Source organism: Mesobacillus jeotgali (genome assembly GCF_900166585.1).
Taxonomy (GTDB): Bacteria; Bacillota; Bacilli; order Bacillales; family Cytobacillaceae; genus Mesobacillus; species Mesobacillus jeotgali_A.
This window is the reverse complement of the sequence record NZ_FVZC01000009.1, coordinates 1,262,938-1,320,608: the sequence shown is the minus strand read 5'-3', so window position 1 is coordinate 1,320,608 and position 57,671 is coordinate 1,262,938. Positions and strand designations below refer to the sequence as shown.

Below are 57,671 nucleotides of genomic sequence, written 5' to 3'. Positions count from 1 at the left end.
CCGCTGCTACTGCATCGACTACGGCTGGGACTGCGGTTGCCTCACAGGTCTTCGGAACAACCATTATGGAAATGGGCGTAACTGCTTTGGCAGGTGCCGCGATGGTCCATGCCGGAGCGACTGTGCTTGATCACCTTCCGCACGGCAGCTTCTTCCACGCAACAGGAGGAAGTGTGAATATGGAAATTAAAGAACGGCTGAAGTTAATCCCATACGAAACAGCTGTTGGTTTAACTCTTGCAATAGTATCTACATTGATCTTTGGGATTTTTAAATTTTTTGGATAGGATTTATGTTATAAAAAACGGTCTGGATTGCTGAAAAATCCAGACCTTTCCTAAAATTACTCCGTTCTATGAGAGAGGAGAAGCTGAGTATGAAAATCGTAATAGCACCAGATTCATTTAAAGAAAGTCTGACAGCACTTGAAGCTGCAGATGCAATTGAGGCTGGCATGAAAAAAATCCTGCCAGGCGCAACTTTTATAAAAGTTCCAATGGCTGATGGCGGCGAAGGTACCGTGCAGTCTCTAGTTGATGCAACTCAGGGGAAAATAATCTCACAAACTGTAACTGGGCCTCTTGGTGAACCAGTTGAGGCATTCTTTGGTATATCCGGGGATGAAAAGACAGCGATTATTGAAATGGCTGCCGCTTCAGGACTCCATCTAGTACCCAGGGAGAAGCGCAATCCGCTAGTCACAACAACGCGCGGGACTGGTGAATTAATTGCTACTGCTCTTGACGTTGGTGTTAAGCATATCATCATTGGTATAGGGGGAAGTGCCACAAATGACGGTGGTGCCGGGATGGCAAGGGCTCTTGGTGTTCAGTTCCTCGATAAGGATGGCAAGGAAATCGGAGAGGGCGGTGGATCACTAGGTTCGTTGGCCTCGATAGATGTAACGCATGCAGACGAAAGATTATCTGCAGTGAATATTGAAGTGGCTTGTGATGTGGATAATCCATTGACTGGTCTTCGCGGCGCTTCCCATATTTTCGGGCCGCAAAAGGGTGCAACAGCAGATATGATTGAAGTGCTGGACACGAATCTACACCATTTTGCAGAGATTATACGAAAAGATCTGGGCAAAGATATCGAAAACATTTCAGGTGCAGGCGCGGCTGGAGGTCTAGGTGGCGGTTTGTTGGCTTTTCTGTCGGCGGATTTAAAACGTGGAGTAGATATTGTCATTAAGGCGACTAATCTTGAGGAGCAGCTTGTGAATGCTGATTTTGTCATTACCGGTGAAGGAAAGATCGACGGTCAAACCATATTTGGCAAAACACCAATCGGGGTAGCCAAGACGGCAAAACTTCACAAAATACCTGTCATTGCCATTGCAGGTCATGTGGCGCAGGATAGTAAGATTGTCCATGAGCATGGGATTGACGCCCTTTTCAGCATTGTTCCAGGTGTCATTTCACTTGAAGATGCTTTTGAAAATGCTGGTGCGTATGTAAGAAGCACTTCTGAGAATATCGCGTCTGTAATAAAGTTCAGTATCTAAATACAATACACACTCGGCCTAAAAAATAAGTACTCATCTTTATGGAGTATTACATTTACTGATGAAATTTTAATAGACATTTTTAGGATTCATACGGCTTGAGTGAAAATGAAAACGGCGTGAAAACTGATAACAGTTTTACACGCCATTTTTCTGTTTTATTGTGTTTACGAATCTAAAATTAGAAGAGGCTGATGCAACATTAGAAACGGTTATCTCAGAAGATTATCTCCTTCTCTTCACAAATATAAATAACAGTACGATAAAGAGGATAAACAATATAGCATAAATAATCTTTGAGTATATATCCATATATTCTACTATTACGTCCCAGGAGCCTCCTACCGATGCACCCAAATACACAAGGACAATATTCCAAATTAAAGTACCTACTGTTGTGAATACAAGAAACAAACCTATATTCATATTGGACATACCAGCAGGGATGGAAATTAAACTGCGGATCAAAGGAACGAATCGGCAAAAGAATACCGTCCAGGGTCCGTATTTATCAAACCAGGCATCTGCTTTATGAATATCGCTTATTTTTATGCGGAGAATATGCCCCCATCTTTTTACTATTTTCTCTAACCTGTTTACATCAAGTTGCAAACCAATTATATAAAGAATTATTGCTCCCAAGACGGAACCGGCAGTTGCAGAAACCACCACACCTAAAATACTTAGATTTGTTGTAGTTGTCATAAAACCACCGAACGTCAATATCACTTCAGAAGGTATAGGGGGGAAAATATTTTCTAATGCAATTAGAAACAGTATTCCCATATATCCATACTCACTCATTATATCAGTTAGCCAGTTCTCCATATTTCACTCCATAATTTCTAATTTAATAAGGTATTTTAATTCACCAATTAATCTATATATGCATTTACAATGTTATTTTAAGATGACAGTCTGTGTATAGAATATTAATTAAATTGGCCTAAGTCAATTTGTAGGCTATTTTATTGTTGATTTAAAGTTATAAACCTAAAAAACGGGTTGGGTTGAGTTGCTGCTTGGATGGATTTTGTATGTTTAAGATGGACAGAATTCGAATAAATATATTAAGAAGATCAGCTAAAAATAAAAAAACACCTTAAAAGGTGGTCTCACTGTAAATGTATTTGTATTCAAAATATGTACATAGTAAAATGGAAGTTGGTACAGTATTTGTGATTGTTAATGGGCACAATAAATCTATTTTAACAATAACATAAAGCAAAAGATCTGTCAAGTAAAAAGAGCATGAGTTGGGGAGTGAATTTCATGGAAGAAAACCAGCTAAAAGACTTAAAAATCGAAGAGAAGCGTGTTCAATCCATCATCGAAGTAATTGATAGTAAGGCCGATAAATGGAAAGCTAGTACAAGTGATGTCGGCTCGGATGCTCTACAGATTAGGAAGACATTTTGGGAGGATGTTACCGTCAACTTTGATGAAGCAGATGATGTAGCGGAAACCTTTACAAGTATCAAGCAGCAGGCTGCCCTTTTATCTGAGCGAGAACGTACACAGTCACAAATGGTGAAACAGCTAAAGACTTTATCCCAACTGAGATTCTCTCCATATTTTGGCAGAGTGGATTTTAAAGAAGATGGTGAAAACAAAACGGAAAGCATTTATCTTGGCATTGCTTCACTGATGGACGAACGGGAAGAAAATTTCCTCATCTATGACTGGAGAGCCCCTATTTCAGGCCTTTATTACGACTACTCGCCGGGTCCAGCCCAATATGATACAGAAACAGAGACTATTAAGGGCGAGATGAAGCTTAAACGCCAATTTGTCATCAAAGCGGGAAAAATCAAGGCTATGTTTGAAACCGGGGTAACAATTGGGGATGAAATGCTTCAGGAAGTTCTCGGGAATAATGCCGACACTCAAATGAAGACCATTGTAGCAACTATACAAAAAGAGCAAAATCAAATTATCCGAAATGATTCAAGCAGCCTGGTTGTCGTGCAGGGTGTAGCTGGAAGCGGCAAAACTTCTGCTGCAATGCAGCGCGTTGCTTATTTGCTTTACAGATACAGGAATATCATTACCTCTGAAAATATAATGCTTTTCTCTCCTAACCCGCTTTTCAATAGTTATGTGGCAACTGTGCTGCCTGAACTAGGCGAAGAAAACATGCAGCAGGCTACATTCCAGGAATATCTTTTATCGCGCTTTGGCGGTGATTATAATTTGGAAGATCCATTCGAGCAGATGGAATATCTCCTTGCAGCTGAAAAAAATGCAAGTTACCAGAAAAGAGTTGAAGGTATCCGATTCAAGACCAGTCTGGAGTTTAAAGAATTGCTGGATCGTTACGCAGAAAAGCTATCAAAGGAGACACTTGTCTTCAGGAACTTAAAAATAATGAAAAGGACAATAATTTCTAAGCAAGAAATAGCTCAATACTATGATTCACTCGACAATGCCATTTCAATACCCAACAGGATCCAGCTGGTCAAAGAGTGGCTCATAAAGGAGCTGAAGAAAAAGGCGAAAGCAGAACAGTCACAGGAATGGGTGGAACAAGAAATACAATTCCTTGATAAAGAAGATTACCTTGAGTCGTTCAAACAAAGCCAGAAAAAGCAAGGCGAAAAGGATAATACATTCCATGATTACGACCGGGAAGAAAGATGGCTTTCTGAGATGGTTGTCAAAAAACGTTTCAAGCCTCTTTTCAATGCAGTTAAGAAGCTGAAATTTATTAATAATAGGGCGTTATTCATCAATTTCTTTAAGGATTCCAATATTCAGGAAGAAGTTGGATCTATTACTTGGGACGAAATTTGCCGCGAGACAATTAATGCACTGGAAAAGAGAACGATACATTATGAGGATGCAACTCCATTTCTCTATCTTCAGGATTTGATCGAGGGCAGGAAATCAAATACATCCATTCGCCATGTTTTTATAGATGAAGCTCAGGATTATACTCCTTTCCAGTTTGCTTATATTAAGATGCTTTTCCCATACAGTAAAATGACCCTGCTCGGTGATATGAACCAGGCGATTTACTCGGGACCGACTGGGGCTCAGACGATCCTTTCAGAGGCAGCGCTCGACTTTGGCAAAAAGGAAGTTTATAAGCTTACAAAAACCTACAGGTCAACAAAACAAATAGTCGAATTCACCCGGCAGCTGATTGAAGGAGGAGAATTGATAGAACCTTTCAATCGGAAAGGGCCAAAACCTATACTACTCCATAGTGGCGATAGTAAAGCCCACAGCCAAAAGACGATTGAGCTAATATCAGACTTGAAGGCTGATGGACACAAAAACATTGCTATTATATGCAAAACTGCCGCAGAGAGCAAAACCGCTTTCGAGATGATTAAGATGGAACATGATGCGAGGCTGATTGAAAAAGGAACGATGACGTTTGAAAATGGAGTGAATGTGATACCAACTTACCTTGCAAAAGGAATTGAATTCGATGCAGTTATTATTTTCGATTCTTCATCCTATACAAGAGATGAGGAGAGAAAATTACTATATACTGCATGTACCAGAGCGATGCATGAGCTGTACATTCTTTCCATGGGTGGACAGAGTCCGCTTCTGGATCATGTAGATGAGCAACTATATGATGTCATATCATAAACAAAAACAAGCCGCCAAAATTTCAGGCGGCTTGTTTTTATCTTAAAAGGTTAAATAACGATTTTTGCGGCGCTTTTCGTGCGGGTTTTGCTACGTCCGCTTCCTGCAATGCTGAGTTAACATCAATTAAGCCGCTGCCATAATCAGTGTCCTTTCCCTGTTCGCCAAGGTCAATGGCGGACTTCTTTATGATGTCGATAATCTGGGAACTTTTCAAATCTGGATTTGCTGATTTTATCAATGCGGCCAGTCCTGCGACATGAGGGGCGGCCATGGAAGTTCCTGAAAGGGCAGCGTATTGCTCGTTGAAATAAGTGCTGGGTATATAAACGCCTGGAGCAGCAATGTCAATATAGTCACCGTAATTGGAAAAGCTTGCTCTGTTACCATTATAATCAACGGCCGCAACACTTAACACTTCTGGGTATGCCGATGGATAGGTTGGCTGATTGGAGCTGTCATTACCGGCTGCAGATACCAAAACAACATCCTTTTCAAACGCATATTGGACAGCCTCTTCCAAAACCTTTGATGGCTGGTAATTACCCAGGCTCATGTTAATGACATCTGCTCCATGGTCAACTGCCCATACGATTCCTTTTGCAATATCAAATGTTGTTCCATATCCTTTAGCTCCCATGGCTTTAACAGGCATGATTTTGCTGAACCAAGTCATACCTGCAACACCTTCATTGTTATTCGTTTCTGATGCAATGATCCCGGCAACATGGGTTCCGTGGCCATTGTCATCATCAGGCTCAGCTTCTTCATCAATCACATTGTAGCCTGCCACGAGGCGGTTCCTTAATTCAGGGTGGTTCAGATCAACTCCGGTGTCAACAACCGCTATTTTTATGTCTTCCTTTCCGCGGGTAATATTCCAGCCTTGTTCCGTTCCGATTACCGGCAGATTCCACTGATATTTCTCCTGGTAAAGTAGATCATTTGGTCCATTAACATCATTTTGCATTAAAATAAAATTAGGCTCTGCATACTCAATATTTTCTCTTTGGTTAAAATACTCAATCATTTCTGGTGTTTCCATCACTGTGGACCTGAAAATATAGATCGAATTTAAATGTTTAATCACCCAGCCGTTAATGTCACGGGTGATTTCATCGATTTCTTCAGCGCTTGGTTCGATTGCGAAATCTACCGTTGCTTCATGGTCATAATAATGGCTTGTATCTTTCTTATTATGAAAAATAAGTGTGACCTCTTCTTGGGTATCTAGTTGCTTCTTGATACTCTCTCCTATCGTCACATTATTTACATTTGCCATTGCCTTAATCTTCATGACTTGCTGTCCAGACGAATTAGTTTTTGCTCCATAGTTGCTGCTATTCCCAGGTTCATTTCTGAACACGCCGGCCGCAGTAAGGGCAAGAACGAGGCTTATCGATGCAACTAAGATGAAAACCTTCGTGCTTTTCATTATAAAAGCCCTCCAAAAAATGAATTTGTTCTTATATTGCAGAACATTTTATAAAATTAATGGCGGTAATCACTGGCAGTTTCGTGTATGGGAAACAGGAAGTGAAAAAACGATAAAGACATGGCTAAAGTTTGCTTTATCGTGTGCACAAGTAACCAAAAATCCTGTTTTTTATGACAAATTTCCGAATTAATTCTTTAAATCCGTTTGCCAAATCCCAATTAATCGCTACAATTAAGCATAGACGCCAAACTTATGGTAAAATAAACAAGAGAACAATTGTTCTGTTAAGGAAAAAAGGGCATTTTATTCAATATCCTTTTTTATGTGCTATGCGTTTCCATCCATTGTTGCTATGTTGAGTGTGTGGAAACACAGCTAAAAAGCATCCGGAATTTTTTCGTAAATATGTCCGATTCCCGCGTGAAAAGGATCGTAAACACCCAAAAAAGGGTATTCAAGTTGAAACAATAAAATATTGCGAAAAAAAAACGATCTTAAAAAGAGGAATAGTTAAGGAATTCATTGACACTATACATAAAAACCGTCAATGTTGTTTGCAAGAAATGAAAGGGGTATGTTCGTGGCAAGAAATCAGCAAGCTTTCGATTATAATGATGATGCGATACAGGTACTGGAGGGGCTTGAAGCGGTCCGCAAAAGGCCGGGTATGTATATTGGCAGCACAGATACCAGGGGTCTTCACCACTTGGTGTATGAAATCGTAGATAACTCCGTTGACGAAGCACTCGGCGGCTACGGTAATCACATCATCGTTAAAATTCATAAAGATAATTCAATCAGTGTCCAGGATAAAGGCCGAGGCATGCCTACTGGGATGCATAAGCTTGGAAAACCAACTCCGGAAGTCATTCTGACTGTGCTGCACGCTGGCGGCAAATTTGGACAAGGTGGCTATAAAACAAGCGGCGGACTGCATGGTGTCGGCGCTTCTGTTGTTAATGCGCTGTCAGAATGGCTCGTTGTCACAATCAAACGGGATGGCTTTGTATATGAGCAGCGTTTCGAGAATGGCGGAAAGCCAGTGACTACTCTCGAGAAGATAGGAAAGACCAATCAGACAGGAACAACTATCCATTTTAAGCCGGACGCTGAGATTTTCTCTACTTTGACTTATAATTATGACACTCTGTCTGAGAGACTCCGTGAATCTGCCTTCTTGTTAAAAGGTTTGAAAATAGAATTAATCGATGAGCGTAATAACGAAAAAGAAATTTTTCATTTTGAAACCGGAATTCAAGCTTTTGTTGAATATTTAAACGAAGAAAAGGATGTTATGCATCCGGTTGTCAGCTTTGAAGGAGAATACAGCAAAATAGAAGTTGAGTTTGCCTTCCAGTTTAATGATGGATTCTCTGAGAATGTCCTTTCATTCGTTAATAATGTACGTACCAAAGATGGCGGAACACATGAAGCAGGTGCCAAAACAGCAATGACCCGGGTATTCAATGAATACGCCCGCAAGGTTGGACTGCTTAAGGAAAAAGACAAGAACCTTGAAGGCGCAGATATCCGCGAAGGACTCGCTGGAATTGTTTCTGTCCGAATTCCAGAAGAACTGCTGCAGTTTGAAGGCCAGACTAAGGGAAAGCTGGGTACTAGTGAAGCAAGGTCTGCAGTGGACTCAGTTGTTTCCGCACATCTGTCTTATTTCCTTGAGGAAAATCCTGATTTCAGTACATTACTGATTCGTAAGTCTATTAAGGCTTACCAGGCACGTGAAGCAGCCCGGAAAGCACGGGAGGATGCACGTAGCGGGAAAAAGAGAAAAAAATCGGATGCCATGCTATCGGGCAAATTGACGCCAGCGCAGTCAAAGAATCCTGCAAAAAATGAACTATACCTTGTCGAGGGGGATTCTGCCGGCGGCTCTGCGAAACAGGGCCGCGACAGGAAGTTCCAGGCAGTACTTCCGTTGCGAGGAAAAGTCATCAACACAGAAAAGGCAAAGCTTCAGGATATTTTTAAAAATGAGGAAATCAATACAATAATCCACGCGATTGGTGCCGGTGTAGGCTCCGACTTCAATGTGGAAGATATTAATTATGACAAAATTGTTATCATGACAGATGCCGATACTGACGGCGCTCATATCCAGGTGTTGTTATTGACGTTCTTTTACAGGTATATGAAGCCTCTAATTGAAGCGGGCAAAGTATTTATTGCCCTTCCTCCGTTATACAAAGTCAGCAGGGGGACTGGAAAAAAAGAAGTCATTGAGTATGCCTGGAGCGATGATGAGCTGAAGGGTGCTATGAAGAAGGTCGGCAAAGGCTATATCATCCAGCGTTATAAAGGACTCGGCGAAATGAATGCTGACCAGCTTTGGGAAACGACAATGGATCCGGAGACCAGGACCTTGATTCGCGTTAGGATAGATGATGCTGCAAGAGCTGAGCGAAGAGTCACGACGCTTATGGGTGACAAGGTCGAGCCACGAAGGAAATGGATTGAATCAAATGTCGCTTTCGGCCTTGAAGAAGACGGAAACATTCTTGAAAATGAAAATATCTCAGTTACAGAGGAGGTTCCAGGCGAATGAGTTCAGTCGAAAAATTTCGTGACCTCCCTTTAGAAGACGTATTGGGCGACCGTTTCGGCCGTTATAGTAAATATATTATCCAGGAACGTGCCCTCCCGGATGCCCGGGATGGCCTGAAGCCTGTACAGCGCAGGATTTTATACGCTATGCATGTTGAAGGTAATACAAGTGAAAAAGGGTTCCGTAAATCGGCGAAGACAGTCGGAAACGTAATTGGTAATTACCATCCGCATGGCGACTCCTCTGTTTATGAAGCAATGGTGCGGATGAGCCAGGATTGGAAAGTGCGGAATTACCTTGTTGAAATGCACGGAAATAATGGAAGTATCGATGGTGATCCCCCAGCGGCGATGCGTTATACCGAAGCAAGATTATCGGCGATAGCGGGGGAACTTTTAAGGGATATTGAAAAGAGGACCGTCGAGTTCATTCCGAATTTTGATGATACCTCAAGTGAACCTACAGTGCTTCCTGCCATGTTCCCGAACTTGCTTGTGAATGGATCGACCGGAATTTCTGCAGGTTATGCTACTGATATTCCTCCACATAATCTGGCCGAAGTGATTGATGGGGTCATCATGAGGATGGAAAACCCAGCATGCACAGTAGAAGATTTGATGAAGGTCATCAAAGGACCGGACTTCCCAACTGGGGGAATCATCCAGGGTGTGGAAGGAATTGCCAAAGCTTACAAGACAGGTAAAGGTAAGGTCATTGTCCGCGGTAAAGCAGAAATTGAGGATATTCGCGGCGGCAAACAGCAGATAGTCATCACGGAAATTCCTTATGAAATCAATAAAGCAAACCTTGTAAAGAGAATTGATGAATTCCGTTTGGATCGAAAAGTGGAAGGAATTTCAGAGGTTCGCGATGAAACAGACCGGACGGGACTGCGGGTAGTCATTGAGCTTAAAAAGGAAGCAGATGCTAACGGCGTTTTGAACTACCTTTATAAAAACAGCGACTTGCAGATTACCTATAACTTCAATATGGTTGCCATTAACAAGAAAAGGCCTGTATTGATGGGTCTAGCCGAGCTGCTCGATGCCTATATCGATCACCAGAAGGATGTCGTAACAAAACGATCCCAGTATGATCTCCAAAAAGCACGCGACCGACAGCATATCGTCGAGGGCCTTATGAAGGCTCTCTCCATCCTGGATCAAGTGATTGCTACTATCCGAGCTTCGAAGGATAAGCGAAACGCGAAAGATAATTTAATCAAAAAGTTCGAATTTACAGAAGTACAAGCTGAAGCAATCGTTTCTTTACAGCTATACCGCCTGACAAATACTGATATTACAGCGCTTCAGGCAGAAGCAGAGGAGCTTTCCAAGAAGGTGGATGAGCTAACAGCAATTCTTGGGAGCGAGAAGAAGCTTTTGTCTGTTATTAAAAAAGAACTGAAAGATGTTAAAAAGCGCTTTTCAGACGATCGCCGAACAAGGATTGAGGAAGAAATCGAGGAAATCAAAATCAATCTCGAGGTCTTGATCGCTAGCGAAGATGTTATTGTTACTGTAACAAAAGATGGATATATCAAGCGAACAAGCCAAAGATCTTATGCGGCTTCCAATGGGCAGGATTTCGCAATGAAGGATACGGACCGGCTGTTGTCCCAGTTGAATATGAATACAACCGATGTCTTGCTCCTGTTTACCAATAAGGGCAGCTATCTTCACTTGCCGGTTCATGAACTTCCTGATATCCGCTGGAAGGACCTTGGCCAGCATGTAGCGAATATCGTGCCGCTCGACCGGGATGAAGAAATCCTTAAAGCCGTCCCTGTTACAGATTTCAACCAGAACTTATTCTTCGTTTTTGTTACGAGGAATGGCATGGTGAAAAAATCCGATTTGAGCCTCTATAAGGCTCAGCGTTACTCCAAGCCGTTAACTGCTGTTAATGTGAAGGGTGATGATCGAGTCGTTGATGTACATGTTACAAATGGGGAAAAAGATTTGTTCCTTGCCACTCACTTTGGTTATGCGCTATGGTTCGGCGAAGAGGAAGTTAGCCCGATTGGTGTCAGGGCCGCAGGGGTAAAGGGAATGAACCTGAAGGATGGAGACTATGTTGTCGGCGGAAAAATTGTCGATATGAATGAAAGTCCAGCCATTGTCATTGCAACCCAGCGTGGCGCGGTTAAAAAAATGAAGCTGTCTGAGTTCGAGAAAACATCTCGGGCAAAACGCGGGGTTGTGATGCTTCGTGAATTAAAAGCAAACCCGCACCGCATTATCGGGGTAGAAGCCGTACGTGACGATGAAGAAATCTTATTTCAGTCTGAAAAACAGCAAATTGTTTCGCTTAAGGCCTCACAATTAAGATTCAGTGACCGCTATACTAACGGTTCTTTCCTGGTCGATGAAAGTGAAACAGGAAAGCTGACAAAGATGTGGAAAAGTGAAAACGATCAGAAAACAGAATAATAAACATAAAAAACACAGCGATTTTGCTGTGTTTTTTGTTTTTATTTACGAATTTAAGCTAAATGCTTAGAGGTTAAAACATCGAATTAATTGGTATATGGCAATCAGGAACCATTGTAATGAGGTTTCCCTTTTGGTACATTAAGAACTATATCAAAATAACTTTAAAAACGATAAGGAGTTTTCTATGGAAATTTTCAACAATATTATAACTCAATTGAACGACTATATGTGGAGCTATATCTTAATTGCGGTCCTCGTTATATTAGGTACATATTTCACTTTCAGGACAAGATTTGTCCAGTTTAAATACTTCCCGGAAATGATCAGGGTATTAAAGGATCCTGCAACCGTTTCTTCTGAAGGGAAAAGGGGAAGATCCTCGTTTCAAGCCTTTACGGTCAGTCTTGCTTCGAGGGTTGGTACAGGCAACCTTGCCGGTGTGGCAACAGCCATTTCAGCAGGCGGACCCGGCGCAGTGTTTTGGATGTGGCTTATTGCTTTTATTGGCGCAGCTTCAGCCTTTATTGAGAGCACCCTGGCCCAGATTTATAAAGTAAAGGACAAGGATGAATACAGAGGCGGGCCGGCCTACTATATGGAACGAGGCTTGAACAAAAGGTGGCTTGGAATCCTATTTGCAGTCATCATTGTCTTTACCTTTGGTCTGGTATTTAGTTCTGTACAATCAAACACCATCTCTCTTGCGTTTGACCAGGCCTTTGGATTTGATCGTTTCTGGATGGGAATTATTTTGAGCGCAATGACTGCAGCAATCATTTTTGGAGGTATAAAAAGGATTGCGTTTGTATCCCAAATCATTGTACCAATTATGGCGGTTCTATATTTGATTCTGGCTTTGTACATCGTTTTCACAAATTTTAGTGAAATACCAGCCATGTTCTCACTGATCTTCAAAAACGCTTTTGGACTTCAAGAAGCCGTCGGAGGAGGTATGGGAGCAGCAGTCATGATGGGAATCAAACGAGGGCTTTTCTCAAACGAAGCCGGGATGGGCAGTGCACCGAATGCAGCTGCTACTGCTGCTGTGACACATCCAGTAAAACAGGGATTAATCCAAACACTCGGAGTATTTACTGATACGATTTTGATTTGTTCAGCAACAGCGTTCATCATCATTATGTCCGGAGAGTATACAAATGCTGATTTAGATGGTATACAATTAACCCAGGCAGCATTGACAACCCATGTTGGGGCATGGGCACCAACATTCGTTGGAGCAGCTATATTCCTGTTTGCTTTCACTTCGATTATTGGAAATTACTATTACGGCGAAACGAATATCGAGTTCATAAAAGAAAGTAAAACTGCTTTATTTGTATATCGACTTGCAGTAATCGCCATGGTTTTATTCGGTTCAGTCGTCGATTTAGCGATTGTCTGGAACCTGGCAGATTTATTCATGGGGATTATGGCACTAATTAACCTTTTGGCAATTACTTTGCTTGCCAAGATTGCCATGGCAGCATTAAAGGATTACAGGGAACAGCGAAAACAAGGAAGAGACCCTGTATTTTATGCAGATTCAATTGATGGTTTAAAGGGAATAGAGTCATGGGAATGCCGAAAGAACGCGCAAACGAAGGAATAATAAAAATTCCAAAACCCTCTGAGTAATCAGAGGGTTTTCAGTGTATCTTTTTTCCATTTTTAGAGATATTAACTATATTGGAGGGATGCACAATGAAAAAGGAACTTTTAATGACCTTCACCGCTTTCTTTTTTATGTCATTGACAGCCTTAACCGGTGCATATGCGGGTGAGTCAAGGGAGAAAACAGTTACAGTACAAGAAGATAAGGTAGATGTCACAGGAGACGGAAAAAAGGACTTAGTTTATGTAAAAGGAGTGCCTTATGGGGAAGGTGCACAGTTTCTTAAGAAGATATATTTGAAAATAAAAGCTTCAAATGGCCAGACATATAAAATTCAACTCGATGGGGGATATGATCCATCAACTGAGTATAAGGATTTGAATCGGGATTCTGTAAAGGACATTTTTATAAGTGTTCCTACAGGAGGTAGTGGAGGACTTTCCCATTTTTATTTATACACTTTAAAGGATTTTAAGGTTGCCAATTTGACTGTACCTGAACCTTTGTCTGCAAACAGTCAATTTCAAGACGGGTATAAAGCCTACTTGTCAATAGTGGAAACAGGCCAATCTTACAATTTTAACTTAAGCGACAGAAAAGAAGATTATGACCGGCTCGGTCTTTTTCATAATGGTAAGTTAAATGAACCAACCGAACTTATGGTTCTTCCATTTGGAACATTAAAACCAATTAAACTCAAAGGTGACCACTATGGTTTAGCAGGCAGCCAGCGAATAAATGGAGCTTATAATGCCGATGTTATAGCAAATTTGGAATCTAGCTGGTTATATAATGATGGGAAATGGAAATTACTGAATGCAAGCGCAGCCAATCTTGGATCCCGTTGATTTAGGCGATTGTCACGGATTCACGCTGTATGGCATAAGCTATTGGAAAAGGATCTTTTTTGCAGGAAGGAGCCTTAGCCATGAGCAAATTTAAGCCAGAGAAATTGACGGTTAATTTTATTCCTCCAGCAACTGCATTAGTGCCTATAGATAGCCGGAAATATACTTTAACACATTCCGATCTTACAGGGGATTTATTTTTATCAATCGGGAATGTTTATGATTACCAGGCCATCAACTATAAAATGCGGGATGAAGTATTGGCAGACTGGATAACTATGAATGGTGAATATATCCTTTATACGAAAGTTTATGTCAGCAATGGAGAATACGACCTGAATATGTCACGGATCCGATATATGATTTTCAAAAGAGAATTGGATTTGGCATTGACAGCAATGATTTATGGAGACAGACGATTTTTTACCTATCATCCTTTATTGCTGGATGCACCGATCTATGTACAGTTCTTATCCAGTTTTCAAGAATTTAATGAAATCGCTTATTATGGAACCCCAAGATTCTATCTGAACAAAGCAAAAAGTGAAAGAATTGCAGAAACACAGGTTTAGGCCTGTGTTTTATTTTTTTTAAGAGGAGAAATGAAAAAAGAGATTAAATACATAATAATATTATGTAAACAAATAAAGTAGAATGAGCTTCTTAAAGTGTGTTATTAACAATAGTGCCAGGATGAAATCATTTAATGAAAAACAACTTAATAAGGTCATTTAAGTTGAAATAAAGATTAAACAAATAGTGAAGTTAAGCTAAATAAAATGATAAAGATTTATTTATGTAATTAAAAATGTTGATTTAACACATATATAAAATTCTAAAGAAAAATTCTTGGATGGTTACAAGTTGAAAGATTTTGTTTTCGTCTCACTGATTTAAGTATACTTAGTTATTGAGATAAGGTTTATGATTCCACATTCAACTTCCTAGAATTTATGTTATGTAAACTAGAAAAAAGACTTTATAACAAAGCTAAAGCTTCATGCCCCTCTCTTTTGTCGCTTGAAGAGAATCTGCATACATTCATTTAAATATATATCCTCTGTAGATCCAAATGAAAAATGGCCGCACTGTCCTCTTGCTCTTTACTCGGGTAACGTTCATTTTAGAATGGTGCCAGCTTACGAATGAACGACTTAAATCTTGCCTTGCAAAACGCTATCCGTATTTTTAAAATCAATTTCTCGATGCTATTTATGAAAGTCCTATGACATTTCCTTAGAACTCTTCTATGCAATAAAAAACCCCGAAAGTGCTCACTTTTCTTTTAAGCGGGCTTTATTCGGGGCATTTTGTAGATGAATGGAATAATTATTTTCCTTTTACCTTATTCAATATACTATTTTTGTATCCATATCCTGCGTAAATCACTAGACCCAATACTAGCCACACAAAGAACCCTTTCCATGTAAATGCTGAAAGCTGTAACATCAAGTATAAACAAAATATCACTGCCAAAGCTGGTATCAGAGGAACCCAAGGGGTTTTAAAACCGCGTTTAATTTCCGGGCGGGTTTTACGAAGGACAGCGACTCCCAGAGAAACAGTGGCAAATGCGAATAAAGTACCGATACTTGTAAGCTCTGCTAACTTATCCAGAGGAACAAAACCAGCAAAAAGGGATACTAGAATACCAGTAATCCATGTACTCGTGAATGGCACCTTTGACTTTTCATTCACTGTTGACATAGCCTTAGGCAAAAGTCCATCACGGCCCATTGCAAAGAATAATCTTGTTTGTCCAAACATCATAACAATTAGTACTGTAGTGATACCTACTATCGCACCAAGTGAGATGAAGCCTGCTGCCCAGTCCAGCCCGATAAACTGTAATGCAAAAGCGACCGGATCCTTCACGTTTAACATATTGAAAGGAACGATTCCTGTTAAGATAAGTGAAACAGCAATATAAAGAATTGTACATATTACCAGTGCAGAGATAATTCCTATTGGGAGATTCCGCTGAGGATTTTTTACTTCCTCGGCGGCAGTCGAAACTGCATCAAATCCAAAGTAAGCAAAAACCACAACTGCAGCCCCAGCGGTTACACCAGAAAATCCAAAAGGCATAAATGGTGACCAGTTAGCTGGCTCTACATACCAAACTCCCACAACAATAAAGAGAAGTACTACCGCAACCTTTATTACAACCATAATTGCGTTAAACTTAGCCGATTCCTTTACTCCTCTGGAGAGTAATAATGTAACCAAAAGAACTATAATTACTGCCGGTAAATCAATCACAGTCCCTTTTGTTGGATCAAAAGCACTTGTCAATGCTGTTGGAATATGAATTCCAAAACCGGATAAAAGACTTTGAAAATATCCCGACCAGCCGCTTGCTACTGCTGATGATGCAAGCCCATATTCTAAAACTAAATCCCATCCAAGTATCCAGGCAAAGATTTCTCCGAATGCAACATAGCTATAAGTATAAGCACTCCCCGATTGTGGAATCATTGAAGCGAATTCCGAATAGCATAATGCGGCAAAAACACAAGCCAAGCCAGCAATGATAAAAGATAATATTAATGCAGGACCAGCGTATTTTGCAGCAGCTACGCCGGTTAATACGAACACGCCAGTTCCAATAATTGCACCTACACCAAGCATGGTTAAATCCAATGCACCCAATACTCTATTAAGTGAATTATCCGATAATTCATTTGATACTTGTTTTTTCCTCAATAAACTCATAAAAGCCCCCAGATTAATTTGTGTCGAATTTAGTCGAATACAATTGCTTATTTTACTAACAAAGAACCTGTTTGTAAATGAAAATTTTTTTAATTTTCACCAAATTATTAAATTGTGAAAATATAAATCGTCATTATCTTTTTCCTGAAGAACTGTTTTTAAAAAATAAAAGGACACCATTTAAGGTGCCCTGAAACTTTTAATAGTTGCCGATTAATTTTAAAAAAGTTAGTCTCCCCTTTTCCATTTTGAAATGGGATTTCCTGTGTTACCGTCTAATAAAAAAAATGATTTTTTTCTATTGTTTTACTTTCTATTCTTCTATCTTATGAGAAACAAATTCACTTTTTTTGCCGATACAAGTATATTGTGATCTTCCCAAATAAAGCGGTATTGTTAATTTATCGAAGTTAGGCAAGCCATTTTTATAAAATTTATCTTTATCTTTGTAAAATTGTACGATTTTGCCAACGAACCAATCGTGGTCTCCATAACTGTTGCGGTCCATCACTTCACATTCATATGCTATGTAAGCATCATGGAGAATTGGTGAATTTGTTGCTGAACCATGTTCGAAACGTATGTTCTCTTTCTCGAATTTATTGACCCTAGAACCAGAATATACACCTGCTTGCTGAATGAGGCTTGAATTTTCAAATGGAACAAAATTAATGGCAAATTTCTCTGCATCTTTTATCATTTGATATGTATGACGTTCACGTCCGATTGCGACCCCATAAATTGGCGGATCATAAGATATATAAGTGTGCCAGCCAGCTGCCATAATATTATTTTCCCCTTTATGCGTAACTGTAACGAGGGCCACCATTCCTGGGTAACTATGCATTACTGTTTGATTGACTGTTTGTATCATCCTCATTGTTCCTTTCGGTATTCATTGTTGGACTCCCTGGTGTTTAAAAAAAATATTTTTGTTTAATTATAACAAAAAACTGAAATTTCGCATTGCGAAGTAAATTCAAAATCTTTAAAATAAAACAGAATAGCCGACGACACCAACTCAGGATTAAGGGAGATTTCTAATGAACCGCAAAGTTTTTCTTTATGTGAAAGCATTTTCTGACCTTGGAACATTCATGGATCTAATTGCAATCAACGTTTTAATGTATATTGCGACCGGCAGCCCCGCCTGGCTTGCTGCAACAATGGCGTTCCGTACTTTAGGCGGAGTTTTATCCAGTTTATTTTCTGGTGTGCTGGCAGACCGTCTTAACCGCAGGAAAATCATGATTTGGACAGATGTTTTTAGGGCCATCATCATTCTTAGCTTGATCCCCTTCCCTAATCCAGTTATGATTTTGATTGTTTGCTTCTTGATCGGTTTGACTAGCAGTTTTTTTGCTGTAAGCTATAGTGCTGAAATTCCGCAGATTTTCGGGCAGGAAAAAATCCTTGAGACGAATGCTCTGATTTCACGACTGACATCGATCAGCCTTGTTTTTGGCTTCATTGGCGCAGGAGTGATTACTGATTTTCTTGGTTATCAGGCTACTCTCGTCATCGATGCATCCACATATCTGATATCAGCTGCTGTACTTATTAAAATCAAATGGCAAACAACTGCACCTGTTGCTGGAGAGCAACTAAAAACTGGTGTGAGACAAAAAGTATCCCAGATTGGCAAAGATTTAAAAGAAGTATATTCTTTTATTCTTTCAGTGCCAATGTTGTTATATATTAACATCATTTTTCTGGTCGGTTCATTTGCCGGTGCCTCTCATAACCTGGGAATTCCATTACTGGCAGAATCAATAAATTCAGAAAAGCAAAGCTTGATTTACGGCTTGATTTGGGGCGTTTGGGGAATTGGTTCTGTCTTGGCCACCCTTCTCCTGCCCAGAGCAAATTTCATCAAGGGGAAACTCCTATATCGGACGTATTTTCTCTCAGCAATATTGATGTCAGCTGGCTTCATTACTTTCTTATCGAACATGAATATCTGGATTGTTCTTCTATTTGCGTTATTTACCGGAATTTTTGACGCATGCTTTACTACTTTGCATGCTACGATCCTCCAGCAAATAGAAAATCACATTAGAGGAAGAATATTTGGAGTGGGCATGCTATTAAAGTCATTAGGGTTTGCGCTGGGCTTTGTCGCGGCACCTATCCTGCTGGAGGCTCTTTCATTATCAAAAATGGTCTGGATTTTACATGGAATCTTGGTTACAGCAAGCATTCTAGTGTTACTATACTCAAATGCCTCCATAGAAAAATATAAAGAAGTTAATCAAAGCTGATAACCTTTGCTTTTTTTGACGAAGAACTCCCCGCCTACGGGAGTTCTTTTTTTGCTGGTGATTCTCCCATGAAAACAATGGTGAAGTCTTCAATAAAAGCTGGAATATCTGCTTCCATGCCGATCCAGTCAAGTTCTTCCTCAGGCTCCGGCTCTGGCTTTGGCCTGAAGTCCGCAATGCTTTTCCCCCGGGCACGCCCAAACAACTCCACTGTTACTCTTCTTGGCAAATATCGGACCAGATTTTTGTTCACAAGGGCGCTTAAGGTTATCACATCATGGAGTGGTGCGCCCTTGATACCCGGAACGTTTTTTTTATAGGCTTCAAGGTAATAATCATAAACAGGTTTTATCAGATTTTTAAAAGGAGATTGGCTGTTTTCGGCAAGATAGTCGATTACTTCAGGAGGAATAATGGCTTTATTGGTAATGTTCAAAGGATGCAGGAAAACATTCCTCGCCTTTTCAAGGACCTGATTGGCTGCAATTGGATCGGCATAAAAGTTTGCCTCAGCTTCTGCTGTAACATTCCCGGGAACGAGGAATGCTCCTCCCATGATATAAAAAGCATTTACTTTATTGAAAGCTTCTGAGCCATACAGGATAAAAGGAATCGCCAGTTCTGTCTGCCTTCCGACACCGACGATGACTATATTATCAGGATACTGATTAACTAATTCAAGTATCTTATCTATATCGTAAACTTTTACTTCTCCAAGGTCTTCCGGCGGCCGAATAGGTCCCAGCCCCTCTGGACCATGAATCTCTGGATAAAAGGTCGCAATTTCACCGGATAATGGACCTGAAGCGCCTGCAATGATTGGTATGTCCTCTCTTCCCCCCAGCTGCAATAAATAGGCTGTATTGTTAATTGCCTGTTCTTTTGTGATGTTTCCATAGCCAGTTACAACACCAACAACATTAAGTTCGGGATGCAGCAAAGCATACATCAAGGCCAAAGAATCATCGACCCCGGAATCGGTAAACAAAAGAATATTATACATGGCGCCCTTCCCTGCCTTTCCATCTCATTGTTTATTATATTCTCAGTCTTTATGCTTTCATTCTTTTTTTAAAATTGCTTTCCTTTCCATCTAATCTTAAGGGTGTTCTTAATTGAGAAGGTATGCACAATTGCCTGTTTTTTTTTGCTTCTATTGCTATTTGAGAAGCAAAATCGTACAATCCATCTCGTGTGATTTTTTTGAAAGGGGAAAACAGATTGAAATTTCGTGAAAATGAGAAGTTGAGCATTTATAACGGACTTGCTTCAACCGCCGCTACAAATATGGTTAATGGGTATATACCATTGTTTGCTATAAGTGTTCTCGGAGCCACAAACCAGCAATTAGGGCTGATTGTCTCTCTTCCTTCAATTATAGGGATGCTTGCATTGATTCCAGGTGCCATTTGGCTTAACCGTGTCCAAAGCAAAAAGAATTTTGCGGTTATCTCTACTTTATTCACCCGTTTGCTATTCAGCTTGATTCTTTTTGTCCCTTTTCTGGGGAATCAGTATGCAGCATGGGGGCTGGTAATCCTGATCGCTCTGCTCAACTTCCCTGGTGCTCTATCAGGTCTTTCTTGGCAATCCATGATTGGTGACCTGGTACCTGAAAAGCGGCGAGGAGAATTTTTCAGCTCACGCAATAGATATAACACAATCGCTGCTATGGCTATAACTTTTGGTACCGGAGTGTTTTTGCAGCAATTTGATAAAGAAAATGCGTTTCCTTATCAGCTATTATTTGTTGCTGCATTATTATTTGCCGTATTAGAAGTGTATTTTCTTGTTAAACACCAAGAACCTAAAAAAGCAAAAGTAATAGATAACAAAGAAGAAAAAGGCAAGAAGCTCTTGCTTAATTTGTACAATCATAAACCTTTTTTAGCGTTCGTAATATCCGCATTATTGTTCAGTTTTTCTGCGCAGATGGCTTGGTCCCTGTTCAGTATCTATCAAATAAAAGAGGCAAACGCGACAGCCCTCTGGCTGAGTTTGTTTTCGGTTACCAACCAGCTGGCACAAATCATCAGTATCAAATGGTGGGCAAATGCTGCCGACCGGAGGGGCAACAGCTTTGTTTTATTCCTCGCTGCTGCGGGGATGGCTACAGCTCTTGCTTTAACGATTCTTTCAACCAATCTTGTATATTTAACTTTGATCAATCTATGGATTGGCTTATTCGTCTCTGGAACCAACCTTCTGTTATTTAACCAGCTTCTAAAGACCTCGCCTGAAAAAGGCCGTACAAATTATATTGCGAACTATAACTTCCTGCTTTCAATTGTTGGATTTATTGCCCCGCAGATGGGTGTCATGCTATTAAATGGTTTTGGCATGGCCTCAGCTATGAATTTGATTTCATTGTTCAGGATGATTGCCGCGTTCTCTTTCTTGTTTGTTGCTATCAAATTAGAACGCAGAGTAATAGCAGAATCTCTTTAAATATATGAAGCAGAAACAGTAGTCGCATGTTTCTGCTTTTTACTTCTTTTATGGAGATATAAAGGATGGTTTCTGGCAAAAAATTGTTTGTCGGCCTTCCTGTTCATTTTCTTCAAAATATAGAACTCTCCACTTACTGAATTCCTTAAGTAATTCATTTGAAAACAGTTTATACCGATTTGAAACATGCTGGCTCTCCGTTGCTGCATTTTGGTAATAGGTTTCGAAGAATAGATAGCCGCCTTCTTTTACAACTTCCTTCATGACTTGAAATAATGAACGGTCTAAATAATAGGTTAGGATGGAAAGGTCGTATTCTTGACTGAAAAAATCGGACCTTTCACTCGTCAAATCAGCTGTTTTTGCCTTAATATTCAATTTTCGGCCCGCTGCCTGCTCCTTGACGAAATTAATGGCAACTTCCGAAATGTCAATTGCGGTCACTTTATACCCATTCTCAGCAAGGAAAATGCTATTGCCTCCAAGTCCAGAAGCAATATCGATTGCTGTTCCTCCCTTAAGATAATCTGACATAAGTTGTAATCTTTTATTTGCTTCCGTAGGGGTTTCATTCATCAATCGATTCCTGTATTTTGAATTCCATTTTTCTTTTGCTTCCAATTTATTTCACTGCCTTTGAAATATAGTTAATTCGACTATACCATAGAACAAATCACTTGATTATGGCTTAGGACAGCTATATTTACTGTCAGACTGGTTAGCAGCGTTCAAGTGGTATCTGCTGCTGGTCCAAGAATAAAAAATAGCTGCCCAAATATAGGGCAGCTGGATAGGAACATCTTATTCTATTCCATGTTTTTCACAGTAATGGTCAATCAGACGCTCTGTAAAACTCGGATCAGGAGCGTCGCCGTCAAAAGAAAATTTCAATTCCTCGACTAATTTCCCTTGGTGATAAACATGAATGGCACCGTTTTGGTTAATGACACTATATTCAGGTTCAAAAATAAACCCGCTGCGTTCGATAGCACCCATCTGCTAATCCCTCCTGATTAGTTGCATTCCTACTTGATAAATAGCTTCACTTTTTTTAGAGCATCCTTCGTATTGGGATACCGGAAAGGAAGATCGAAGCGAGTGGTTTGCTTCAACACACTTTTTTCATGTGAAAACACATCAAAACTGCCTTGTCCATGGTAGGCACCGATGCCGCTTTCACCTACGCCTCCAAACGGCAGATAAGGCGAACTTAGGTGGTAAACGGTATCATTGATGCATCCTCCGCCAAAGGATATATGATCAAGGATCATTTTTTGGACTTGTTCACTTTCTGAAAAAATATAGAGTGCGAGCGGCTTGGGACGGGCATTTATTTTAGATATCATTTCTGGCAAATCATCATACTCAAGGACAGGAAGTATGGGGCCGAAAATTTCATCCTCCATTACTTTATCCTTCCAATCGATATTTGTAAGAACAGTAGGCTCAATTGCAAGAGCTTCTTTATTTGTTCTTCCTCCAAAGTATGTCTTACCATTATCGAGGAATGCTGCTAATCTGTTAAAGTGTCTTTCACTTACAATTTTCGTAAAGTTACCGCTTGAGATGGCATCCATGGTGTATAATTCTTTTACTGATTCCTTTAGCAGCATCAAGAATTCTTCTTTTACCCTTTTATGGACATATAGATAATCGGGAGCCACGCAAGTTTGACCCGCATTCATGAACTTGCCCCAGGCTATCCTTTTTGCTGCGAATTTTAAGTGGGCATCATGATGTACTATGCATGGACTTTTTCCGCCCAATTCAAGTGTAACAGGTGTCAGGTTCTTTGCTGCGGCTTCCATAATGATCCTGCCGACTGGAACACTGCCTGTAAAAAAAATATAATCCAGTTTCTCTTTTAGCAAACCCTGGCTTGCTTCCACGCCTCCTTCTACCACTGCCACGTACTCCTCAGGAAAGTTTTCATGAATGAGCTTTGAAAGAACACCGGACGTATGGGGAGTCAGTTCAGAAGGCTTTAAAATCGCACAGTTGCCCGCTGCTATAGCACCAATCAACGGAGCTACGGCCAGCTGGAAAGGATAATTCCATGGAGCGATGACAAGAGCAACTCCATAAGGCTCAGGATATATAAAACTTTTTGAACCAAACAAGGTCAGAGTCGACTTTACTTTTCGAGGCCGTGCCCACTTACGAACATGTTTTATGGTGAAACGCAATTCCTCTAGAACAATTCCAATCTCTGTTAAGTATGAATCAAATTCCGTTTTATTCAAATCCGCTTTTAAAGCATCCATCAGTTCCTGTTCGTGACTCTTAATCAATCGCCTTAACAAGTTCAAAGCCTCTAGTCTGAATGAAAGATTCTTTGTTTTGCCGCTAAGAAAAAATTCTCTTTGTTTTTCAATTAAATCACTGTAATTCTCCATCCTGTCCCCCCCTAAATGGCTAGAAGTTTCTTTTTATTTTCCCCATTTTACATGAATCATACCTGTAATAGGATTCTCTGGCATAAATTTGCCCATTCATTTTCTTTTATTATAGTAAATAACGGGTAGATTATATATGGATGATAAAAGGAGGTCGAATGATGAAAGTATTTGTTGTTGGTGCAAACGGGCAGATTGGCAAACTACTTGTTGAGTTTCTTAAGGAAAGCGCTGACCATAACGTAAGAGCCATGCTTAGAAAACAGGAACAGGCTAAGGAATTTGAAACAAAAGGTATAGAAACGGCAATCGCCAGCTTAGAAGGATCAGTAGAGGATATTGCATCAGCCGCAAAAGGCTGCGATGCGGTTGTATTCGCAGCAGGTTCAGGAGGACAAACAGGTCTCGATAAAACTCTCCTGGTCGATCTAGACGGTGCCGTTAAAACAGTGGAAGCTGCAGAACAGGCGGGTATTGACAGGTTCATAATGATCAGTGCCCTGCAAGCACACAATCGTGAGAATTGGTCAGAGACAATAAAGCCTTATTATGTCGCAAAACACTATGCTGACCGGGCCTTGCTTCAGAGCAGCTTGAACTATACCATTATCAGGCCTGGCGGTTTACTGAATGAACAAGGTACCGGTAAAATTATGGTTGCCGAAAACCTTGGAAGCGGCACTATACCTAGGATTGACGTAGCCAGGACCATCCTTGCATGTTTGAATGAAGAAAGGACTTTCAAGAAGTCTTTTGACTTATTATCCGGGGATACAGAAGTGGCTGAGGCACTTAAAAGCTTATAAACCAAAAAGAGTTTACCAGCCTGGTAAACTCTTTTTGGTTGTCAGATTCAAACTGGAATCTGGCGATTAACCCTCATTTCCGAATGGTGGTTCGCTTTTATCGATTATTTGAAACGGAATGCTCGGCAGCTGGATATTATTTTTAATGAAAATTGCGGCCGCCATATGCCTCATTTTACTTTCTATTTTTTCTTTGATTTCGAAGTTCACTACGGGGATTTCAATCAGAAACTCCATAGCCCTGCTATTAAAATCAACAAAACGGATGTCTGGCTCTGGAGAATCGAGGATGCCATTTTCTTTTTCCTTGATTTCAGTGGCTGCTTGCTCAAGAAGTGCCTGTACAACTTCGGTATCAATGCCAAAAGCGATACTTACCCTTACCTGAGCCATCATTCTTGCACTTGTTCGGTTCTTGATGATCTGTTCAATAAAATATTGATTAGGAACAATCAAAGTGCCTTCCTTAGCAGTACGAATGATGGTTGATCTTAATCGTATTTTTTCAACACGCCCTACTTTTTCATTGATTTGGATAATCTCCCCTACTTCAATCGGTCTTTCAAACAAAATGATGATTCCGGAAACAAAGTTACCTGCAACATTCCTCATTCCAAAGCCAATGCCAATGCCCAGGACACCGAACACCGCCCCGATGGCAGTCAGGTTAATCCCGACACTTGTCAGGCTTACAGCCAATGCTGCAAACATAACGATATAATAAATGATTTGATTGAAGGTATAACCCAGGCCTCTGTCCACTCCATAGTAATCGTAGACAGAAGACAAAATATACTTGTTGAAAAGCTTTACCAGTCTGTGTGCCAGAGACACAATCAAAAAAGCTATGACAATCAGCAAGGCTGTGACCTCTACTTCACCGTGAGTATAAAGCGTATAAAAAAGCCAGTCATTCTTTGAAAAAGTTAACAGGAGCAAAATGATTATGCCATAAAAGGTTATCCAGTCTGCCAAGGAATCGATTATTGGCAGTGCTTTCTGAAACCATCTTGATTGCTTTGCTGCAGTTAACTGAGCGATCCTTTTAATTCCCCAATTTAAAAGAATGATCAGAGCCAGGAATATCGCCAGTCTGATGATATCCTCGCGGGAAATGTCCCTGATAATAGTATCTACCACAAAAACCACCTGCAAATTTGATATATCTGTCTATTCCTGTATTGCAGGTGCTTTAAACTTTCTAGAATTAAAAGCTAGGATGAGGCAAGTGATTAAAAAGCTGCCATCCTTTTGGTTTTGGCAGCCTTCTAGTTTTATTCTTTTCTAATCAGCAAGCTTCAAAGCAGTATCGGCTGTATCAATATCCACCCTGATTTGTTCACTAAGATTATGAGGGTGATAAAACCCAGTTTCAATCAGGTAGTTAGTGATATTTTCATGGTTCTCTACAGCTGATCTGAGCTGTTCACGAAAAGCATCTCTTAATTCAGGTGTAGCTGTTTCCGTTATGGCAAATGAAAGATTGCGTATGGCAGACTTAATGGAAATCAGATAATCTGCTGCGATTACTTGATCTGTCATCCCAGCCATTCCAGCCAAATTGTGCAAAATATTTGTCATTCGCGATTGCCCTCCCTATTTGTCAATAATTCCTTCATGCGATTGATTTGTGCAGTTGATACAGTGACTTCATTTGAAAGGATTTCTTTTAGCCTTAAGTCTTTTACAAGCAAACCCATTGTGGTTGCTTTGGTCAATGTAACACTTTTAAATGTCAGTACCTCTAGCAGTTCTAAGGTCTCATGTATTCCTAAATATCTTGTCATTGGGGATCTCTCCTATTAATAACGTCTTCCCTGTTATGTTTCCTTTAATATATTTCATTATTCGGCATTCCTGCATAATCCAAATCATTTAATGGGAAATTAAAAATGTTCTTTTTGGAGGTGATTCATATGGAAAAAGATACTCTTGCTTTCCACGAGACGATGGAAGCACATGAAATATTGAATTATAAAACGATAAGTGTCCTAAAGTCCAAATTAATGCAAGGCCTTTGTTTTGATAACGATTTAAAGGCATTGATGGATAAGGATGTTCAACAATCAATAGCTGCGATTGAGGAGTTAAAAGGATTTTATAAGGGTGCCAGGACTAAACCAATGAAGGAAGGTGACCAATGATGGAAATGGATTATCTTGATCCCCAAGGTGCCGAGCACATGCCTGAAATGGCAGATGCATCCTTTGCACTTGATTTTCTCCTCTGGATCAAAACCGGAATACATACTTACGGTATCGCTTTAACAGAAGTAGCCAACGGGGAACTAAGGAATGCTTTGTACAAACAAATGGAATTAGCAATAGACCTTCATGCCGAAGTAACCGATTTAATGATGGAAAAGGGCTGGCTTTATCCACATGATGTTGGGAAACAAGTTGAACTGGATTTGAAATCTGCTGACATGGCAGTCAGCATCGGTAAAATGGATCTTTTCCCGATTGACACGGATCGGCTTGGAATGTTCGCGACACCGAATAAATAAAGGAGGGATGACCAATATGAAAGCCGTTACGTATCAAGGCAGCAAGAATATAGAGGTCAAAAATGTCAAAGACCCTGAAATAAAGAACTCGGACGACATTATCATAAAAGTAACAGCGTCGGCTATTTGCGGCTCCGATCTTCACCTTCTGCATCAGATGATTCCCAACTTGCCTACTGACTATGTTATTGGCCATGAACCAATGGGTGTAGTAGAAGAAGTAGGACCTGGCGTGAGCCAACTAAAGAAAGGCGATCGGGTGATCATCCCTTTCAATGTCAGCTGTGGAGAATGCTGGTACTGCAAGCATGACATCACCTCACAGTGTGATAATTCCAATCCCCATGGGGAAATGGGCGGATTCTTTGGGTATTCGGAAACAACAGGGGGATATGCAGGCGGCCAGGCTGAATATATGCGTGTACCATATGGTAATTTCACACCCTTTAAAATTCCCGAGAACTGTGAAGTTGAGGATGAGAAATTGGTTTTATTGGCAGACGCAGCTGCAACGGCTTTGTGGAGTGTCGATCACGCAGGAGTTAAATCCGGGGATACAGTGGTTGTTTTAGGCTGTGGTCCAGTTGGTTTGCTCGCCCAAAAGTTTGCCTGGTTCAAAGGTGCAAAACGAGTTATCGCCGTTGATCATTTGAATTATCGCCTGGAACATGCGAAAAAGACAAATAAGGTTGAAACTGTGAATATAGAGGAACACCAGAACACCGGTGAATATTTGAAAGAAATCACCAAAGGCGGAGCAGATATCGTCATTGACTGCACCGGTATGAGCGGCAAAATGTCACCGCTTGAGTACCTGGCTTCCGGCTTGAAGCTGCATGGCGGTGCAATGGGCGGTCTTGTTATTGCCTCACAGGCGGTTCGCAAAGCAGGTACAATCCAAATCACTGGGGTGTATGGAGGCAGGTATAATGCCTTCCCATTGGGTGACCTTTTCCAGCGTAATGTTGATTTGAAAATGGGACAGGCTTCGGTAATTCCGTATATGTCTTTTCTTTATGATCTTATTTCTAATCGTAAAATGGATCTCAGTGACGTCATTACCCACATTCTCCCGCTAGACCAGGCCACGCATGGCTATCAAATATTTGACACCAGGACAGATGGCTGCATTAAAGTGGTTCTCAAACCTTAATACTCATAGAAAAACGTCCCTTAGAGGACGTTTTTTTGGTTCATTTGAATAGTGGAATCAAAGCAGTTGTCTTATCGGCAAAAATAAACGCATCATATCTTTCAGCGATTCTGGATGGGACATAGTTTCCTAAATGTTCTAGCTCAGGATCATATACCACTCCTATTGCCCGGTGTCCGACCACATTTCCAAATTCCTTTTTGTTGTTTTTATTGAAGAGAAGATATTTATCAAAGGCGCCCGCTTGATGCAAAGCATCCTCCCAACTTCCAGTTTCAGCATCCGGCACCTCCATAACTTCGACGCTGCCTCCCCATTCGTCTGATGCAATGACTGTGCCATGATGAGTCCCAAAACCGATAGCATAAACCTGCTGCCCGTATTTCTCCCGTAAAATTTGCCCTACGTTTATCATCCCTTCCTCTGCCATATCTGTTGCCCTTGCATCTCCAATATGTGTGTTATGCTCCCAGATGATTGCTTTTGCACCTTCTCCATGCACTTTCATCACTTTTTCCAATGCGGTAACCATATGGGTATCCCGGATATTCCAATCCTCTGCACCGCCCCTGGCCATGGCTCTGTAATAACGTTCTGCATCCAGCATCACCAGGCTGTTGACTTCAAGATTCAAGTCTCCTTCCTGCTCCTGTGGATAATGCCTTCGCTTCTTCTGAAGGTCAATCAATACTTTGATCACTTCTTCGGTACAATCTTCTCCATAATAAGCCGATGAGATAGCATAATTTTCCCCACGCCGGTCAAACGGTTCAAAACAGGAAAATGCCTGCTTAGCTGATTCCACATCACCCGGTGAGATTTTTTCAAGCTGCCAGATGATTTCCTCCATTGACTCCCACAGGCTATAGACATCAAGACCATAAAAGCCCACCTTGTCCTTCGCTGATACGTTATGGCTCTTTAACCAATTCACAAGTTCAAGAATCTCCTCGTTGGCCCACATCCAGGAAGGCCAGCGGTCAAAATCTTTTAATGCTTTACGCGCATCCCCACTGATGTATCCTTTAATATATTGATTCACTGTGAAACAAGACGGCCAATCCCCTTCCACAGCTATGAACGAAAAGCCGTGATCTTTAATTAGTCTTTTGCTGAGCTCAGCCCTCAGTGTATAGAACTCCGATGTTCCGTGAGAAGCTTCACCAAGCATGACATACTTTTTATTTGCCGCAGCTTCAATCATACTGTCAAGATCATTGTATGTATCAATCTTAATCGCATGTTCTCCGATAGATTGAATCAGCTTTTGGTTATTAACCATTCCGCACCTCCAAATAATGTAATTACTCTATTTCTGCTTATAGGAGTAACAAAGTTTTTAGAAAACCCTTACTAAACCCCTTTTTAATTTACCCGGAGATCCGCCGGGAAATCAGTATCAAAAAAATAAAGGGATTATCGCTAGGAAATAGAACTATATTTAGTAATTATTATGAGGAGGTTTAATATGGTGTTTAAACATTTCGAAGAATTCTGGCCATTCTATTTGTCGCAACATAGTAAACGTTCAACCAGACAATGGCACTTTGTCGGCACTAGTTTCGTTTTTATATTTGTCTTAGCGGCGTTGTTTACAATGAAGTTGTGGTTGATTTTGTTTGCACCTATAACCGCTTATGCATTCGCCTGGTTCAGCCATTTCTTTATTGAAGGCAACAAGCCGGCCACTTTTGGCCACCCTGTCTGGTCTCTTCGGGCAGACTTCCGCATGTACCGGCTTATTTTATTTGGGAAACTGGACGAGGAACTTCATAAACATAAGCTGGCAGGTTGAAAAGATTAAAAAAACCCATTCCGACAGTAGGAATGGGTTTTTTGTGTTAGGACAATTCAACATTATGGTAAACTTGCTGGACATCTTCCAGATCTTCCAGTGCATCAACAAGCTTTTCGAACTGTGCTTCAGTTTCTGCATCAAGAGTGACTTCAGTCTGTGGAAGCATGGTCAGTTCGGCTACAGTAAAATCAGTAATACCCGCATTTCTGAATGCTTCCTGGATAGCATGGAATTGATCCGGTTCACCATAAATAATGACAGATTCTTCTTCCTCAAGTATATCACGTGCGTCAAGATCTGCTTCCATTAATATTTCGAGTGCCTCATCAGCTGATTTTCCTTCAAACCCGATTACCGCCGTTTTATCGAACATATAGGAAACTGATCCGGCAACCCCCATGTTTCCGCCGTTCTTGCCGAACGCTGCCCGAACATTGGACGCGGTACGGTTTACATTGTTTGTAAGGGCATCAACGATAACCATGGAGCCATTAGGACCAAACCCTTCGTATCGCAGCTCCTGATAATTTTCCTCAGCTCCGCCCTTTGCTTTATCAATTGCGCGGTCAATGATCACCCTTGGTACATTATATGTCTTCGCTCTTTCTAGGACGAATTTAAGCGCCTGGTTGGATTCTGGATTTGGCTCACCTTGTCTGGCTGCAACATAAATTTCAAGCGCAAATTTTGAATAAACCCTGCTTGTATTTGCATCCTTCGAAGCTTTTTTTTCTTTGATGTTGTTCCATTTACGACCCATATATTCCACTCTCTTTCACCTTATATCAGATCACTGCAAGCTGAAGGACTATAAGACAGCGATGCAGCCTTTCACAAATAATATTATACCTTAAAAAGGCAACTTGTTAATAGAAAACAATTGCGCGTGATGCCAGGTGGAATATTTGAGAGATTACCTTAGGTTATGACTGTTATGGTGTATTTTTCATCTTTCAAATCATTTAGTTACTTCCAATATAGTCTGTAGTCATAACGTTTCGCTCAATTACGGTTCCAGCAATTGTTCTGAAATCAATTTATAGGAATTCTGCCGATCCTCTGGCGAATGTGTAATGGTTACAATCATAATTTCATCTGTTTGAGTTTGGTTATGTAGCTCAAGAAGTCTATTTTTTACCTCAACAGGATTTCCAATGATCATCTTTTGTCTCATACGGTCAATCTCATCCTTTTCAGTTGCAGATAAACGGTGTGACTTTGCCTCAGTAATCGAAGGAACCCCAGGGAGGCCCATTCCCTTACTTCTCTGAATACTCCAAATGAGAGAGCTTAAGGAAATTTCCTCAGCTTGTTCACTAGTTTCAGCACATATTGCTGAAACAGCCAATATTGTTTTCGGCTTTTGAAAACTCCCCGGCTGGAAAGAATTTTTATAACTATGTAAGAGCTCTCGGGCATCCTTGTCGCTCATAAACAACCCAAATGCATAGGCAATCCCTTGTTCCGCTGCAAGCAAAGCACTTTTCTCGCTGGTCCCCAGCAGCCACGGTTCTGGAGGAGTTTCTGGCACTGGAGAGGCTGTGATTTTTGCAAGTTCACTTCCAGCAGGGTGATCGTTTCGTATGAAATGAAGCAAATCCTTTAAAGATTCAGGCATCTTCCATACATTTTGAAGAAAATGTTCAGACAAAGCATTTGTTACTTCTGCAGATCCCCCTGGAGCCCGGCCAATCCCAATATCAACGCGAGCCGGGAATAGAGTGGCCAGCAGATTGTATATCTCTGCGACTTTGTAAGGCTTGTAATGAGGGAGCAAAACAGCACCAGAACCTATACGGATCCTGCTTGTCCTGGCACCTATATATGGGAGCATTACTTCGGGTGCTGGACAGGCTAGTCCCGGCATATCATGGTGCTCGGCGATCCAGTACCGTGTATATCCTAGCTTTTCTCCTGCCTGTGCCAGCAAGACAGATTGCTCCAATGCTTGTTTGGCTGTTTGGTTTGCCGAGACAGGTGCCTGATCAAGAATGCTTAATTTCATTGCTTACCTTTTCACCTCCGATAATTCTAATTTGAACTGGCCAATCTGCCCGCTTTCATACAGGTTGGTTACAGAAGTGGAGTAATGGACAATCTTTCCCTGAAAGGCTGGATAACCAGGAATGTTCACTTCAAATTCACCTTTATACAATAAGGTGGTGACATCGTGGTAGCGCTCACTAGTCACAGGAAATTCGACTGAAACATGTTGCAGACCGTTTTTAAGTAAAGATTCAAATTTACTGACTGCGATGGGATAACCATCTAATAAAATTTCATTAACCAAATATCATCACTCCTATTTTGCAGTTCAATTCTCTTCATTAAAAAAATGATGCCTGCCCTAAAAAAGGGACAGGCCGAAGGTATGATTACAGACTGGCAAGAAACTCCTTCATTGTTCTTACTAGTTCTTCTGGCTGTTCATACATGCTCATATGGCCGGCGTTTTTGATGATGCTCTTATTGATATTGGTTTTACTGACACTGAACGTTTTTTCAGGTGGAATTATTTGATCTTTTTCACCTGCAATCAGGAGTACCGGGAGCTCAGTTTCTTCCAGCACATGATTCCTGTCTGACCTGTTCTTCATAGCAATCAAAGCACTGACAAGGCCCTCTACAGTTGTATTCATTCCGATTTTGACCGTTTGAAGGATATCGTAGGAGTTAAGGTCATTGTTTTCTGGTGAGAAAAGCTTTTTGGAAAGTCCCTCTATAAAAGAATCCGGTCCATCTTCCCGAATTTTCGCTGCATTTGTTTCCCTGCCTTCCCTGGCTTCCTTAGTGTCAGGATTCGCAGTAGAATGAACCAATGAAAAACCGTTTAAATTATGTGGATATATTTCTGCAAAGGCGAGAGCTATATATCCCCCGAGAGAATGACCAAACATTGTCACTTTGTCTACTCCTAATTGATCAAGTAATTCTTTGATTGTTGCTGCCATATCTTCTATGGAGTAACTTTCCTTCGCCATTCCAGATTGTCCATGTCCAGGCAAATCCAGAGCTATGACTCTGTTCCCCTCAGCCAATTGAGGCAGGACTTTGTCCCAATATTGCTTTCCGCCGGCAAAACCATGGATTAGTACGACTGGTTTTCCTTTTCCTTCATCATAAAAACTAATTTCAGTGTTAGCTGCGTTTATTTTCTTGGAATTCATTTCATTCGCTCCTATCTTTTCTACTAATTAGTTTATTCCCCTAATGAGCATTACTAATCTTACTTTTAAGATTGATGTTGATAGCCTGATATTACCACAGCAATAATCGTCGCTTCTCTGTTACAATTTTAAAGTTGAATAAATTCTGGAGGAATCAAAAATGACAAAACGCTTCCTGGCAATATTGATGATAATTTTAATCTTCATAGGCGGTTTTCTATCTGGTTCATTACTTGCCAATAAACGCCAAAACCAAGAGGCCTCCAACTTCAATAATGCATCATTATCCGCGAAAACACCTGCTGTAAAAATTGTCCCGGAAATGAAACAGGCCTCTAAGGTCTTGATTGGCTATGTCCAGGACTTTCGAAATCCTGAAACAATCGATTATGACGGTTTAACACATGTTGTTTTCTCTTTTGTTCATCCTGCTGTAGATGGCTCAATTATAATGAATGGGGATCATGCTATCAAAAACTTGAGGGCGGTTGTTGCGAACGCTCAAAAAACTGATACAAAGGTGATGCTGGCTATTGGAGGCTGGTACCATATCAATGGCGGAGAATCTTATGATTACTTTAAGACAGCGATTTCACACCCTGAAGCCAGAAAAAAACTAGTACAAGAGCTTGTCAGTTTTACCAAAAGAGAAAATCTGGATGGAGTCGACATCGATTTTGAGCACCCACGCTCAAAAGAAGATGCCCTTTATCTTGCCCTTTTTTCCAAAGATTTAAGTGCACAGCTGAAACCAATCGCTAAAGAGTTGTCCATCGCTGTTAATGCAAAGGTACACAGCGTAACAGGGACTGAAATTCACTCCGTCGTGTTTGAGCCATCTATGTTTAAGTATTTTGACCACGTCAATTTGATGGCATATGATGGTCAATGGGATGGAGAATATAATGCTGCGAATTTATCGCCATTCTCTTATTCTGCCAATATAGTTAGCTATTGGACCTCGCTATTTGATCAACATGGCTATTCAAGAGAGAAACTCGTTCTCGGGGTCCCTCTTTATGCTCAGCCAGAAAATCCTTCAGCAAAACAGCTCTCTTATAAAGCAATAACAGAACATGCACCTGGGAATGCCGTTAAGGATCAGGTCAATATAAATGGAACGACTTACTATTATAATGGACACTCTACCCTGAAAAAAAAGACTGAACTGGCACTTTCACAGCAGCTTGGAGGTATGATGCTTTGGGAAGCGGGACTTGACGCAGCGGGGAATCAAAGCGCAACCATACTGATTGCAAATGAGCTTAACAAGCACCAGGACGTACGCTATTATACAAGAAAGTAAAAAAGCCTTTGATGGGCTTTTTTGCTTTAAGAGATGGAAGATTGTATGAATAAGATAGCAGTAAAAATTTTGGGTTGTTGCAAGAGATGAAATTAATTTTAATATTGCCTGCTTATACTCAGATGTGTTGACTTAGCATTGCTAAGAACCTATTTCTTCAAACTCTTTGATTTTCTCGAGTCTCTCGACCAGCACCCTGCATCTCTTATCACCAATCTCATATAAATACATTTTATGGCCGTTTTCTTTGAGGAGCTTCTTGAATTGAATCTCGCCAGATAAATCATATCCTTTGGCTAAATCAGATATTTTCTTGAAAATCTGCTCTCTGCTCGGTTCAGTGGTAGATGCTATTTTGATAGGAATCGGGATTCCCTTAATCTTAAAGGTTACAAGGATGACGCTATCCAATTGAATCAACTCCTTTCAAAATCAATTCGACAAATTTGAATGATTTCCTTCTATTTACAGTATTTTTGATAAAAGGATTCAACATATGTATATATACCAAAAAAGGAGAGGGGATTAACCTCCCCCTCCCTGCTATTCTTCTTCATTCATCATCTCGTCAAAGGCTGAAGAAACCTTCTCAAATTCGTCATCAGATTCTATGGCGGCTAAATCTCCATCTTCATCCATCTTGAGGAAAAAAATATCAATATCGTCGTCAGTCTCTGTTTGAAGATCTTCTACGAAGCTTACTGCCGCATAGTCAGTACCTTCAATTGTCAAAGCCCCGATCACCTCTACCTCTTGTTCAACATCGTTCTCATCACTAATTGTGAATACTTCGCCTACTTCAAGTTTTTCCATCGTAACTCCCCCTGTCTGGATATGATGTCCAAAGATAGTATGTCAAAAAATTTGACGTTGCATTCTCTAAAGTCTACAACCTGCTGGAAGGTTTTTCAACTCTCAGAAAGAAACGCTGCAATCTGTTCTTTATGTTTCTCGAAAACCTGCCTCCCCATATCCTTTAATTCACCCATATAGGTAAAATCGTCAAATGGGATTTCCTTCGATAACTCAGTATTCAAACGAAGGTAATGGTCACCTAGTAAAAGCCTGCAATGGTAGGTGACAGATTCAGACGATAGGTCCATAGCCAAATCAAGGAGTTTTGGAGTGACTTTCAAAGATGGAAAATGGAAGGGGAGCCACTGGCGGATTCCCCAGTGTTTATCCTCCTGTATCGAGAAATCGATATTCTGCTGGCCGGTGCCGATGGAGAGGATCCTTATAGCACTTAAATCCGTTTTAAAATGATGTAACGCTTCAGTGACACAAACCAATGAAGGGTTATTAGCCCACAATCCGCCATCGATTGATAAATATTGATTGTTTACATTGTTTGGGGGGAAATAAACAGGTGCTGAACATGAAGAAAGTACAGCATCCCACAAATTCAATGATAATTCATTTTTTGAAGAAAACCCAAAGTCGGACCGGTGAACATACGGTTTTCCGTGAGTAATATCAACAGCTGGAATCAATAAAGGCTTTTCAATATCTCCCAGGGTAAGGTCTTTGAATGCATGCTTAAGCAGCCTCCTTAAATAACGGTCACTGTAGACACTTTTAAAGAGTCCTACTTTGGATTTCTTGATGAAAATTTTTTTTCCGTAAGTTTCATACTTTTTCATCAACTCTTCCATCGATGTATTCAAAGCTACTGAAGCCGCAATGATAGCCCCTGTGCTTGTCCCGGATACGACATCGAACAGTTGTCCCGCTGGTTTTCCAAACTCCTCTTCCATTGCCTGCAGTATAGCAATCGGGAAAACACCTCTGATACCTCCACCGTCAATGCATAACAACTTCATCATATTCCCCCGCAACTAACTTAGTACTATCATCCTTCCCATTCCACTAAAACAATATGAATAAACAATAAGAAGAGCTGCCATTTGAAAGGCAGCTCTTCAGGTTTGACTATTTTATGAAACTTTTTCGTTTTCATGATTAAAGGAATATTCCTCTTCCCAATACTCCGCATTCTTGATCCCGAGTTTTTTGGAATTGAATACAGGGTCGAGACCTTGTTTTTTCTGACTCTCATAATCTTTCAACGCAATGAGCGCCGGCTTAGCAAGCAGGACAATAGCGATTAAATTCAGCCACACCATCAATCCCAGACCAGCATCTCCAAGTGCCCATGCAAGTGATGCTTCCTTCACTGCACCATAGAAAGTTGACCCAAGGATGACGACTTTCAGGATGAACATTGGAGTCTTGCTATTTCTTCCTCTGAGAAGATATGCAATATTTGTTTCTGCCATATAATAATAGGCCATGATAGTTGTGAAAGCGAAGAAGAACAAAGCTATCGCAACAAACTCAGCCCCGAATCCCGGTAAGACAGCATCAACAGCTGCCTGTGTATATCCAGGACCAGCTTCAACACCTTTCAGGTTTTCTACAATGAACGATCCGTCAGCGCCAACTGTATTGAACATCCCAGTAAACAGAATCATGAATGCTGTTGCCGAACAAACGAATAGAGTATCAATATAGACCGAGAATGCCTGGACAAGCCCCTGTTTAGCCGGGTGGGAAACTTCAGCTGCTGCAGCTGCGTGAGCACCTGTTCCCTGTCCTGCTTCATTGGAATAAATACCGCGTTTAACTCCCCATGCAATCGCACTGCCCAAGATACCGCCAAACATGGAATCAGCCCCGAAAGCGCTTTTGAAAATCAAAGCGAAAACCTCAGGTACTTGAGAGATATTCATTCCAATAATGATAAGAGCAACAAGGATGTATCCGATTGCCATGAATGGAACAGTATACTGGGCCACTGTTGCAATCCTTTTTACTCCGCCAAAAATGATAAAGCCTAAAAGAGCAATGATAATCAAACCAGACACTGATTTGCTGACACCAAAAGCATTCTCAAGACCAAGTGCAATCGAGTTTGACTGAATTCCCGGCATTAAAAGGGCCATTGCCAGCAATGCTGCTATCGAAAAAACGATGGCAAACCATTTAATACCAAGACCTTTTTCGATGAAGTAAGCAGGACCGCCTCGATAAAGACCATCTTGCTTCACCTTGTAAATCTGCGCTAATGTTGACTCAACAAACGCGCTGCTTGCCCCGATAAACGCAATCGCCCACATCCAGAAAACCGCACCAGGTCCCCCCATTGCGATGGCAGTAGCAGTACCTGCAATATTACCAGTCCCTACACGGCCTGATAAAGCAATAGATAAGGCCTGAAAAGATGAAACTCCCGCTTCGGAACTTTTTCCCTGGAACATGAGCATTACCATGTCCTTTAAGAGTCTAACTTGTAAAAAACGTGTCAGGATTGAAAACACCAGGCCGATTCCTAAAATGATATAAATGACCGGGTTGCTCCACAAAATCCCATTAAGCCAAGAAACAAAAGCTTCCAAATGAATCCCCCTTTACTTGATTGATTTCTTTCTATTTCGAATTATAAGATAATTAGGCTAAAAGGACAATCAAAAACTGATGTTTAACAGAAAGTATTTTATTGAACTGTATAACTACAGAAAATTCGACAATTTCGGCTGTTTTTTTATAAAAAATATCAGTGTGTTTTTGTTAGTTTTCATTCTGATTTTTTCTGTTTTGATGATGATGTGTAAGCTTAGACTGGGATCCTTTAAATTTGCACAATGAATCGTCCTATTCTGCCAGCTTTTTGAAATTAACACTCAAAGCTGTCCAAAGATGCCTCAGCTTCTGCCATCATTTTCAGAAAAACCTTCGCAGCTGTCCAAAGCTGCCTGAGGTTCTGCCATCATTTTCAGAAAAACCATCTAAGCTGTCCAAAGATGCCTCAGCTTCTGCCATCATTTTCAGAAAAGCCCTCGAACCTGTCCAAAGCTGCCTGAGGTTCTGCCATCATTTTCAGAAAAACCATCTAAGCTGTCCAAAGATGCCTCAGCTTCTGCCATCATTTTCAGAAAAAACCTTCGCAGCTGTCCAAAGCTGCCTGAGGTTCTGCCATCATTTTCAGAAAAACCATCTAGGCTGTCCAAAGATGCCTCAGCTTCTGCCATCATTTTCAGAAAAACCATCTAAGCTGTCCAAAGATGCCTCAGCTTCTGCCATCATTTTCAGAAAAGCCCTCGAACCTGTCCAAAGCTGCCTCAGCTTCTGCCATCATTTTCAGAAAAAACCTTAAAGCTGTCCAAAGCTGCCTCAGCTTCTGCCATCATTTTCAGAAAAACCATCTAAGCTGTCCAAAGATGCCTCAGCTTCTGCCATCATTTTCAGAAAAGCCCTCGAACCTGTCCAAAGCTGCCTCAGCTTCTGCCATCATTTTTAGAAAAGCCTTCACAGCTGTCCAAAGAAACCTCAGCTTCTGCCATCTTTTTGAGATAACACTCATTACTGTGCAAAAGCTGCCTCTTGTTCTGAAACTTTCGACGGTTTATCTTATGACGCTTCCCTGGTTGCTTGCATAAGGAAAAAAGCAGGAGAAAAGGTCCCCTGCTTGATGTAATGATCGAATATCCCGCCACTTCTTGTCATATAAAGAGTTTGGAAGGTTTAGCTTCCTTATCGAACAAAACAAATATCAAATACTCTCACGCAAAATTGGAAGTGTGCAGCATCGGAATGAACCGCCGGATTTGATGATTTCGGTTATATCTACTTCGACTACTTCGAAGCCTTTTTTCCTTAGCTGTTCATTTACTCCTTTATTTACAGGAAGACTTAGGATGCGTTGGTTGCCGATACATAGTACATTGGTTCCAAGTGTGAATTGTTCTTCTTCGCTGACATCAATAAGTTCGTAGCGCGAACTGAATAGTTTTATGTCTTCATCTGTTAAAGCTGGCCGATAAATTAGCGCCACTTCTGGAGATACAACATTAAAGACGCAGTCTAGATGGAGATATTCAGCTTTGAACGGAATGGGCCTAACGTTAAAGTCTGAAAGCAATCCTTGCAAATGTTCCGCTGCCTGCTGGTTTGTCCGATTGCTCAATCCTACATAAACAGTATCCTGATCAATGACAACATCACCGCCCTCAATCTGATCGCCTAACAGATTATAGTAGGATATTTCTTCATCCTCCAGCCATTGTTTTAGGACATCCTCTTCCCCTTTGCGGATATCACTTGCCATGTCAGCAACAAAAATAGTCTGGCCAAGCGTAAAACCAATGTCCCTTGTGAAAACTTGCTCTGGATATTTTTTATGGTATGGAAGCAGAATCACCTCTACACCAAAATTTTTCAATGTATTGACAAACTCACTGTGCTGCTCCAAAGCAAGCTCAATATGTATGCCCTCATCTTTGAAATGTTTCTGAGTTTCATTTATCACGTCACGGATGGTCATATATTGCGGCTGGCAAAGTATTACTTTCTTAAGTACATCATATTCATTTAAGATAAACCCTCTGTTTTCAGGCTTTAGTTTCTGTTCCATCATACTCCTCCTTATAGTCAAAATCATCATTATAGGTTTTCCGATTCGTGCCTCATTCATTACTCATGTCATTAAAAATCCTGTCAGATATCCTATCGAACTTAATGAAGTTACAGAAGGCAGACGTTAAGATTTAAAAAATGAGATTCAATATAGAGGAGATGAGGAAATCCAATGGACAGACAAAGTGGAACTGATTTGGCGAGGCTGATAGTGGTTATTGATCTTTTTCGTGATCAATTGTATGAGGAATTTTTAAGAAAGAATGGAAGTCAGGCTTTAGAAATACTGCGAAATATTCAAAATGGATGATTTTAAGGAGGAAGTCAAAATGTCATTATACTTACGGACTGCGGTTGATAAACTAAAAGATTACTATATTCAGCATTTGATTAAAACGAGGCTAACTAATGAAAGTGAAAAGGAATTAAGGAAATTAACTTTGACAGAACTTAAAAATTTAATAAATGGGTGATGAAAATTAACGAATTTCATTTACAAGAATTAAGTTCATGTGAGAAAATATAACACAAGAAATTGAAGTGTGGTGATGATATTGGCTGACTCCTCCTCCTATAAAGATAAAAAAGTCATTACAATAGGCATTGTCAGTGAACTGACAGGACTTTCAGAAAGACAAATAAGGTATTATGAAGAAAGAAAATTAATTTTTCCCGATCGAACCCCAGGTGGGAGCAGGAGATATTCGTTTGCAGATGTGGAGCATTTGGTGGAGATAGCAAATAAAATCGAAGACGGGGTACAGACGTATGAAATACGGCAGGAAATGCTAAAGCAAAAGAAGCGAAGTCAGGAAGAAGCTCATAAAAAAATGATCCAGGGACAATTAAATGCGCGATTCGGGATACAGAAATATTAATATGCAGAACCTTCTTACACGGAAGGTTTTTTCTTTTTTTTAAAAAATACGTAAGGTTTTCTTACATGATTGTAGTTTTAACTCCCATTAGATGACAAAATAGCTATTACATTCATAAATAAGGGAGTTGAACGTTTTGGATACTGTTTTTTTAATGAATAGTTTATGGGTAATGGTCTCCGCAGTATTGGTTATCTTGATGATTGGGGGATTCATTCTACTTGAAACTGGGTCCACAAGAATGAAAAATGCGGGACATATAGCCGGAAAAACTATATTAACTTTCGGCATATCCTCTATTGTTTTCTGGGCGATTGGTTATGGGCTGATTTTCGGTAAAGGAAACTCGATAGTGGGATTCTCTGATTTCTTTTATTCAGGCTATGACGTTGAGGGATTAGCACTCTCAGGACCAATTTTTTTCCTCTTTCAATTGGCTTTCGCTGGAATTTCAATAACGATCGCTTTTGGCGGATTTGCAGAAAGAGCAAAATTATCCGTTTACGTTGTTTTTGCTCTATTGTTTTCTATTTTTGTCTACCCAATCATCGCCCACTGGATTTGGGGTGGCGGCTGGCTCGCAGAACATGGAAAACAGGATTTTGCTGGTTCGACTGTTGTACACCTTACCGGGGCAATGGCTGCACTGGCAGCAACGCTCCTTTTGAAGCCGCGCATTGGCAAATTCAATCATGATGGAACAGCCAATAAAATAGATGGTCATAACCTGGTATTTACCGCATTAAGTGTACTTTTCCTATGGGTTGGCTGGTTTGGGTTCAATGCAGGGAGCACCGTATCAGTTGAGGGGGCATTCTTTGGCTTTGTTGCTTTGAACACCAATCTTGCAGCTGCTGCAGGCACAGTTGCCGCACTGGCTATATCATGGATTGTACTTGGAAAGGCAGATATCCCTATGATGCTGAATGGTACACTTGCTGGACTTGTTGCGATCACTGCATCTTGTGCCTTTGTTGATACCTGGGCAGCAGTGGTGATTGGATTAGTTGCGGGAATTCTTGTCTTCTACAGTATCCGTTTCTTTGAAAGCAAGCAGATAGATGATCCTATCTTTGCACTATCCGTCCACGGGGCAGCAGGTGTTTGGGGCACCTTATCCACTGGTTTTTTCGCTACGCCTGAATTGGCTGCAGTCGGAAAACCCGGTTTATTTTATGGAGGCGGTTTTGAGCAGCTCGCTGTCCAGTCAGTAGGAGTTGTGGTGTCAGGTGCTTTTGCCTTCATCGTTTCATATTTAATCTTATTGTGCATGAAGACGGCAATGAACGGTTTGCGGGTCACTGAAGAGGAGGAAAATATTGGACTGGACATTAGTGAACACGGGAATTATGGCTATCCCGAATTTATTAATATGGAACAAAGCTCTAAGGAATCTGTAACTGTCCATACTGCCGACCTTCCCTTAGTCCCGCAGCAGCAGACCGTCAATTAACTTCAAATCCAACTCTGAAACCTTTTGTTTTGATTACCGAAAGATTATTGTTACTATTGAATTGTATATACGCTGGGAATAGTAAGGATGTTGTTCCTGGCTGCTAATATTATTCAATAAAGGAAGATGTAATCATGACAGAAAGCAAACGTTTAAAAGATATAAAATATTCAATACTTGATCTTGCTCCTATTATTGAAGGCAGCACGGCGGCAGATGCACTTAAAAATACACTTGATCTTGCAAAGCATGCAGAACAATGGGGTTACCGCCGTTACTGGCTTGCGGAGCATCATAATATGCCAGGAATTGCCAGCTCTGCTACTTCTGTTGTAATTGGCCATGTTGCAGCAGGAACATCAACAATTAGGGTAGGCTCTGGCGGTATCATGCTTCCTAATCATGCTCCCTTAGTAATTGCTGAACAATTCGGGACACTGGAGTCTCTTTTCCCTGGACGTATTGACCTGGGTCTCGGGCGCGCCCCTGGTACTGACCAGGTGACAGCTTATGCACTAAGACGCGAACGCCGAAGTGATGGCCAGGACTTTCCTGAGCAATTAGATGAGCTGCGTGCTTATTTTAACCCGGAACTTGATTCACAGTATCGAAGTGTAAGAGCAATTCCAGGTGAGGGATTGAATATCCCAATCTGGCTGCTTGGCTCCAGTGGCTATAGTGCACAGCTTGCAGGTCAACTCGGCTTGCCTTTTTCATTCGCCAGCCATTTTTCCCCGGAAAATACATTAGGAGCTCTCAATCTTTACAGGAGAAACTTCCAGCCTTCAGACATTTTAGAAAAGCCTTACGCGATGGTGGGTGTAAATGTGATCACTGCCGAAACCGATGAGGAAGCGGAATTTCTGGCAACATCGATGCAGCAGCAATTCCTGAATCTCTTCAGGAATAATCCTAGTCCGCTGCTGCCGCCTGTCAAAAATTTCGAAGAACAAGTCAGTGAGTATGAAAAGATGCTGCTGGACAGCCGGATTGGTTCTTCAATTGTAGGCAGTCCACAGACAATCAAAGCAAAGCTTCAGAAATTCCTGGATGATACCCAGGCAGATGAAATGATCATCAACGCTCAAATCTTTGATCATAAGGCAAGACTGAAATCCTTTGAAATCGTTTCGGACGTATTTAAAGGACATCTGTAAAATACCAAATAAGAGGAGAAGCTAAAATGCTTATCCTCTTATTTATTAGGCTCTTTTCTCAAACTTTGTGCTATTGACAACGAAATATGGTTGAATGACCTATGTTTCTAAACAAAAAGTTAAAGCTTATTATGTGAAAGAGCTTGCATACTTAATACCGGACTACATAACGGCATTTTATCACGTTAAATCGCCTTTAGGATTTTAACAACAATCTTTCCGAAAGCAGCCTTTTATTACTAAAGCATTGCACCGATAGCCCCGCTAAACTCCCCGTTTCCCAAAAAGTTTGAATCTAAGCTGGACATTTCACAATATGTCATCAGGCTTTCCTGAAGAGGTTGATTCCCTGCGAGAGTACTGCCAATAAAGAACACTTTTTTTATTCTGTGAATTGTTGCGGTTTGGGCTGTTAAGAGGGTTATTGTTTCTGCAATCATATTAATTAAAGAAGCGATTTTATCAGATGGTGAGCTGGAGGAGATTCCTTGCAATTTGGCAAAATTGCTCGCAGTTAAGTTGCCAGAAATAGGTGCTTCTTCTGCATCATAGATATCCTTCACCAGCAGATCGACGAGACCCTTTTCACCAGCGGCTGCAAAACTCACGAGATCGGCAAAATCACCACTATCAGTGATGATTTTGCCCAACCCCATAAAAGTTCCGCCCCCAATCCCGCTGCCAAGGACCCTGGCATATTGTTCCCCGTTTAATTTAAACCAGGATGTACCTGTGCCGATGTTGACTAGCAAAGAATGTTCATTCGTCAATATTCCATTCTTTCTCATCAAATAGTTAGCACCTTTGCACACAGCGGAAAATTCATCCACAACCTTTCCTTCTGGAAAGTACATCGATTTAAGTTTTCTTGCCCTTCCGCCTGTCAGATGGACTATCTTATTTGGAGAGATGATTTTCAGCCACCGCATCACCTCATCCAATTCTTCAATACGCTGTTTCCGAAAATGTAATTTGCCTTTTTCTTCAAAAACAATTTTAATTAATGAACCTCCACCATCTATGCCGATTCTATTATTCATAGCTCTCCCCTTTTATGCCTATTTGCAGGCTTTTCCTTTATTTTTATTTTATGTTTTTGGGAACCTTGATCGCAATGAAAAACGGCAGTTTATTTTAACTGCCGTTTACCAGTAATAACTTTATAGTTTTTAAATCAAGCTTTGATTCTCATGATTTTTGAATTAGTGTCCGGTTTGAACACCAGCCTTTTAATCAGCCTTTATTGGCACGACTTTTCCATCCTCTATCGCTGCCACAATCAGCTCACCTTCAAATCCGCCATTAGGGTCGATTTTTGGGATTACATACACTTTTTTGTCCTCCGGCAGGTTATCCAGCCCGTCCTGCATATGGGCCATTATTTTTTCTGGATCATCAACAGAACCAGCGGCTTTTATGGCTTCCGCAAAAACATGCATCGCAATGTAATTCAAGCCAGCTTCAGAACCTGGATCCTCATTGTATTTTGCTTTATAGTTTTTAACGAATTCTGGTATGCCGGGACTATCTGAGTTGACGAGCGGCATGACACCAATTGCACCGTTTAGAATGTCATAGCTGCCTGTAACTTTTTTCATCTCGTCGAATTTGGCCTGGTCCATCACGATAAATCCACCTTTAAAGCCTAACTCCCTAGCCTGTTTGGCTACTTTTGCTGTTGGCTCTGAAGGTCCGCCAATGAATAGTACATCAGGCTTCTCCTTTAAAGCATTGGTAATGATCGTAAAGAAATCAGTGTCCTTCGCAAAGTCAATTGACGAATTAAAAACCACTTTCCCGCCGGCTTTTTCCCAGTGAGGCTGAAGCTTTTCGGCCCAGTCCTTTCCATACTGTGAAGCTGTCGGCAGGAAGGCGATTTTCTTGCCGAACTTCTCCATAGTATAATTAGTGAATGGCTCCAGATAGCCGTCATAACGGGGAGGGATTCTAACCGTTAACTTATTTCCTCCTTCTGTTACCTTAGGTTCACTAGTATAGGCTCCAATAATGAATTTTTCCTGCTGGTTAAATACTTGCATAGCTGCCACACCACCGCTGTGAGGGGTAAAGATAATAGGTGTTTTGTTTTCCTGCATGAGTCTTTTTGCATTCGCTCCTGCTTCATTAGGCAAGTACTTATCGTCCAGTGAGACAATATTAAATTTATACTTCTTGCCGTTTACTTCAATTCCACCTGCTGCATTAAGTTCTTCAGCTGCCATCTGGACACCGTTCAATGTCCTTTCGCCATAAAATGCAGCGGGTCCGCTCAATGGACCTGTATATCCAATATTAATTGTTCCTTCACCTGGCGCTGCCTTTGAATCGTTACCTCCTGTACCTGTTTTTTCTGAACTGTTGCAAGCGGCTAGAGTGAAAATCAAGGCAAACATTACACTTAAGACCAGCAATAATTTGGACTTCTTCATTTGGTTTCCCCCTCAAAATTTTTAATATTCAGAATTAATTATGCATACCGCTTGTCAACCACCTCCCTAAAGGCAGAAAGTAATCTTAGGCACCGATATATGCCTTTTTTATGTCTTCATTTGCAAATAATTCATCGGATGTTCCTTCCAGTACTACAGAACCGTTTTCGAATACATAGCCTTTATTTGCAATTTTCAGGGCAGCATTCGCATTTTGTTCGGCAAGCAGGATGGTGGTTCCCTCTCGATTGATGGTCTGGATCACTTCAAACATTTGCTCGACAATCAACGGTGCAAGGCCGATTGAGGGCTCATCAAGAAGCATAAGTTTTGGCTTTGCCATCAATGCCCTCCCAATAGCCAGCATTTGCTGCTGCCCGCCGCTGAGTGAACCTGCCATATCGTGCTGTTTCTCTTTTAGAATCGGAAACAGTTCAAACACGTGTTCCATTGAATCTTTTATCCCTTTTTTGTGCCTCCGGTGAACATAAGCGCCCATTCTCAAATTCTCATATACTGTCATGGATGGAAACAGCTTTCGCCCCTCAGCGCATTGGACAATGCCCGATTGCACGATTTTATCAGGACTTCGTATATTTAGTAGTTCTCCCTCAAAGAGGATATCTCCTAAAGAGCATTTATTTAATCCGCTGATTGTCTTGAAAATCGTGCTTTTTCCGGCACCGTTCGCTCCTAGAAGGACAACGACTTCTCCAGGAGCAACTTCAAGGCTGACATTTTGGACAGCTGCATAGCTGCCATATTTAACTGTAACATCTCTCAGTTCAAGCACTGGCGCTCCCTCCCAGGTAAGCCTTGATGACAATAGGATTGTTCCGTATTTCGTCTGCATTTCCCTCAGCAATCTTCTCTCCGTAATTGAGGACCATGATTTTATCTGCCAGCTTCATGATCATTTGCATTTTGTGCTCGATCAAACAGACAGTAATCCCTTTATTGGCCATTTTTCTTATCAGTTCAGCCAATCCCTCCGTTTCGTCAGGGTTCACTCCTGCTGCAGGTTCATCAAGGAACACAATTTCAGGCTCTGTTGCCAATGCCAGTGCAAACGCGGTCCGTTTCTTTTCTTCCTGAGTAAGACTGCCGACTAGTTTGTCTGACACTTTTTGCAATCCTGCGAATTCTATGACCTCTATCGCTTTTTCAAGGCATTTTTCTTCATCCCTTTTTAGTCTTTTTGACCTAAAAACCGCATCCATTAAATTGGATTTTGTCCTTAGTCTGTGACCGACGAACACGTTATCAAGGACAGTGGATTGTTCAAAAAGGTTTGTCGTTTGAAAGGTACGAGCTATTCCCAGTTCCGCTATTTTATTTGAAGGCAGGTTTGTAATGTCCTGGCCTTTAAAAATAATATTCCCTGATGTCGGAGGGTGGAAGCCGCTTATAAGATTGAAAAAAGTCGACTTGCCTGCTCCGTTCGGACCGATAATCGCATTGATTTTCCCTTTTTCTATAGAAAAATCAACACTATTAACGGCCGTCAGCCCGCCGAATTTCTTTGTTAACTTCTTGGTTTCCAGAAACATTCTCAACCCTCCTTAACCTGATTGTCTGCAGTGATAGGGCTTTGCGAGGAACCTGCTCGCACCTTGGAATTCTGCAGTTTTTTCTCAGCACGTTTTAAGCTCCAGCCGCCGACTGCCCCGGCGATCCCACGAGGGTAAAAAATAACCAGGAGTGTTAAAACAGGACCGAAAATGAGCATCCGGTAATCCTGAAGAAACTGGAGCTGCTGTGAGATCCATACTACCAATACAGTGCCCACGATGGGTCCAGACAGAGTGCCTATTCCTCCAATCAGCAGATATGTCAGCAAATCAAACGTGATAACGATGTTCCCAATATCAGGTCCGATAAAGCGGATGAATGAGGCATAAAGCGCTCCTGACAGGCCGGCAAAAAAAGTCGACAGCACGAATACTTCCAGTTTATTTTTCATTGTTGAGATTCCAATCGTCTGTGCGAGGTCCTCGCTGTTGCGAATTGCCATGTATGTCCTTCCTGTCAAAGAGTGCACAATCCGATAAACAACCAGAATGACCAAAAGCAGAATCGCCAGAACGAGATAATATTGTGATAGAGGTGTCTCAAAAGAAACAGGCCCGATATTCGCCGGTGCTGGAATTCCAATCAAACCGCGGACGCCTTCTGTTAGACTGTCCCATTTATCGATGATAAGGTAAATGATATACCCGACACACAGGGTGTAAATGGCAAAGAAATGCTCTTTTGTCCGTAAGGCTATCAGGCCGACTAAAAACCCAAGAATGCTTGTAATGACTAGTGAAAGCACAAAAGCAAGCCAAAAATTCATCTGAGCTTTTACCGTTAGTAAGCCTAAAGAATAAGCGCCTATCGCGAAAAATCCAGCATGCGCCAGTGATAGATATCCCGTATAGCCGGCCAATAGGTTAAGCCCATACACCCCAATCATCCAGATGAATGAAAGAGTCATTACATGGATGAAATAATCGTTTTGCGTAATTAATGGAAATACAATCGCAAATAACAAGAGTGCAAGTATGATATTGCGTTTATTGACCACTTTCGCCATCAATGTCCCCCCTTAGCAAACAGGCCGGTTGGTTTTACTGTTAGAATGATGACAAGCAGGATGAACGCAATGATGTCTTTGTAATCATTAGAGATATACGTTGCCCCCAGGCTTTCACTGAATCCTAGAATATAACCCCCGATGATCGCACCGGGAATACTGCCCATTCCACCCAGGATGATGATGACAAAAGCTTTCAGGATTACCAGCTGGCCCATTCCGGGAAAAACTAGATTAATAGGTGATGCCAGTGAACTGGCAATGGCAGCAAGCCCTCCGGAAATAAGGAATGTCAGCATCGCCACCCGGTTTGTATTGATACCTACCAGGTTGGCACCATCACGATCCTGTGACATAGCAATGATTGTAGCACCAGTAAACGTTTTTTTCAGGAACAGGTAAAGCAATACCATTACACCTATGGCAGAGATGATAATCAGCAATCTTTGCATCGTGAAGGTCAAACCGAATAACTGTACAACCTGGTCATATGGTGTTGTCATCATCTGATAATCAGCACCCCAAATAAATTGAGCGAATGCTTCCAAAAATAACAGAATTCCAATCGCTGCTATTTTGTCATGAATCGGCGGTGCATGCCTTAATGGATGGAAGACCAATCGTTCCATCAATACGCCAATTAATCCGACAGCGAAGACTGAAATGAGAATCGCCAGCCAGTAATGAAGACCATATTGGACCATCATCATCAAGGTTATATATCCACCCATCATGTATAACGCGCCATGGGCGAAATTCGGGATATGAAGGATACCGTATACAAGAGTGAGTCCAAGAGCTACTAAGGCATATACGCTGCCGATGGTCAGACCATTGAACAGCTGCTGAACCAATATCTCCATCAAGATCCTCCTTAAAATTTGATAGCTGCAGTGACGGAGTTTTTACCTTACTTGTTTTTCAGCTTTCTCCCTCTCTTCCTCCTGAAGCTTCCGCCAGAGGATTTTTCCGCTGCTTGTCATTGGGAATTGCTTCCTGAATTCAACCTCGCGAGGATATTTGTAGGCCGCCATATGCTGTTTGGACCATTCGATTATTTCTTCTTCACTGATACTTCCCTCAAACCCATCGTTTAAAATTACAAATGCCTTGACCGATTCGCCTCTTCTAGGATCCGGTATGCCAACAACTACTGCCTGCTGGATTGCCGGATGCTTATAAAGATAAGATTCTACCTCCGTAGGCCAAACCTTGTATCCTGATGCATTTATCATCCTTTTCACGCGGTCGACCATAAAGTAGTACCCTTCCTCATCATATCTTCCAATATCACCTGTTCTGAAGAACCTTTTGCCTTCTAATTCAATAAAGGAACTTCTGTTTTCATCCTCCCTGTTGTAATAGCCGACCATGACTTGAGGCCCATTCACGATAATTTCGCCTGCTTCACCAGCACCCAGTTCCTTTCCAGTGCTCGGTTCAATCACCCTCGCATCGACATCAAAGGACGGAATGCCAAGACATTGCATTTTTGGACGGTCTGGCGGATTGAAATGTGTTTGGGCAATTGTTTCGGAAAGGCCATAGCCTTCTACAAACCTAAGACCTGTCAAATTGTACAATTTTTCTCCAACCGCTTCTGGAAGTGCGGCGCCACCGCCAGAAATAGAGGTTAGTGTAGAGATATCTTCCGGGTTTAGCTTTGGATTTGCCAGGAAATCGACGATCATCGTGGCAATTGCTACCCAATGAGTACAGCCCTGCGATTTAATCAACTCGACCGCTGCCTCTCGATTCCATCTTGTCATCAAGACCATCGTACTGCCGGAAAAGATTGGCATATGCATGCTGTGTACCATACCAGTTACATGGAATAATGGCAGTGTAGTCAGATGCACTGCACTAGTAGTGGAACTTGACCAGTGATAGGCACCGATTGTATTTGCCTGAACTGTCCGGTTAGTGTGCATACACCCTTTTGGCAGCCCTGTTGTCCCTGATGTGTAAGGAAGCACAACCAGGTCATCAGCTTTTGTCGTATGGGCACCTGCTTCATATTTTGCGGAAATGGCTTCGCTCCAGTGAAAATGTCCCGGTTGCCCGTATACTACTTTGGCTGCTTCGACCTCTGGAGGAACAATGCCTCTTAAATTTTCCCCTTTGTAATCTGAATAAGCTGCAATGACGACATTCTTTAAAGGTGTAGTACCAATGAGCGGCTCTACTTTATCATAGAGCTCCTGGCCAACCAGTGCTGAGGTGATACTGCAATCCTTGATATAAAAACTAAGTTCGTCTGCAGTAAGCATTGGATTGATGGGCACAACGATAGCATCAGCCCTGGATATTGCGTAAAAACCAATGACAAACTGGGGAGAATTTTGCATGAATAAAAGAACTCTATCCCCTTTGGCAACGCCAAGTTTTTGCTGAAGGAAACCTGCAAGCATATTTACATCTTCATCAAGCTCCCTATAGGATAGCGCTTTTCCATAGTAATAGATTGCGTTCTGGTCCGGATACCGCTCAGCACTGACTTTCAAATTTTCATAGAGTGATGTTTCCGGCAAGGTGAGTGATTTAGAGATTTTCGGCCAATGATCATAATGAAGATTAGGCATTGGATATTCCCCCTGAAAATTATTATTCAACCGGTTTAAGCGAACTTCTCTTCTTGAAGGCTGCAGCAGCATCTTTGATAGCTTGTTTTCCATCTGGCAAGTGTTCAGTCATACCGAGAAAACCGTGAAGCATGCCGGGTGCGCAAACATATTGTGTCTCTACACCCGCATTTTTAAGTTTCGTGGCAAAACTCTCTCCGCCATCACATAATGGGTCAAGCTCCGCTGTCAGGATATATGCTGGCGGCAAAAGAGGCGTTATCTCATCAGGTATTAGCATAGGCGCGGCCAGGGGGTTTTGTGTATCTTCAATTGAGTTCAGGTATTGTTCGCGGAACCAGGTCATTGTAGACTTTGTCAAATAGTAGCCTTCCCCGAATTTTTCATATGATGGCGTATATTCAAAGCCAGTAGACGGGTAAAACAACATCTGGTATGCGATCGAAGTTGTCTTTCTTTGGACAGCTAGGTAACAAACTGCTGCTGCAAGGTTTCCCCCTGCACTATCTCCCGCCACAGCGATAAAGTCTTCATCAATGTTCAAATCAGCAGCGTTTTCAAACACCCATTTGGCAGCTAAATAGGAATCTTCAACGGCAACTGGAAATTTGCTTTCTGGAGCGAGACTGTAATCCACCGAGACGACTATACAGTTTGCTTCGCAGGACAATGTATGGCAAAGGGCATCATGAGTATCGATATTGCCGATCACCCAGCCGCCTCCATGGTAATAGACGATAGCTGGGAGCTTTGACCCTTTTGCATCCTCTGGTGCATAAATCCTTATATTGATTTCATCCTTGTATCCAGGGATTCTGCGATTCTGAGTTTTTGCGAGTTTCTCGGCTTTACTCATTTGTTTTGCAGATAGTTCAAAACCTTTCCTTGCTTCGGTAAGCGGCAGTTGTTCCAATGGCGGCACAGGATTTTTTGCTAAGGCTTCAAGTAATGCTTTAACTTCGGGTTTTAATGACATCCAGTCATCTCCTTTTTTGTAAACGTTATCATCCGCAAGTGCAATAATTCTTTTTTTATCAATCAGCATAGGGACTTGTGAAAATATATTTTCCTGTGACACAAATTCAATTTCCCTGCTAAAACTATGTTTACTAAGCATCCGGCCGACTCTCGAAGCTTTTAATATATCAACACTGTTTTGAGTGTGGGCATGGTAGAAACTGTGTGCAGCATAAGCAGAATCTGTCAGGAAAAACTCCATGTCACATTGCTTGATCAGGCAGTCAATGAAGCATCCGGCCCCGTGAAAATCCTCTACATTGAACTCATTGGATGAGCCAGAGCAGACGACTACAATGGTTTCCCCTCGATAATCTTTTAAAATATGATTAGCAACTGCCTGGCAGTTCATCAGGGATGCTGCATAGACAGCATTCGCATCTGCAGAATTCTTTAGTGCAACAGTTCCGTTCGTGGTAGACAGAATGACGGACTTACCCTCGATTTTTTTCCTTAATTCCAGAGGGTTTGGTGAGAGAAACCCATCGATTGTTTTCCCCTGATATTCTCCAACAAGGACATAACTGTCATTTTCCATGCCAGCCGCTTCTTGTTGTGCCGCTTTTCCATCCAGGACAGGAATCACTTCTTTAGCTCCGAATTCCAGTGCTGATGTAATTGTAGAAGTAGCCAGGAGTACGTCGAAAACGACAGCAATTTTGTTGTCAGCCATCTTTTTCTTATCGATGTCTTCCTTTTTCAGCAAAAGGTGAATTTTCATCATGTTCTTCAACCCTTCTTCCCTGCTGTGTATAACGAATATTGGATCAAGCTGCTGACAAACTGGTCAAGGTGCGCAAATCGGCTATCCTTTGTCTGACCCTTCTTCCATCTGTAATAAATTTGCTGGCAAATGACGGCAAGCTTGAAATATGCAAAGGTTTGATAAAAATTCATATTATCCAGATTCCTGCCGCTTTTGTTTGCATACAGATCCATGAATTCTTCACGAGTCATAAAACCAGGTGCCACTGTTACAGGCGGCTTGCCCATTCCTCTTTTTAACAGGTCAGAATCATCTGGCTCAATCCAGTAGCTCATGGCGACTCCCAAATCGGCAAGCGGGTCACCGACTGTGGTCATCTCCCAATCAAATAGGCCGACCATTTGTGTCAATTCTTTATTGAACATGGAGTTATTCAGTTTATAATCATAATGGATGATTGCTGGCGTTTCAGATTCTGACACATTCTTCATCATCCATTGCTTAAGCTGCTCCACACCATCGACAATGTCTGTTTCCGCCCGCTCATAACGGCGGATCCAGCCAATGACTTGCCGTTCCATGAACCCTGCAGGTTTGGTCATTTCGGCTAGCTTTGTCTTTTTATAATCAATACTGTGCAGCTCAGCCAGATGTTCGACCATCGTTACTGATAAGGTTCTGCACATCTCTTCTGTAGGTGTTATACCTTCAGGAAAGTCAGTATCAAGGACAATACCATGCTTTCTTTCCATGACAAAGAATGGGCTGCCGATCACAGTTTCATCTGCAAACAAATAAGGTTTTGGAGCAGCCGCGAAGTGAGGGCTGATTTCTTTAAGTATCTTGTACTCCCTTTCCATATCGTGAGCTTTTGGAGCTACAGGACCGAGCGGCGGACGTCTTAAGACCGCTTCCCATTCACCTATCTTCAGCTGGTAGGTTAAATTTGATTTTCCAAAGCTGAATTGTTCGATTGTCAAATTATCCTCAGGAAGATTCAGTAAGTGCTCCCTTAAGTACTTTTCGATGACCGCTGTATCCAGTTCTTCTCCATGCCTGATTGGAATCGTATCAGAAGCCATAAGTGCATTCCCCCTTTTGGAAAAATCATTCCCGTTCGATAATTGTGGCAATACCCTGTCCGCCGCCGATACAGGCAGTAATAAGGGCATAACGTCCTCCTCTTCTTTCAAGCTCATATACAGCCTTAGTGACGAGGATTGCTCCTGTAGCACCAAGGGGATGACCATGGGCTATCGCCCCGCCATTTACATTCACTTTATCCATATCCATGTTCAGCTCCCGATTGCAGGCAATGACCTGGGCAGCGAAAGCCTCGTTTATTTCAATAATGTCCATGTCCTCCATTTTCAGGCCGGACTTCTGAAGAACTTTTCTAACCGCAGGAACCGGTCCGATGCCCATGATATTCGGATCGACCCCAGCTACAGAGGATTCCCTAATGATTGCCAATGGTGCCAAACCTAATTCCTGGGCTTTCTCTCTGGACATGATAACTAGTGCAGCTGCACCATCATTCAATCCCGAGCTGCTGCCGGCAGTAACCGACCCTCCCTGTAAAAAGGCTGGCGGAAGCTTGGTTAGCGCTTCTAATGTTGTTTGCGGCCTCGGGTGTTCATCCTTTTTAAAAATGAAGGAATCTCCTTTTCGGACTGGGATCGTGATGGGAACGATTTGGTCGTCGAAACGTCCCCCAGCCATTGCAGCAGACATTTTTTGCTGACTGGACAGCGCAAATTCGTCCTGCTCTTCTCTTGTGATCGAATATTTTTCCACCAGATTTTCCGCAGTGATGCCCATTGGCGGATCGCCGATTTCCTTGGGCGAGAGTTGGGACTTCCTAAAGCTTGGCGGTACTGGGCTGTATGGTTTTTCAGGTTTATCCATTAAATAAGGTGCCCTGCTCATACTCTCGATTCCGCCAGCAATATATACGTCACCAGCACCTGAACGGATTGCCTGGGCAGCGAGATTGACAGCGTTGATTCCAGACCCGCACTGCCGATCGATGGTCAAGCCAGGCAATTCTTGTGAAAAGCCGGTTTGAAGAGCTGTCAGACGGGCAATGTTCCCGCCTCCGCTGATGACATTACCCATAATGACATCTTCAATCATTTCTGGCTGGACGTTTGCCCTCCTGATCGCTTCTTTTATTACTTCCGCACCAAATACATGTGCAGGGACAGATGCAAGCGCTCCACCCTGCCTGCCAATTGCTGTCCTGACTGCAGATACGATTACGGCATCTCTCTTCAAAGCTGCATCCCCCTTTTAAAGCACATGTGTTCCTCCATCTACAACAATTACGTCACCAGTAATATAGTCAGATGCCGGTGCCGCCAGGAATACAGCGACGCCCTTAAGGTCGGTATCAGAACCGAATTTCCTTAATGGCGTTCCTTCCAGTATTGACTGACCGCCTTTTTCCAGCAGTCCTTTCGACATCTTCGTTGGGAAGAATCCAGGGGCAATGGCATTCACATAAATGCCGCGCGGCCCCCATTTAGCCGCCAAATCCTTTGTAAATGTAATGACAGCCCCCTTGCTGGCGTTATAGCCAATCGCATCCATCACTTTTGGATTGGATCCTTTCAGGCCAGCAACCGACGCAATATTAATGATTTTGCCTGCCCCTTGCTCAAGCATGACTTTCCCTGCAGCCTGGGACATTAAGAAGGTGCCAGTAACATTGACATTCATGACTTTTTGCCATGCTTCTAGAGGCATCTCTTCCGCAGGCGCCCCCCAGGATGCCCCGCTGTTATTGACAAGGATGTCAATCCGCCCGAATTTCTCTAAGGTTTTTTGAACTACGTTTTTCACGTCTTCTTGATTGGTGATGTCACACCTTAACGCTAAAGATTCTACCCCTGATTCTTTCAGTTTCTGGCTTACTTCCTCACAGGCTTCCACTCGTCTCGAACAAACGACGACATTGGCTCCAGCTTCAGCAAAACCTACAGCGATTTGTTCCCCAAGTCCCCGGCCGCCACCTGTAACAATCGCTACTTTTCCTCTGAGTGAAAATAAATCTGATACATGCATTAATGCTCCTCCTTACATATATTTTTTAAGTTCATAGCGTGCAATTGCTCGTTTGTGTACCTCATCTGGTCCGTCAGCTAAACGAAGGGTCCGGATATTTGCCCATGAGGCTGCAAGTGTGAAATCATCGCTTACACCAGCTGCGCCAAAAGCCTGAATCGCCCTGTCAATAATTTTTAACGCCATATTTGGTGCCACGACCTTAATCATTGCAATTTCTGCTTTCGCTTCTTTGTTTCCGACAGTATCCATCATGAAGGCTGCCTTCAAAGTCAAAAGTCTGGCCTGTTCAATATCTATTCTTGCTTCCGCGATCCATTCCTGGATGACACCTTGTTCCGCAAGCTTTTTACCGAAGGCTTCTCTTCCAAGAACCCTTTTGGACAATTCTTCAAGCGCCCGTTCCGCAGCACCGATCGTTCTCATGCAATGATGGATCCTGCCAGGACCCAGGCGTCCCTGGGCAATCGCAAATCCTTTGCCCTTGTCCCAAAGCATATTGGAAGCAGGTACTCTTACATTCTTGTATTCTATTTCGGCATGGCCATGGGGAGCATGATCATAACCAAAGACTGGCAGGATCCTTTTGATGGTGACTCCTGGTGTATCCAGCGGAACGAGAATCATAGATTGCTGCTCATGCTTCTGGGCATCAGGGTCATTTTTCCCCATCACAATCGCGATCTTGCAGCGTGGATCCCCAGCCCCCGAAGACCACCATTTCTTTCCGTTAATGACATACTCATCACCATCACGGATGATGCTTGCCTGGATGTTGGTCGCATCAGATGAAGCAACATCTGGTTCTGTCATCGAAAAGCATGACCGAATTTCTCCGCTCAGGAGCGGTTTTAGCCATTGTTCCTTCTGTGCTTCTGTTCCGTAACGTACAAGTACTTCCATATTGCCTGTATCAGGCGCAGCACAGTTGAACACCTCTGGGGCGATACTTGATCTGCCCATGATTTCACAGAGAGGAGCATATTCCAAATTGGTAAGACCTTCACCATATTCGCTTTCAGGCAAAAATAGATTCCAAAGACCTTTTTCTTTTGCCTTTTCCTTTAGTTCTTCCATGATTGGAGGTACTTTTGAAAAGGGGGCGTTTTTGTCGATTTGCTCTTTATACACCTGTTCATTTGGATAAATGAATTCATCCATGAACGCTGACAGCCTGGCCTGGTATTTTTTGACCTTTTCAGAGTGATTAAAATCCATCCTTGCCACCTCTTTCTTTTCATTTTGCATACTGACTAGTAGGTATGCCGATATCCTAATATTCCTTTTCAAGCTGTGCGGCTATGATATTTTTCTGGATTTCAGACGTTCCTTCATAGATTCTTGTTATCCGTGCATCCCTGAAAAATCTTTCTACTGGATAATCCGATATATAACCAAGCCCTCCGTGGATTTGTACCGCTTTATCCGCGACCCGATTGTATACTTCTGAGCCATAAAGCTTTAACATGGCAGCTTCCTTGATCACCTTTTTGCCCGAATCAACCATCCAGGCAACCCGGTATGTAAATGAGCGGAGCGCTTCGATTTCCACTGCCATCTCAGCGAGCATATGGCTAACCGCCTGGTGCCTTATGATTGGTTCCCCGAATTGGATTCTCTCTTTTGCATAGGCAACAGACATGTCGAGAAGCTTCTGGCAGGATCCAAGATTGCGAGACGCAAGTCCTGCCCTTCCGTTAGCCAGGATTTTCAAAGCATTCACATAACCCTGTCCCTCTGCTCCAAGAACATTCTCAACAGGGACCTCGCAATCTTCGAAAACCAATTCAGCTGAGTGCGAGCCTCGCAGCCCCATCTTCTTTTCGAC

The 57,671-nt window shown here is 41.7% G+C and carries 56 protein-coding genes (2 of these 56 only partly in view); 21 read left to right on the top strand and 35 right to left on the bottom strand.

What is annotated here, in order from left to right; translation table 11 throughout:
• On the top strand, positions 1 to 287 hold the 3' end of the coding sequence (locus tag B5X77_RS16690; RefSeq protein WP_079509074.1) for a GntP family permease. Its footprint begins 982 nt before the window's first position; 287 of the gene's 1,269 nt are visible here — the last part of the coding sequence; its start codon lies off the left edge, out of view; it ends in the stop codon at positions 285 to 287.
• Positions 288 to 376: 89 nt separating this feature from the next.
• A complete protein-coding gene (locus B5X77_RS16685; RefSeq protein WP_079509073.1) occupies positions 377 to 1,510 on the top strand; it encodes a glycerate kinase in 1,134 nt (377 codons plus the stop codon).
• 225 nt (positions 1,511 to 1,735) lie between these two features.
• On the opposite strand, the gene B5X77_RS16680 is transcribed toward B5X77_RS16685, so the two are convergent.
• The gene (locus B5X77_RS16680; protein WP_079509072.1) at positions 1,736 to 2,338 is read right to left on the bottom strand and encodes a DedA family protein; all 603 of its coding nucleotides are present in this window, start codon (positions 2,336 to 2,338) and stop codon (positions 1,736 to 1,738) included.
• A gap of 444 nt (positions 2,339 to 2,782) precedes the next feature.
• On the opposite strand from B5X77_RS16680, the gene helD reads away from it, so the two are divergent.
• Positions 2,783 to 5,113 carry an RNA polymerase recycling motor HelD gene (helD, locus tag B5X77_RS16675; RefSeq protein WP_079509071.1) on the top strand — a complete coding sequence of 777 codons (2,331 nt, stop codon included), beginning with the start codon at positions 2,783 to 2,785 and terminating at the stop codon, positions 5,111 to 5,113.
• 37 nt (positions 5,114 to 5,150) lie between these two features.
• On the opposite strand, the gene B5X77_RS16670 is transcribed toward helD, so the two are convergent.
• Positions 5,151 to 6,548 carry a S8 family peptidase gene (locus tag B5X77_RS16670; RefSeq protein WP_079509070.1) on the bottom strand — a complete coding sequence of 466 codons (1,398 nt, stop codon included), beginning with the start codon at positions 6,546 to 6,548 and terminating at the stop codon, positions 5,151 to 5,153.
• Positions 6,549 to 7,131: 583 nt separating this feature from the next.
• Between B5X77_RS16670 and parE the strand changes: the two genes are divergently transcribed.
• The 5 genes from parE (at position 7,132) to B5X77_RS16645 (ending at position 14,578) form a co-directional block, all read left to right on the top strand.
• On the top strand, positions 7,132 to 9,111 hold the full coding sequence (gene parE, locus B5X77_RS16665) for a DNA topoisomerase IV subunit B (protein ID WP_079509069.1): 1,980 nt from the start codon (positions 7,132 to 7,134) through the stop codon (positions 9,109 to 9,111).
• Positions 9,108 to 11,543: a DNA topoisomerase IV subunit A gene (parC, locus tag B5X77_RS16660; RefSeq protein WP_079509068.1), complete on the top strand. Its 2,436-nt coding sequence runs from the start codon at positions 9,108 to 9,110 to the stop codon at positions 11,541 to 11,543. The genes parE and parC overlap by 4 nt, the downstream gene beginning before the upstream one ends.
• A 187-nt stretch (positions 11,544 to 11,730) precedes the next feature.
• The gene (locus B5X77_RS16655) at positions 11,731 to 13,155 is read left to right on the top strand and encodes an alanine/glycine:cation symporter family protein (protein WP_079509067.1); all 1,425 of its coding nucleotides are present in this window, start codon (positions 11,731 to 11,733) and stop codon (positions 13,153 to 13,155) included.
• A gap of 92 nt (positions 13,156 to 13,247) precedes the next feature.
• The gene (locus B5X77_RS16650) at positions 13,248 to 14,006 is read left to right on the top strand and encodes a hypothetical protein (protein WP_079509066.1); all 759 of its coding nucleotides are present in this window, start codon (positions 13,248 to 13,250) and stop codon (positions 14,004 to 14,006) included.
• 80 nt (positions 14,007 to 14,086) lie between these two features.
• Positions 14,087 to 14,578, top strand: a complete 492-nt coding sequence (locus tag B5X77_RS16645) for a staygreen family protein (RefSeq protein ID WP_079509065.1) — start codon at positions 14,087 to 14,089, stop codon at positions 14,576 to 14,578.
• Positions 14,579 to 15,335: 757 nt separating this feature from the next.
• Here B5X77_RS16645 and B5X77_RS16640 read toward each other — a convergent pair.
• Complete coding sequence (locus B5X77_RS16640) at positions 15,336 to 16,721, bottom strand: amino acid permease (protein WP_079509064.1); 1,386 nt, start codon at positions 16,719 to 16,721, stop codon at positions 15,336 to 15,338.
• A 313-nt stretch (positions 16,722 to 17,034) separates the two neighbouring features.
• On the bottom strand, positions 17,035 to 17,595 hold the full coding sequence (locus B5X77_RS16635; RefSeq protein ID WP_079509063.1) for a flavin reductase family protein: 561 nt from the start codon (positions 17,593 to 17,595) through the stop codon (positions 17,035 to 17,037).
• A gap of 169 nt (positions 17,596 to 17,764) precedes the next feature.
• Here B5X77_RS16635 and B5X77_RS16630 point away from each other — a divergent pair, with 169 nt between their 5' ends.
• Positions 17,765 to 18,982 carry an MFS transporter gene (locus B5X77_RS16630; RefSeq protein ID WP_079509062.1) on the top strand — a complete coding sequence of 406 codons (1,218 nt, stop codon included), beginning with the start codon at positions 17,765 to 17,767 and terminating at the stop codon, positions 18,980 to 18,982.
• A gap of 34 nt (positions 18,983 to 19,016) precedes the next feature.
• On the opposite strand, the gene B5X77_RS16625 is transcribed toward B5X77_RS16630, so the two are convergent.
• A complete protein-coding gene (locus B5X77_RS16625; protein WP_079509061.1) occupies positions 19,017 to 19,985 on the bottom strand; it encodes a nucleoside hydrolase in 969 nt (322 codons plus the stop codon).
• Positions 19,986 to 20,203: 218 nt separating this feature from the next.
• Between B5X77_RS16625 and B5X77_RS16620 the strand changes: the two genes are divergently transcribed.
• Entirely contained in the window at positions 20,204 to 21,430 is a 1,227-nt protein-coding gene (locus B5X77_RS16620) for an MFS transporter (protein ID WP_079509060.1), read from the top strand.
• 48 nt (positions 21,431 to 21,478) lie between these two features.
• Here B5X77_RS16620 and B5X77_RS16615 read toward each other — a convergent pair whose 3' ends face one another.
• From B5X77_RS16615 to B5X77_RS16605, 3 genes are all read right to left on the bottom strand, one after another.
• Positions 21,479 to 22,051 (bottom strand): class I SAM-dependent methyltransferase, encoded by a 573-nt coding sequence (locus tag B5X77_RS16615; RefSeq protein WP_079509059.1) that lies wholly within the window; start codon positions 22,049 to 22,051, stop codon positions 21,479 to 21,481.
• 180 nt (positions 22,052 to 22,231) lie between these two features.
• Positions 22,232 to 22,426, bottom strand: a complete 195-nt coding sequence (locus B5X77_RS16610) for a YbxH family protein (protein WP_079509058.1) — start codon at positions 22,424 to 22,426, stop codon at positions 22,232 to 22,234.
• Between the two features lie 29 nt (positions 22,427 to 22,455).
• Positions 22,456 to 23,826 (bottom strand): aldehyde dehydrogenase, encoded by a 1,371-nt coding sequence (locus B5X77_RS16605; protein WP_079509057.1) that lies wholly within the window; start codon positions 23,824 to 23,826, stop codon positions 22,456 to 22,458.
• 161 nt (positions 23,827 to 23,987) lie between these two features.
• On the opposite strand from B5X77_RS16605, the gene B5X77_RS16600 reads away from it, so the two are divergent.
• A complete protein-coding gene (locus B5X77_RS16600) occupies positions 23,988 to 24,632 on the top strand; it encodes an SDR family oxidoreductase (protein WP_079509056.1) in 645 nt (214 codons plus the stop codon).
• Between the two features lie 66 nt (positions 24,633 to 24,698).
• Here the strand turns inward: B5X77_RS16600 and B5X77_RS16595 are convergent, their stop codons facing one another.
• The 3 genes from B5X77_RS16595 to B5X77_RS16585 all read right to left on the bottom strand — a co-directional run bounded on the left by B5X77_RS16595 (position 24,699) and on the right by B5X77_RS16585 (position 26,419).
• A complete protein-coding gene (locus B5X77_RS16595) occupies positions 24,699 to 25,772 on the bottom strand; it encodes a mechanosensitive ion channel family protein (protein ID WP_079509055.1) in 1,074 nt (357 codons plus the stop codon).
• Positions 25,773 to 25,916: 144 nt separating this feature from the next.
• Positions 25,917 to 26,213: a spore coat protein gene (locus tag B5X77_RS16590; RefSeq protein WP_079509054.1), complete on the bottom strand. Its 297-nt coding sequence runs from the start codon at positions 26,211 to 26,213 to the stop codon at positions 25,917 to 25,919.
• Positions 26,210 to 26,419 carry a hypothetical protein gene (locus B5X77_RS16585; RefSeq protein WP_079509053.1) on the bottom strand — a complete coding sequence of 70 codons (210 nt, stop codon included), beginning with the start codon at positions 26,417 to 26,419 and terminating at the stop codon, positions 26,210 to 26,212. The genes B5X77_RS16590 and B5X77_RS16585 overlap by 4 nt, the downstream gene beginning before the upstream one ends.
• 129 nt (positions 26,420 to 26,548) lie before the next feature.
• Between B5X77_RS16585 and B5X77_RS16580 the strand changes: the two genes are divergently transcribed.
• Genes B5X77_RS16580 through B5X77_RS16570 form a run of 3 tightly spaced genes read left to right on the top strand, consistent with a single transcriptional unit; the run spans position 26,549 to position 28,291 of the window.
• Positions 26,549 to 26,776: a spore coat protein gene (locus B5X77_RS16580; RefSeq protein ID WP_079509052.1), complete on the top strand. Its 228-nt coding sequence runs from the start codon at positions 26,549 to 26,551 to the stop codon at positions 26,774 to 26,776.
• Positions 26,776 to 27,138, top strand: a complete 363-nt coding sequence (locus B5X77_RS16575; protein WP_079510272.1) for a spore coat protein — start codon at positions 26,776 to 26,778, stop codon at positions 27,136 to 27,138. Before B5X77_RS16580 ends, B5X77_RS16575 begins: the two co-directional genes overlap by 1 nt.
• Positions 27,139 to 27,154: 16 nt before the next feature.
• The gene (locus B5X77_RS16570) at positions 27,155 to 28,291 is read left to right on the top strand and encodes a zinc-dependent alcohol dehydrogenase (RefSeq protein ID WP_079509051.1); all 1,137 of its coding nucleotides are present in this window, start codon (positions 27,155 to 27,157) and stop codon (positions 28,289 to 28,291) included.
• Positions 28,292 to 28,331: 40 nt separating this feature from the next.
• Here B5X77_RS16570 and B5X77_RS16565 read toward each other — a convergent pair whose 3' ends face one another.
• On the bottom strand, positions 28,332 to 29,573 hold the full coding sequence (locus B5X77_RS16565) for an erythromycin esterase family protein (protein WP_079509050.1): 1,242 nt from the start codon (positions 29,571 to 29,573) through the stop codon (positions 28,332 to 28,334).
• Positions 29,574 to 29,759: 186 nt separating this feature from the next.
• Here B5X77_RS16565 and B5X77_RS16560 point away from each other — a divergent pair, with 186 nt between their 5' ends.
• The gene (locus B5X77_RS16560) at positions 29,760 to 30,086 is read left to right on the top strand and encodes an Mpo1-like protein (RefSeq protein WP_079509049.1); all 327 of its coding nucleotides are present in this window, start codon (positions 29,760 to 29,762) and stop codon (positions 30,084 to 30,086) included.
• A gap of 46 nt (positions 30,087 to 30,132) precedes the next feature.
• On the opposite strand, the gene B5X77_RS16555 is transcribed toward B5X77_RS16560, so the two are convergent.
• From B5X77_RS16555 to B5X77_RS16540, 4 genes are all read right to left on the bottom strand, one after another.
• Complete coding sequence (locus tag B5X77_RS16555) at positions 30,133 to 30,849, bottom strand: YebC/PmpR family DNA-binding transcriptional regulator (protein ID WP_079510271.1); 717 nt, start codon at positions 30,847 to 30,849, stop codon at positions 30,133 to 30,135.
• Positions 30,850 to 31,095: 246 nt separating this feature from the next.
• Positions 31,096 to 32,094, bottom strand: a complete 999-nt coding sequence (locus B5X77_RS16550; RefSeq protein WP_079509048.1) for an LLM class flavin-dependent oxidoreductase — start codon at positions 32,092 to 32,094, stop codon at positions 31,096 to 31,098.
• A 3-nt stretch (positions 32,095 to 32,097) separates the two neighbouring features.
• Entirely contained in the window at positions 32,098 to 32,379 is a 282-nt protein-coding gene (locus tag B5X77_RS16545) for a DUF3219 family protein (RefSeq protein ID WP_079509047.1), read from the bottom strand.
• An 85-nt stretch (positions 32,380 to 32,464) separates the two neighbouring features.
• Positions 32,465 to 33,256 (bottom strand): alpha/beta fold hydrolase, encoded by a 792-nt coding sequence (locus tag B5X77_RS16540; protein ID WP_079509046.1) that lies wholly within the window; start codon positions 33,254 to 33,256, stop codon positions 32,465 to 32,467.
• A 160-nt stretch (positions 33,257 to 33,416) separates the two neighbouring features.
• On the opposite strand from B5X77_RS16540, the gene B5X77_RS16535 reads away from it, so the two are divergent.
• Complete coding sequence (locus B5X77_RS16535) at positions 33,417 to 34,562, top strand: glycoside hydrolase family 18 protein (protein WP_079509045.1); 1,146 nt, start codon at positions 33,417 to 33,419, stop codon at positions 34,560 to 34,562.
• A 141-nt stretch (positions 34,563 to 34,703) separates the two neighbouring features.
• Here B5X77_RS16535 and B5X77_RS16530 read toward each other — a convergent pair whose 3' ends face one another.
• From B5X77_RS16530 to B5X77_RS16500, 6 genes are all read right to left on the bottom strand, one after another.
• A complete protein-coding gene (locus B5X77_RS16530) occupies positions 34,704 to 34,973 on the bottom strand; it encodes a hypothetical protein (RefSeq protein ID WP_079509044.1) in 270 nt (89 codons plus the stop codon).
• Positions 34,974 to 35,105: 132 nt separating this feature from the next.
• Positions 35,106 to 35,375, bottom strand: a complete 270-nt coding sequence (locus tag B5X77_RS16525; RefSeq protein WP_079509043.1) for a DUF1292 domain-containing protein — start codon at positions 35,373 to 35,375, stop codon at positions 35,106 to 35,108.
• 95 nt (positions 35,376 to 35,470) lie between these two features.
• Positions 35,471 to 36,388: a CBASS cGAMP-activated phospholipase gene (locus B5X77_RS16520; protein WP_257391837.1), complete on the bottom strand. Its 918-nt coding sequence runs from the start codon at positions 36,386 to 36,388 to the stop codon at positions 35,471 to 35,473.
• A gap of 111 nt (positions 36,389 to 36,499) precedes the next feature.
• Positions 36,500 to 37,960 (bottom strand): alanine/glycine:cation symporter family protein, encoded by a 1,461-nt coding sequence (locus tag B5X77_RS16515; protein WP_079509041.1) that lies wholly within the window; start codon positions 37,958 to 37,960, stop codon positions 36,500 to 36,502.
• A 429-nt stretch (positions 37,961 to 38,389) separates the two neighbouring features.
• Positions 38,390 to 38,611: a hypothetical protein gene (locus tag B5X77_RS16510; RefSeq protein WP_079509040.1), complete on the bottom strand. Its 222-nt coding sequence runs from the start codon at positions 38,609 to 38,611 to the stop codon at positions 38,390 to 38,392.
• A 503-nt stretch (positions 38,612 to 39,114) separates the two neighbouring features.
• The gene (locus B5X77_RS16500; protein ID WP_079509038.1) at positions 39,115 to 39,975 is read right to left on the bottom strand and encodes a dimethylarginine dimethylaminohydrolase family protein; all 861 of its coding nucleotides are present in this window, start codon (positions 39,973 to 39,975) and stop codon (positions 39,115 to 39,117) included.
• 174 nt (positions 39,976 to 40,149) lie between these two features.
• Between B5X77_RS16500 and B5X77_RS23425 the strand changes: the two genes are divergently transcribed.
• The 5 genes from B5X77_RS23425 (at position 40,150) to B5X77_RS16480 (ending at position 43,465) form a co-directional block, all read left to right on the top strand.
• Positions 40,150 to 40,287 (top strand): hypothetical protein, encoded by a 138-nt coding sequence (locus B5X77_RS23425; RefSeq protein ID WP_176167355.1) that lies wholly within the window; start codon positions 40,150 to 40,152, stop codon positions 40,285 to 40,287.
• A 19-nt stretch (positions 40,288 to 40,306) separates the two neighbouring features.
• Entirely contained in the window at positions 40,307 to 40,450 is a 144-nt protein-coding gene (gene fbpA / locus B5X77_RS16495) for a Fur-regulated basic protein FbpA (protein ID WP_176167354.1), read from the top strand.
• A 75-nt stretch (positions 40,451 to 40,525) separates the two neighbouring features.
• Entirely contained in the window at positions 40,526 to 40,855 is a 330-nt protein-coding gene (locus B5X77_RS16490; protein WP_079509036.1) for a MerR family transcriptional regulator, read from the top strand.
• Between the two features lie 136 nt (positions 40,856 to 40,991).
• Entirely contained in the window at positions 40,992 to 42,308 is a 1,317-nt protein-coding gene (locus B5X77_RS16485; protein WP_079509035.1) for an ammonium transporter, read from the top strand.
• Between the two features lie 134 nt (positions 42,309 to 42,442).
• Positions 42,443 to 43,465, top strand: coding sequence for an LLM class flavin-dependent oxidoreductase (locus B5X77_RS16480; protein ID WP_079509034.1), 1,023 nt, complete (start codon positions 42,443 to 42,445; stop codon positions 43,463 to 43,465).
• A 239-nt stretch (positions 43,466 to 43,704) separates the two neighbouring features.
• On the opposite strand, the gene coaW is transcribed toward B5X77_RS16480, so the two are convergent.
• From coaW to B5X77_RS16415, 13 genes are all read right to left on the bottom strand, one after another.
• Positions 43,705 to 44,505, bottom strand: a complete 801-nt coding sequence (coaW, locus tag B5X77_RS16475) for a type II pantothenate kinase (protein ID WP_079509033.1) — start codon at positions 44,503 to 44,505, stop codon at positions 43,705 to 43,707.
• Between the two features lie 189 nt (positions 44,506 to 44,694).
• Positions 44,695 to 45,894 (bottom strand): ABC transporter substrate-binding protein, encoded by a 1,200-nt coding sequence (locus tag B5X77_RS16470; protein WP_079509032.1) that lies wholly within the window; start codon positions 45,892 to 45,894, stop codon positions 44,695 to 44,697.
• Positions 45,895 to 45,979: 85 nt separating this feature from the next.
• Positions 45,980 to 46,687, bottom strand: a complete 708-nt coding sequence (locus B5X77_RS16465) for an ABC transporter ATP-binding protein (RefSeq protein ID WP_079509031.1) — start codon at positions 46,685 to 46,687, stop codon at positions 45,980 to 45,982.
• Positions 46,680 to 47,444, bottom strand: a complete 765-nt coding sequence (locus B5X77_RS16460) for an ABC transporter ATP-binding protein (RefSeq protein WP_079509030.1) — start codon at positions 47,442 to 47,444, stop codon at positions 46,680 to 46,682. The genes B5X77_RS16465 and B5X77_RS16460 overlap by 8 nt, the downstream gene beginning before the upstream one ends.
• Positions 47,445 to 47,446: 2 nt before the next feature.
• The gene (locus B5X77_RS16455; RefSeq protein ID WP_079509029.1) at positions 47,447 to 48,472 is read right to left on the bottom strand and encodes a branched-chain amino acid ABC transporter permease; all 1,026 of its coding nucleotides are present in this window, start codon (positions 48,470 to 48,472) and stop codon (positions 47,447 to 47,449) included.
• On the bottom strand, positions 48,472 to 49,335 hold the full coding sequence (locus B5X77_RS16450) for a branched-chain amino acid ABC transporter permease (protein WP_079509028.1): 864 nt from the start codon (positions 49,333 to 49,335) through the stop codon (positions 48,472 to 48,474). Before B5X77_RS16450 ends, B5X77_RS16455 begins: the two co-directional genes overlap by 1 nt.
• A 42-nt stretch (positions 49,336 to 49,377) precedes the next feature.
• Entirely contained in the window at positions 49,378 to 51,054 is a 1,677-nt protein-coding gene (locus tag B5X77_RS16445; RefSeq protein WP_079509027.1) for a long-chain fatty acid--CoA ligase, read from the bottom strand.
• Between the two features lie 22 nt (positions 51,055 to 51,076).
• On the bottom strand, positions 51,077 to 52,795 hold the full coding sequence (locus tag B5X77_RS23420) for an alpha/beta hydrolase fold domain-containing protein (RefSeq protein ID WP_176167353.1): 1,719 nt from the start codon (positions 52,793 to 52,795) through the stop codon (positions 51,077 to 51,079).
• Between the two features lie 5 nt (positions 52,796 to 52,800).
• Positions 52,801 to 53,859: a phosphotransferase family protein gene (locus tag B5X77_RS16435; protein ID WP_079509026.1), complete on the bottom strand. Its 1,059-nt coding sequence runs from the start codon at positions 53,857 to 53,859 to the stop codon at positions 52,801 to 52,803.
• Positions 53,860 to 53,884: 25 nt separating this feature from the next.
• On the bottom strand, positions 53,885 to 55,054 hold the full coding sequence (locus B5X77_RS16430) for a thiolase family protein (protein ID WP_079509025.1): 1,170 nt from the start codon (positions 55,052 to 55,054) through the stop codon (positions 53,885 to 53,887).
• A gap of 15 nt (positions 55,055 to 55,069) precedes the next feature.
• Positions 55,070 to 55,843, bottom strand: coding sequence for an SDR family oxidoreductase (locus B5X77_RS16425; protein ID WP_079509024.1), 774 nt, complete (start codon positions 55,841 to 55,843; stop codon positions 55,070 to 55,072).
• 12 nt (positions 55,844 to 55,855) lie between these two features.
• Entirely contained in the window at positions 55,856 to 57,061 is a 1,206-nt protein-coding gene (locus B5X77_RS16420; protein WP_079509023.1) for an acyl-CoA dehydrogenase family protein, read from the bottom strand.
• 55 nt (positions 57,062 to 57,116) lie between these two features.
• A protein-coding gene (locus B5X77_RS16415; RefSeq protein WP_079509022.1) for an acyl-CoA dehydrogenase family protein crosses the window boundary here: on the bottom strand, positions 57,117 to 57,671 show its final stretch. Its footprint extends 588 nt past the window's final position; the window shows 555 of its 1,143 coding nt (coding positions 589–1,143); the start codon falls outside the window, past its right edge; the stop codon is at positions 57,117 to 57,119.

What these genes read in the sequence shown, in the direction of transcription:
- B5X77_RS16605 (WP_079509057.1), bottom strand. Translation starts at nt 23,826, where the DNA reads ATGGAGAATTACAGTGATTTAATTGAAAAACAAAGAGAATTTTTTCTT.
- B5X77_RS16500 (WP_079509038.1), bottom strand. Translation starts at nt 39,975, where the DNA reads ATGGAACAGAAACTAAAGCCTGAAAACAGAGGGTTTATCTTAAATGAA.
- B5X77_RS16565 (WP_079509050.1), bottom strand. Translation starts at nt 29,573, where the DNA reads ATGGTTAATAACCAAAAGCTGATTCAATCTATCGGAGAACATGCGATT.
- B5X77_RS16655 (WP_079509067.1), top strand. Translation starts at nt 11,731, where the DNA reads ATGGAAATTTTCAACAATATTATAACTCAATTGAACGACTATATGTGG.
- B5X77_RS16640 (WP_079509064.1), bottom strand. Translation starts at nt 16,721, where the DNA reads ATGAGTTTATTGAGGAAAAAACAAGTATCAAATGAATTATCGGATAAT.
- fbpA (WP_176167354.1), top strand. Translation starts at nt 40,307, where the DNA reads ATGTCATTATACTTACGGACTGCGGTTGATAAACTAAAAGATTACTAT.
- B5X77_RS16550 (WP_079509048.1), bottom strand. Translation starts at nt 32,094, where the DNA reads ATGAAATTAAGCATTCTTGATCAGGCACCTGTCTCGGCAAACCAAACA.
- B5X77_RS16685 (WP_079509073.1), top strand. Translation starts at nt 377, where the DNA reads ATGAAAATCGTAATAGCACCAGATTCATTTAAAGAAAGTCTGACAGCA.
- B5X77_RS16525 (WP_079509043.1), bottom strand. Translation starts at nt 35,375, where the DNA reads ATGGAAAAACTTGAAGTAGGCGAAGTATTCACAATTAGTGATGAGAAC.
- B5X77_RS16540 (WP_079509046.1), bottom strand. Translation starts at nt 33,256, where the DNA reads ATGAATTCCAAGAAAATAAACGCAGCTAACACTGAAATTAGTTTTTAT.
- B5X77_RS16630 (WP_079509062.1), top strand. Translation starts at nt 17,765, where the DNA reads ATGAACCGCAAAGTTTTTCTTTATGTGAAAGCATTTTCTGACCTTGGA.
- B5X77_RS23420 (WP_176167353.1), bottom strand. Translation starts at nt 52,795, where the DNA reads ATGATGAAAATTCACCTTTTGCTGAAAAAGGAAGACATCGATAAGAAA.
- B5X77_RS16625 (WP_079509061.1), bottom strand. Translation starts at nt 19,985, where the DNA reads ATGTATAATATTCTTTTGTTTACCGATTCCGGGGTCGATGATTCTTTG.
- B5X77_RS16435 (WP_079509026.1), bottom strand. Translation starts at nt 53,859, where the DNA reads ATGGCTTCTGATACGATTCCAATCAGGCATGGAGAAGAACTGGATACA.
- B5X77_RS16455 (WP_079509029.1), bottom strand. Translation starts at nt 48,472, where the DNA reads ATGGCGAAAGTGGTCAATAAACGCAATATCATACTTGCACTCTTGTTA.
- B5X77_RS16510 (WP_079509040.1), bottom strand. Translation starts at nt 38,611, where the DNA reads ATGGTTTTTCTGAAAATGATGGCAGAAGCTGAGGCATCTTTGGACAGC.
- B5X77_RS16520 (WP_257391837.1), bottom strand. Translation starts at nt 36,388, where the DNA reads ATGATGAAGTTGTTATGCATTGACGGTGGAGGTATCAGAGGTGTTTTC.
- B5X77_RS16635 (WP_079509063.1), bottom strand. Translation starts at nt 17,595, where the DNA reads ATGATACAAACAGTCAATCAAACAGTAATGCATAGTTACCCAGGAATG.
- helD (WP_079509071.1), top strand. Translation starts at nt 2,783, where the DNA reads ATGGAAGAAAACCAGCTAAAAGACTTAAAAATCGAAGAGAAGCGTGTT.
- B5X77_RS16645 (WP_079509065.1), top strand. Translation starts at nt 14,087, where the DNA reads ATGAGCAAATTTAAGCCAGAGAAATTGACGGTTAATTTTATTCCTCCA.
- B5X77_RS16445 (WP_079509027.1), bottom strand. Translation starts at nt 51,054, where the DNA reads ATGCCTAATCTTCATTATGATCATTGGCCGAAAATCTCTAAATCACTC.
- B5X77_RS23425 (WP_176167355.1), top strand. Translation starts at nt 40,150, where the DNA reads ATGGACAGACAAAGTGGAACTGATTTGGCGAGGCTGATAGTGGTTATT.
- coaW (WP_079509033.1), bottom strand. Translation starts at nt 44,505, where the DNA reads ATGAATAATAGAATCGGCATAGATGGTGGAGGTTCATTAATTAAAATT.
- B5X77_RS16680 (WP_079509072.1), bottom strand. Translation starts at nt 2,338, where the DNA reads ATGGAGAACTGGCTAACTGATATAATGAGTGAGTATGGATATATGGGA.
- B5X77_RS16560 (WP_079509049.1), top strand. Translation starts at nt 29,760, where the DNA reads ATGGTGTTTAAACATTTCGAAGAATTCTGGCCATTCTATTTGTCGCAA.
- B5X77_RS16600 (WP_079509056.1), top strand. Translation starts at nt 23,988, where the DNA reads ATGAAAGTATTTGTTGTTGGTGCAAACGGGCAGATTGGCAAACTACTT.
- B5X77_RS16670 (WP_079509070.1), bottom strand. Translation starts at nt 6,548, where the DNA reads ATGAAAAGCACGAAGGTTTTCATCTTAGTTGCATCGATAAGCCTCGTT.
- B5X77_RS16650 (WP_079509066.1), top strand. Translation starts at nt 13,248, where the DNA reads ATGAAAAAGGAACTTTTAATGACCTTCACCGCTTTCTTTTTTATGTCA.
- B5X77_RS16450 (WP_079509028.1), bottom strand. Translation starts at nt 49,335, where the DNA reads ATGGAGATATTGGTTCAGCAGCTGTTCAATGGTCTGACCATCGGCAGC.
- B5X77_RS16425 (WP_079509024.1), bottom strand. Translation starts at nt 55,843, where the DNA reads ATGCATGTATCAGATTTATTTTCACTCAGAGGAAAAGTAGCGATTGTT.
- B5X77_RS16555 (WP_079510271.1), bottom strand. Translation starts at nt 30,849, where the DNA reads ATGGGTCGTAAATGGAACAACATCAAAGAAAAAAAAGCTTCGAAGGAT.
- B5X77_RS16570 (WP_079509051.1), top strand. Translation starts at nt 27,155, where the DNA reads ATGAAAGCCGTTACGTATCAAGGCAGCAAGAATATAGAGGTCAAAAAT.
- parC (WP_079509068.1), top strand. Translation starts at nt 9,108, where the DNA reads ATGAGTTCAGTCGAAAAATTTCGTGACCTCCCTTTAGAAGACGTATTG.
- B5X77_RS16610 (WP_079509058.1), bottom strand. Translation starts at nt 22,426, where the DNA reads ATGGGTGCTATCGAACGCAGCGGGTTTATTTTTGAACCTGAATATAGT.
- B5X77_RS16460 (WP_079509030.1), bottom strand. Translation starts at nt 47,444, where the DNA reads ATGTTTCTGGAAACCAAGAAGTTAACAAAGAAATTCGGCGGGCTGACG.
- B5X77_RS16480 (WP_079509034.1), top strand. Translation starts at nt 42,443, where the DNA reads ATGACAGAAAGCAAACGTTTAAAAGATATAAAATATTCAATACTTGAT.
- B5X77_RS16580 (WP_079509052.1), top strand. Translation starts at nt 26,549, where the DNA reads ATGGAAAAAGATACTCTTGCTTTCCACGAGACGATGGAAGCACATGAA.
- B5X77_RS16590 (WP_079509054.1), bottom strand. Translation starts at nt 26,213, where the DNA reads ATGACAAATATTTTGCACAATTTGGCTGGAATGGCTGGGATGACAGAT.
- B5X77_RS16420 (WP_079509023.1), bottom strand. Translation starts at nt 57,061, where the DNA reads ATGGATTTTAATCACTCTGAAAAGGTCAAAAAATACCAGGCCAGGCTG.
- B5X77_RS16585 (WP_079509053.1), bottom strand. Translation starts at nt 26,419, where the DNA reads ATGACAAGATATTTAGGAATACATGAGACCTTAGAACTGCTAGAGGTA.
- B5X77_RS16535 (WP_079509045.1), top strand. Translation starts at nt 33,417, where the DNA reads ATGACAAAACGCTTCCTGGCAATATTGATGATAATTTTAATCTTCATA.
- B5X77_RS16470 (WP_079509032.1), bottom strand. Translation starts at nt 45,894, where the DNA reads ATGAAGAAGTCCAAATTATTGCTGGTCTTAAGTGTAATGTTTGCCTTG.
- B5X77_RS16575 (WP_079510272.1), top strand. Translation starts at nt 26,776, where the DNA reads ATGGAAATGGATTATCTTGATCCCCAAGGTGCCGAGCACATGCCTGAA.
- B5X77_RS16490 (WP_079509036.1), top strand. Translation starts at nt 40,526, where the DNA reads ATGATATTGGCTGACTCCTCCTCCTATAAAGATAAAAAAGTCATTACA.